The organism is Polynucleobacter sp. MWH-UH35A, assembly GCF_018687075.1.
Taxonomy (GTDB): domain Bacteria; phylum Pseudomonadota; class Gammaproteobacteria; order Burkholderiales; family Burkholderiaceae; genus Polynucleobacter.
On sequence record NZ_CP061285.1, the window covers coordinates 1,307,171 to 1,364,841 of the forward strand.

Consider the following 57,671-nt stretch of genomic DNA (forward strand, 5'->3'; position numbering starts at 1 on the left):
ACAATTTCTAAGTACTCCATATCTGGCGAGTAATCAAATAGGTAGTGAGTAATTCCTGGCATCTGATGTACGACATCACCCGCTTCGACCAAAGTTACTTTGTCTTCATACATGAACTTGGCCCACCCTTTATTCATAATGACAATTTGAAACTCAGCCACGTGATAGTGCCAACCAGTGCCATCGACAGGCGGCTTATTAGCTTTTACCAAATGAGCAATCACTTTCCCTTTAGTAGCTTTAGCCACTCCTAGATCGCGGTACAGAAAGAAGTCCCTCAAGCCGCCTGGCAAAAACTGGGTATCCGCTGGCTTTACATGGGAAAAATCAGTATCACTTTTAAATTTAACTGGTGCATTCATGATTAAAACTCCACTTCAAGTTCTTCAATATCATCGGGTTCTTCAAGGGCGCCCATCACCCATTCCTTCATCTCGGGCATCGCCATGATGTGCGCACAGTACTGCTCGCTCACCTTATCAAGCTCAACGTGATAAGTCAGGAATCTGGTTACAACCGGTGCAAACATTGCATCAGCTAAGGTAGGTTCTTTTCCAAATAGGAACGGGCCGCCATAAGTAGATAGACACTCTTGCCAAATCACCAAGATACGATTGATGTCGATTTGGGCTTTCGACCAAACTTTGAATGATGAGAATTTTGCTTTGATATTCATGGGCAATGACGCTCGGAGAGCAGAAAACCCGGAATGCATCTCACCGCATATTGAGCGGCAATATGCCCTAGCTATAGGATCCTTTGGCAAGAGATGAGCTTTAGGATTTAGCTCATTGAGGTACTCCCCAATGGCCATGGTGTCCCAAACTTTGCAGCCATCGTGATCCAAACGCGGCACCAAGATCGATGGCGAGAGCAACAATAGTTCAGCACGGTTATCCACATCATCTGGATGCACCGCAACCTCCTGAAATGGCAACCCAGAGAGCTTGAGCATGAGCCAGCCACGCAAGGACCAGGATGAATAGTTTTTACTGCTGATCGTCAAGGTAGTTTGCTGAGACATATCGACTTTCAAAAGGAGTGCAACTACAACTTATTCCTTCTGAAACCCCTTAATTACTCTTTTCGCCCTCTTTTTGACGCTTTTTAACCAATTTTGGGCATGTCTATATTTATCGCACTAATCTTGTGCGGCGCAATAATGCACTCTTGTGGTGAACTCATAGACTTTGAGGTATGTCGATCCATGCCGCCCTCCACCACGTTACCGAATATGACTATGACCGCTTAGTAGAGCTTGGTCCGCAAGTGGTCCGTCTTCGTCCAGCTCCCCATTGCCGGAGCCATATTCTTTCTTATTCACTCAAGGTTGAACCTGAAGGACACTTTGTTAACTGGCAACAGGATCCCTACGCGAACTATCAAGCCCGTTTAGTTTTTCCCGAGAAAGTTAAAAAATTTAAGGTAACCGTTGACCTGGTTACCGAGATGGCGGTGTACAACCCATTTGATTTCTTTCTTGAACCTGAGGCAGAAAATTATCCATTTAGCTATAACTCCGAGCTGAAAAAGGAATTGCGTCCTTATTTAGGAAGAATGCGAAATGCAACTTTAAATAAGTATTTCAAGAAAATTGATCGGAGCGAAATGCGTACGATTGATTTCTTAGTAAAGCTGAATCAACAAATTCAACAAGATATCAATTACCTCATTAGAATGGAGCCAGGTGTTCAGACTCCCGATGAAACCTTAGATTTACGCAGCGGCTCATGTCGTGATTCTGCCTGGTTAATGGTGAACTTATTACGCCTAAGTGGCTTAGCCGCACGCTTTGTATCAGGTTATCTTATTCAATTGAAACCTGATGTGAAGGCGCTTGATGGCCCTAGTGGTACAGAGGTAGATTTCACAGACTTACATGCATGGTGTGAAGTGTATCTGCCTGGTGCAGGCTGGATTGGTCTAGATCCTACTTCTGGTCTGTTTGCTGGTGAGGGCCACATTCCCGTAGCCTGCACCCCAGAACCTTCTGGCGCTGCTCCAATCGAAGGCGGTGTCGATAAGTGCGAAGTAGACTTTAAACACACGATGGAAGTGACTCGCATTTATGAATCTCCTCGTGTTACTAAGCCCTACACCGAGGAACAATGGAAAGCCATTGTTGAACTTGGTCACGAGGTTGATAACAAATTAGAGATCGGTGATGTGCGCCTAACAATGGGTGGCGAGCCAACCTTCGTTGCCATCGATGGTCGCGATGAACGTGAGTGGAATGTGGATGCACTCGGACCCACTAAACGGGGTTATGCAACTGATCTCGTTGAACGTCTGCGTAAGCAATATGGTGATGGCGGCTTCCTGCACTTTGGACAAGGCAAATGGTATCCAGGCGAGCAATTACCCAGATGGGCACTGTCAATATATTGGCGGGCTGACGGTCACCCTATTTGGAAAAACCCCAAACTCTTTGCTGATGAACGTGAACCCATCATGTACACGAGCAAGGATGCCGATAAATTTATCCGCACACTATCTAAAAATTTAGGACTAGATGATCAATTTATTGAGCCTGCCTATGAGGATGTTTTCTATTACCTATGGCGCGAATCCAAGCTCCCAGTCAATGTGGATCCATTCAAATCCAACTTAGACGATGAGATGGAGCGCACACGCTTAAAGCGCGTCTTTACGCAAAAACTGGACTCTGTCATCGGTTATGTGTTGCCGATAGAAGCAGGCCAAGCTCAGAACTATTTTGATACCAATTGGAAAACTGGTCCATGGTTCTATCGTGATGACCGCCTTTATCTACTGCCTGGTGATTCACCCATGGGATATCGCCTGCCATTAGATTCCCTGCCTTGGACAAGCAAGGCTGACTACCCCTACATGATTGAGCAAGATCCATTTGCTCCTAGACCCCCATTACCTTCTGCAGCACCAATTATTCGCCAACAGCAAAAATTAAATGAACGTACGGCTATAAAAGGCCAAACGATATGGAGCCAATCACAAGATACTCGATATCCACAGCGCCAAGAGTCTGCCGCATGGATCACTAGAACTGCATTGTGTGTCGAAACCCGTGATCCCATGCGCTCAAATGGCCCGGATGCAGAGAATAAGCATGGCGGCAAGAATGGTGCGCTTTATGTATTCATGCCACCACTAGCACGTTTAGAGGACTACCTCAATCTATTGCAAGCAGTAGAAAGCACAGCCGAAGAGTTACAGTTTCAAATTGTGATTGAGGGGTATCCGCCTCCACGTGATCCAAGACTCAAACTGTTACAGGTCACCCCTGATCCTGGCGTGATAGAAGTCAATATTCATCCGGCTCATAACTGGAATGAATTGGTGGAGCATACCGAATTTTTATATCAAGCTGCTTTTGAATCTCGCTTATCCGCTGAAAAATTCATGACCGATGGTCACCATACCGGCACAGGTGGTGGCAACCACTTTGTTATGGGTGGAGCAACACCAGTCGATAGCCCCTTTTTACGTAGGCCGGAATTATTAGCCAGCTTAATTTTGTATTGGCACAACCACCCTAGTCTGAGCTACCTTTTTAGCGGCATGTTTATTGGTCCAACCAGCCAAGCTCCACGAGTAGATGAAGCTCGCAACGACCAGCTTTACGAACTTGAAATTGCCCTCAAAGAAATACATGGGAACCGCAAAAAATATGGTTCTAGTATGTCTCCATGGCTAGTCGATAGGACCTTACGAAATATTTTGATTGATGTCACTGGCAACACTCATCGCAGTGAATTCTGTATTGATAAGATGTATTCCCCAGATAGTCAGACTGGTCGATTAGGCTTGCTTGAATTACGCGCCTTTGAGATGCCTCCTCATGCACACATGAGTGTTGTCCAACAACTACTTATTCGTGCGCTGATTGCTCGCTTTTGGGATGAACCTTATCTTGCACCTGCCACTCGCTGGGGCACCGAACTACATGATCGCTGTCTCTTGCCAACTTTTGTCAAGATGGACTTTGATGATGTCATCCAAGAGATGCAGCAATGTGGCTACAACTTCAAACCCGAATGGTTTGCGCCGCATCTTGAGTTCCGCTTCCCATTAATTGGGCAAGTGCAAACCATGGGCACCGAGATTACTTTACGCAATGGTCTTGAACCATGGCATGTCATGGGCGAAGAAAGTACTGGCGGTGGCACCGCACGCTACGTCGATTCCTCTATTGAACGCATTGAAGTACGCGTCACCGGGCTTAATCAAAGTCGTTACACCATCACCTGCAACGGAGAAGCATTACCGCTTCAGCCAACAGGTATTGCCGGAGAATATGTAGCAGGCGTACGCTACAAGGCTTGGAATCCTCCATCAAGTTTGCATCCAAGCATTGGGGTTCATGCTCCGCTGGTTTTTGATGTCATTGATACTTGGATGAAACGCTCGGTAGGCGGCTGTCAGTACCATGTAGCCCACCCAGGAGGACGTAATTACGACACCTTCCCGGTAAATGCCTATGAAGCCGAGAGTAGAAGACTTGCTCGCTTCTTCCGCATGGGTCATACACCAGGGTTAATAGAAGGAGTGCAAGCCAATATCAATCTGTCGGCCAGCAGAGAATTCCCATTTACGCTCGATATGCGTCGATGAGACAATAGGCTGTGGACTCTCCCCAAGCTAACCCCCTGAAATCCTCCGCCAATCTTCCGCTGGTAGATGAAATTGCTCGCTTAGCCCCCAAAGCGAAAGAGGGGCATTTTGATGAATTGCGAGCAGGCTCATCAAATCTGCTACCGCACTGGAAAACTTTTTTTGAACAGTTAGAGCAATTTGGTCTTTCTGATTTAGATCAACGCACCATTGAGCTTCATCGCCAAATTCAAGACAACGGCATTACTTACAACGTCTATGCCGATGAATTTGGTCCACAACGGCCCTGGTCCGTTGATTTGTTTCCCCTCATCATCAGCCCCGAATCTTGGCAGGAAATTGAATCAGGCGTTTTGCAACGCGCCAAGCTACTAGAAGGCATTGTGAAAGATGTTTATGGACCACAAACTTTGCTTAAAGAGGGATTCATTCCTCCTGCACTCATTTATGGTCATCCAGGCTACTTGCGAGCAATGTACGGTGCAAATTTTCATGAGCGCAAGCATTTACACATTATTGCCTTTGACTTAGCGAGAGCGCCCGATGGTAAATGGTCTGTACTGTCACAGCGCACTCAAGCGCCTTCTGGCTTGGGATACTTATTAGAGAACCGAAACTTAATTTCTAGACAGTTCCCAAAAGCGTATGAGCAAATGCATATCGCACATTTGGCGAATGCCTATCGAGATTTAATTGATACTCTGAAGCTCGAGAGTCCTGCAGGCGCAAATGCCCATATCGCCCTCCTAACCCCAGGACCCTATAACGAAACGTATTTTGAGCATGCTTATCTCGCCCGACACCTTGGATTAACTCTGGTAGAGGGTGGCGACCTTACCGTTCGAGATCAACGTGTGTATTTAAAAACAGTGCGCAGCTTAGAACCAGTTGATATTTTGCTCAAGCGTTTGGATGATGAATTTTTGGACCCACTGGAGCTGCGCTCAGATTCAACTTTAGGCGTCCCCGGATTATTACAAGCCATTCGAACCGGTAATGTTATTTTGGCGAATGCGCCTGGCTCTGCATTTTTAGAATCGCCAGCGCTCTTGGGTTTTTTACCAGCGATTAGTGAGCACCTATTAGGTGAACAAATTCAATTACCGGCAATGGATACCTGGTGGTGTGGTGAGCGTGCAGCATTAGAGGCCGCAATTCCAAATTTAAGTCGCAGCGCTATCAAGCCAACTTATCCAAATAGTATTGGCCGCCAGAGTTACGACTCAGTCCTAGGTGGCGAACTAGCGCAAGCACAACTTGACGAATGGGTTGGAAAGATTACGCGGCAGCCTGATGAGCATACAGTGCAAACCTATATTCCACTGGCGCAAATGCCTACATGGCTTAATGCCTTTAATGTGAATGATGCTTCTTTAATAGAGCCACGTTCTTATATGCTGAGAGTATTTGCTCTAAGCAATGGCAAGAATAGCTGGCAAGTTTTACCTGGAGGACTCGCCAGAATAGCGGGTAATAATTCAGGAATTGCCTCCATGCAAAGGGGTGGTAGTAGTGCGGACGTATGGGTGCAAAGCAATCAAATGCCACCTCAGGAAGAGTCACAACCTCAGCAAGCACTTCAACCCAAAGAATTCAGCATCCGAAAACGGATGGTGACCAGTCGCGCCGCAGAAAATCTCTATTGGTTCGGACGCTACACTGAGCGAAGTGAAAACATCCTACGCTTGGCTAAGCTCTACCTCGAGAGCATTAATAGTGAATACACCCCATCACGCTCTTTATGGACATGGCTAGAGCATCTTTGTCATCAGTATGGACTTGTACCTGATGGCGTACCCAGCAATTTTGATCAAAGCGATATTCGACATCGTATTTTTGAAAGAACACTGATCAATTCTTTAAATACAAGCAAGGATACTACTAGCGTAGGCTTTAATCTCAATGCCATGAAGCGCACCGCATCCAATATCCGCGAGCGTCTTTCTACTGAGCAATGGAGCACAATCAATCACTGCATTGATAGCTTCGAGAAAGATTGCCATAAAGCCTCCACTTTCCACGATTACTCCTCTTCCCTAGCACTTGACGCCCTTAAACAAGCCAGCAGCTCTTTAGCAGCCATTACAGGCGCTCAAACCGATCGCATGACACGTGATGATGGATGGCAACTGCTTTCAATAGGTCGGCATATTGAGCGTTTATCGTTCTTTACAACTGTCCTAGACTCTGCCATTAAGATGGGCTTGTTATTCAATCCAAATACCGATAGCTCTGGATATACGGCACTGCTCAATTTATTTGATAGCACGATTACCTTTCATGCGCAGCACCAACAAAGTCGTGAAATCGCCCCGCTTGTAAGCCTCTTGGTATTGGATGATGAAAATCCACGCTCTTTAGCATGGGTTAGCAAATCTTTGCGCGCCAGACTATCAAAATTAGCAGGCACAGAACGCAATCATCCAGATGAACTCACGCGTAGCGTTACCAATCTTCAGGATTTTGATTTATTCAAACTCTCCTCCGTGGATGAATTTGGTAATTTCTCTGAATTAAGGGGTTGCCTGCAAGCTGTTTCACAATCCGCCTGGAATGTTTCCGATGAAATTAGTGCTCGATACTTTAATTTAGTGCACAAGAACGAATACAGCGTTCAACTATAAATATTGACTATGCTGCTAGAAATTATTCACGATACGCACTATTCCTATGATCCAAATGTAGAAATAGCACAGCATTTTGCGCACCTCAAACCCACATCTCTTAATAGCCAGCAGGTTTTAGAATCTGAGGTAGCGATTAATCCAAAACCTGCATGGTCTGAAGAGAATTTAGACAACTACGGGAATATTTGCACCTTCTTTTCCCTGCAAAATCGCCATAGCGAACTTCTCATTTCTGCAAAATCCATCGTTCAGACAAGCAATATTGCCTTAGTTGGTTCAAAACCAGCAGAAACGCCCGCTTGGGAACTGGTACGAGAATACTTTCGTTATCACTCTAAAACTAAATGGGACCCCGCTTCAGAATTTTTATTTTCTTCACCATTCATTAATTTACGCCCAGAGTTTGCAGAGTTTGCTAGAGCAAATTTCACTACCGGCAGACCAATTCTTGAGGCCGCCATCGATCTCACTCAACGAATTTATGGTGAATTTCATTACGTCAGCAAGAGCACAGACATCGGCACACCAGCTATAGAAGCCTTAAATAAGCGCGAAGGTGTTTGCCAAGATTTTGCTCATATTCTCATTAGTGCCTTGAGAAGCTTAGGTCTGCCTGCAAAGTACATTAGCGGATATATTCTCACCAACCCACCGCCTGGACAAGCGCGCTTAATCGGTGGAGATGCTTCACACGCCTGGGTATCAATCTATATACCCAGCGTTGATGAAAACGGACTACTTCATGGTGGATTATGGTGCGACTTAGACCCCACAAATAATCGCTGGGGCTATGGATCACCGGGCGAAGACTATATTCATTTAGCGCAAGGGAGGGACTATGCAGATGTTTCCCCCATACGCGGTGTGATACATGGTGGATCAGATCACACGCTAGATGTAGCAGTGACAGTAAGGCCTATAGAGCGGTAGGACCAGACTCTCCAGTTCGCACACGAATCACATCATCAAGCGGACTCACAAAAATTTTCCCATCACCAATCTTGCCGGTATATGCCGCTTTAGAAATGATTCGCAAAGCATCATCTAATAACTCGTCACTAACGGCCACCTGAATTTTTAATTTCAATATGAAATCAATAACGTACTCAGCACCTCGATAAAGTTCGGTATGTCCATTCTGGCGACCAAATCCGCGTACATCATAAGATGTCATTCCATTAATGCCTATATGGGCAAGAGCCTCATGAACTTCATCCAATTTAAAAGGCTTAATGATTGCAGTAATTAATTTCATAGCTAACCATGAGATGTGATTAGTGCATTGCACAAAATTTTCTATAAAGTCATTAGACAATTATTTTTATAACAATAAACAAATATCTGCACTTTATTAGTGCGATAAGTGCTAAAGAATTAACCATAATGGCTCCACCCCAAAGCCATGTGGAATTAATTGAGTTGAATTCAATCGGACTCATTTTGGTGCAGCGTAAGTACAAAAGCGTGCAATTAATTCTTTTATGCCGAGAACTTCAACATATGCTTTGGCATGCGAATCGAAATTACCAAAGGGCTGATCCTTAGCGCCTATTCCACAAGCAAAGACAACATAGCAGAGATCCTATTTCCCGCTGGAGAGTATCTGGCAAACCTTACTCCTGAGGGGAAGATTGAAATCTTAAATTCTGGAGTGAGCAAAGCCCTCTTCTCATTTTCTCAGTTTAGGGAAAAAATCTCTCTAGGCGAGTTCGTTCTTATAGAGAAATAGTAATGAGGCATTGAACTTTGCACCCAGTAGCAATTGCACACTTAACTGCACAGTGGCTTTCGGTATTACAAATCATTGATTTATTTCGGATTTTGAAGACCCACGACTTCATTTAATTCGTTGATCGCGAGTTTGAATCTCACCTGATCCACCATGAAGAATTTAAGTTATAAGATGTCGTCAAATATTTTATTTAGAATAAATACTCCAGCCCCAGGGAGCCACCTTGAAATAGGATGCTTGAACTAGTATTAACGCCCCTAGCATTGACACTTGTAGGGTTGCTTCCTGAGTAGACATAAGGTATTTGGCCAGGCGCCAAAGCCACCTGATTTAACCAGAGCATTTGATAGCCCATTTTTATAGCTAGATCATCTGTAATCAAATATTTAAGCTGAATGACGCCTTCTCCAGCATATGCCATTCGATTCACTGTGGAACTTGTTGAATACATCACTTTAGTAATACTTACTGCATCATTTTGTGTGGCTTGGTTATTAAATGCTCCAACTTTTAGAGAGCCGCCAAATGATAGTCGGCCAATCTCAAATAACTTTCCCTGGGCCCCAAGCTGCAAGCCAAAAAGATTATTACTTGTATTTGTAGTCCAAAAAGGTGGGTAACCACTGATAGCATCACCTGAAGCGCATGCTTGGTTTGTTTGAGACAAGGTAGTTCTAGCAATAAATTCCTTGGTTTGATCTGGTGTCAATCCTGCTGGAGCACATCCCCCCGCTTTCCATGAGGGAACATTTTGATCGCCAGGGGTAACCGATCCTACAAGACTGTCTTTTAGTTGTAACCATCGAACGCCAGCCAGAAAACTTAAGCTATCAGATGCCTTAAATTTTCCATTAGCCTCGGCACTATGTAAGCTAGTTGATGAACTCCAAGTCATTCCTTGATAAGCAAAGTCTTGGGTTTGCCAAAAGGAGCCGGGCGCCTTCATGACATACCAATTACCAGGATTAGAGGGTCCAATAGTATTGCTTGCATTCAAATTTTGGACGCTGAAATAGGACAGCTCAAAACCATAGTCAGAATTACCGGAATATTCCAAAGTGAACTTTGGACCAATAGCACTACCCTGTTGAAATTGATTGCTATTAAAAACCTCGGTTGTAGGTTTATATGCTGTTTGACCAAAAGTATCCGTACCAGGAAGCGTACTTACTAATGGTTGATTTGCGCTACTGTTTGATCTCTTTAGTGCAATTGCTTCGACTGACAAAATCCAATGTGGTTTTGACCTTGTTGCATCGTCAGAGCCTATATTCAAAAAGGTGGGTGCTGAATTGTTAGCGTTTAAATTCGATGGCGAGGGTTCAGCAGCGGTTGCAGCTGAAAAGCAAGTCCAGCCTATAAACAGCAATACAAACTGCGGAAGCAATTTTTGCCGAATGAATTTGATCAACATTTCTTATTTTAAATAGTTACCAAATTAGCTCATCAAATTCAAGAAATCAAAAACTAGAAATCCGGTATACAGAAGCGAACTTTGCAGTCGCGTACTCCATCGCACACTCATATTTTGGTCCTATAAACTATTGATTTATATGAGATTATGAAGAGCAACGCCTTCTTTTAATCCGTTGGTCACGAGTTCGAATCTCGCCCGACCACCAGTTATACAAAAGCCCCTTGAGAAATCTAGAGGCCCTTCTTTTGCTCTAAAAAACAAAAAAAGTAACCCATATTTGCTTTGCATCAAATGAAGCAAAGCCATTCAGATAGATACTAAAGGAATCTACGATATTTTCAGGAAATAACTTGCCATCCGCCTTTATCTCGCATCCGGACTGCATTCGCCATGAAATGGGATCATGTCATCCCGAATGCCCTGAACGAATTAGCGCAATCAACGACCAGCTATTAATTACTGGTTATATTAATTTTATGAATGAGTACGATGCCCCTCTGGCATCAGTTGAACAACTCTCTAGAGCACATTCAGCGCTTTACGTAAATGAACTTATCGCTAAAGCCCCAAAAGAAGGGTATGAATTAGTTGATCCTGATACCAAGATGAACGCATTCACGATTAATGCCGCATTGCGAGCTGCAGGGGCTGCAGTTCAAGCAACCGATTTAGTGATTGATGGCGTGGCTTCTAATGCATTTTGCTGCGTACGACCCCCTGGCCATCACGCTGAACATGATGCGGCAATGGGATTTTGTTTTTTTAATAACGTAGCAGTCGGTATAAGGCATGCACTAGATGTACGCGGCCTGGAGAGAATCGCATTAATAGATTTTGATGTTCATCACGGCAACGGAAGTGAAGACATATTTCGAGGTGATGAAAGAGTCTTAATGTGCTCTATCTTCGAAAAAGATTTATACCCTTTTACTGGAGAATTTATTCCAGAAGAAAGAATGATCAATGTCGGCATTCCGACACGCTCTAAGAGCGATGTATTTAAAGAGGCAGTTGAAAAATACTGGATTCCTGCACTTGAGGAATTTCAACCACAAATGATTTACATCTCTGCTGGATTTGATGCCCACAGAGAAGATGACATGGGAAATCTAGGCTTAGTCGAATCTGATTATGAGTGGGTCACTAAAAAAATGATGGGGGTTGCTGAAAAATATTGCAATGGCCGCATTGTTTCCTGTCTAGAAGGCGGTTATGTTCTGAGCCCCCTTGCCCGCAGCGTTGCCGCTCATATTAAAGTACTAATTGGAGTTGATTAATTGGAAAAGCATTATTTAAATTCCCTATTTGACCCAAGGTCCATCTCAATATTTGTTAACGGGAAAACCCCGCAAGAATCAATCCCTTATTTAGAGATCCTTCTAAAACTATTTGAAGAAGCTTCTTATGCAGGGGAAGTTGAGCGGATTGACATCGCCGTACCCATTGACTTCAATAAAAATGATCTAAAGAAAAAGGGGCTGGCCATTATCGCCCTGCCCGCTACTGAACTTATTACCGCACTAGATTTAGCGGGTCGATTAAAGCATGAATCGGCCGTCATCATTTCAACTGGGATAGATATACCCACCAGCAATCAATTAAAAGAGCTGGCAAAGCACTACAGCATTAAGTTATTAGGTCCGAATACCATGGGTTTTCAGCGACCCCACCTCCATCTCAATGCCAGCGTATTGGGAGATCTTGCAAGCCCAGGGCCTCTTGCCTTAATAGCTCAGTCTGGAGCGCTGACTTCCGCCATGCTTGACTGGGCAAAAACGAATGGAGTGGGCTTTTCATTTGTAGCCTCCATTGGACAAAATGCTGCAGTAGACATTGCTGAGCTGCTTGATTTTTTAGGGAACGATGGTAAAACTCATAGCATCGTCCTTTATCTTGAGGGCATTACCAACTCAAGAAAATTCATGAGCGCACTGCGCGCGGCCGCCAACATCAAGCCCGTCATTGTTCTCAAGTCTGGACATAAGCCAGCAGGCAACGAAGCAGCAAAGACTCATTGCGGCAGCATCGTAGGATCTGATGCTGTCTTTGATGCAGCCATACGCCGTGCTGGCGCTGTACGAGTCAAATCGTTTGTTGATCTATTTTCTGCGGCAAAATGCCTAGCCTCTAGCTACCGGCCCGTTGGCAATAGGCTTGCAATCATCACAAATGGGGGTGGGCCTGGTGTTTTAGCAGCAGATCGGGTAAGTGAAAATAATTTGGAACTAGCAAAACTTTCCACGGAATCGAATGATAAGCTAAGGCCGCTACTCTCACCGCTAGCATCACTTGAAAACTTAATCGACCTATCAGAAGAGGCTACAGCGGAACAATATTGCAACGCTATTGAAATTGCCAATAGCGACAAATATGTTGATGGTATTTTAGTAATCTACTCCCCAAAACCATCGATTAACAGCCTGACTATAGCCAATGCTATTGCGGACATTAAGAAACAGGTTAATAAACCTTTGCTTAGTTGCTGGATCGGCGACTCTTCTGTAGTTGAGAGCAGGCTTAACTTATCCAATGCCAATATACCGACCTTTAGAACCCCAGAGGCAGCGGTTGGGGCCTTTGCAAATATCTCAAGCTTTTATACCAATCAAAAATTACTCCAACAAACTCCGCCACCACTCTCCAAATCTAATAGCCCCGACATTGAGGGTGCTAAATTAATCATTGAAAATGTATTAGCCTCCAGAAGAACTGTACTAACGGAGATGGAGTCGAAATCCCTTCTTTCCGCATTCCATATACCGATTACCCAGACTATTCTTGCCAAGAGTGCTAATGAAGCAATCATGATAGCCAATCAAATTGACTATCCTGTAGCGCTTAAAATTGATTCGCCTGATGTAAGCCATAAATCAGATGTTAATGGTGTAGCTCTAGATGTTATGAATGCCCTTGGGGTCAGGGATATATTCAGTCATATGACCCAGACCGTATCTCATCTCCTTCCAGATGCAAAAATAAATGGTATTACCGTTCAAAAAATGGTTCGCAATAAACGTGGGCGGGAAATTTATATAGGTCTCGTCAATGAAGAGCCATTTGGACCAGTCATTGCATTTGGTGCTGGCGGCACGATGATTGAACTTCTGAACGATCAATCAATGGAATTACCACCCTTAAATCAATATCTTGCTCAACAACTTATCAAACGCTCTCGAATTGCTCAGACCCTAGAAGAATGGCGAGGCACACCTCCAGCAAACATAGAGGCAATCGAGCATATTCTGATGCGGGTTTCTGAAATGGCTTGCGAACTACCTCAGATTATAGAAATGGACATTAACCCCATCATTGTCGATGAGTTTGGGGCAATTGCTGTGGACGCTAGGATCGTAGTAAGCAATTCATACCAACTAAACAATAGCCAGAGCGGTATCTATAACCATCTCGCAATTCTTCCTTACCCACACCAATATGAACAAATGTACCCCCTCAAGGATGGGGGCGAATACCAAATTAGACCCATACATCCAGATGATGCTCAGATGTTGAAGGCATTTTATAAAACACTTTCTGATGAGACACGCTATTTTAGATTCATCTCCAATGCGCCAGAGCTACCACCATCAATGGCGGCAAAATTTACACTGATAGACTACGATCGTGAAATGGCTTTGGTAGCCATAGTAAAAGAAGCAGAGATAGAAAAAAATGGTACCTGGGTAGAAACTGAAAAAATCATTGGGGTTTCGCGCTACAGCACCAACCCAGATAAGTCTAGTTGCGAATTTTCTCTTGTAGTAACGGATGATTTTGGAGGTCAAGGCATTGGATCGCGTCTCATGCTTAACATCATGGATGTTGCGCGTGATAAAGGCCTATCTGAAATTGATGGGCTTGTACTTTCAAAAAATCCCGGAATGCTAAAACTTATGAGATCCCTTGGATTTTCTGTTGAAAACATGATCGATGATCCAGACTTCAAAATTGTCAGAAAAAAACTGTAAATAAGCACCAAAACAATCAATACAACATTAATCATATCCCTCGCAAAAAGTCTTTTTAAATCCAATGATCGCGGGTTTGAAAGCGAAATCTCAACGAAGTCAATCTCGCCAGACCCACTAAATAAAATATTGCTTTTCGGGATATTCACTTTGGCTCAACAAAATTCCAAAATTTACGACCCTTACTACTTAGGGGTTTGCCGTTAGGAATTTAATCGCACCCCTTTTAAATTCTTAACTAAACGAAACCCCAACATTGCTGATGAGGCTTTACTTTTCTGGTGGACACACCAAGACTTGAACCTTCCTCCAGGGGCTCAAATTAATGAAAATATTGACCACACTCCTTACAACAAAACAATACAAAAACTGCTGTGTAGCTCCCTTAGTTGTTTTATGAAGCTCGATGGAGCTATAGATTAATTTGAATGATTTTCCAAATTGATCATGCAGATGCTTTGAGTCATAACGCGCAATATCTAAACCACTACACTTTTCAAGCCCCTCTGGATTAAAGGTAGTTATGACGACATAACCATCATGCCCAACCAAACGCCTGAGTTAACAGAAAATACCACAATAGCAACCGCAATGGCCAAATCAAAGCAATCACCTGAAACAGCGAAAGATTAAGAATTGGATGCAGTTAGAGAATGATAGTGACGAAGCCTTTGCTAAAGCAGCGAAGGGAGTAGCGATGAAACTTGCCGCTAAATATAGCCAGAAATCAATTTGATTTATATCAAGTTTGCCTAGCATTTTTATACATAGGAATAAATCATGATTTATGTCATTGTCAACATTAGGGAATCCCCCATACTGATAACACATTGTTCCTTAAAGCTTGGGTATTTCATGAATTTATTCTTAAAGGCTATCTGTTTCGTTAGCGTTTGTTTCGTTGGTGCGGCCTACAGCTTAAATGCAGGCGCCACACAAAATTCAAACGAACTAATAAAGCGCGGCGAATATCTTTCTCACCTAGGTGATTGTGTTGCTTGCCATACCAATAAAGGCGGAAAGCCGATGGCTGGCGGCTTAGAGTTAATGACACCTTTTGGCGCACTATATTCGACGAACATTACGCCCGATAAAAAGACAGGCATAGGCGAATATACTTTTGATCAATTTGACAGAGCAATGCGTAAAGGTGTGGCAGCAGATGGGCACAATCTTTATCCTGCAATGCCTTACCCATCCTACTCAAAAATGACTGATGATGATATGCATGCACTTTATCAGTATTTGATGTTCGGAGTGACTCCAGTCGAGCAGAAAAATATTCCAAATCAAATGAAATGGCCTTACAACATGCGTTGGGGCCTTAGCTTTTGGAATATTCTTTTTGGCGGCAGTAAGCCATATACATCGAATCCATCCCAATCAGTGCAATGGAATCGCGGTGCATATATTGTTCAGGGCATGGGGCATTGTGGATCCTGCCACACCCCACGCGGTCTTTTATTCCAAGAGAAGGCTATGAGTCAGGATGGATCAAGTGGAAAATTTTTCCTTTCAGGCTCAACGGTCGATAGCTGGCATGCCGTCAATTTACGAGATCTTTGGACGGCACCAGAAATTGTCACTTTCTTAAAAACAGGAAAGAATCAACATGCAACTGCCTACGGAACAATGACAGAGGTCATTGGCCTAAGCACTCAGCATTTTACGGATGATGATTTGATGGCAATAGCCATTTATTTAAAATCACTCAATAATGAAGCTGATATGCAGAGTCAGCCTATTGTTGCGATTGAAAAGTCGCAGTTATATAAAACTAAAAATGGGCTTTCTTACTACCAGTTTTGTTCTACATGCCACTTGAGCGATGGTAAGGGCATCCCAAAAGTATTCCCGCCATTGGCTGGAAATAAGTCCATTCTCTCAGACGATCCAACATCTGTAGTTCACGTGGTTTTAAGTGGCTGGCAGTCGGCCAGCACAAAAATAAATCATCGAATTGTTGGAATGCCAGCGTACGGCTCTTTAGATGATTCAGAGCTAGCGGGAATTATTACTTTCATAAGGTCTTCCTGGGGCAATAACGCGCCTGCGGTTACAGCAACTCAGGTGAAAGCAGTGCGCAACCAGCTTCAACTCGAGAGTGCCTCAAAATCAAAATTTGTTACACCACGTTTTTCAAGCATGCTAGATAAAACGAATTCAAGTCAATTGGTCTATGGCATGCGCCTTATGTCTGAGACGGGGACATTGCTGCCAGAGAATGCAGGCAATAGCTTGAATTGCAGCAGTTGCCATACCAATGCTGGCACGGTAGCTAATGCATCGCCATATATAGGTGTTGCTGCTCAATTTCCGGCTTATGCACCGCGCGCTGGAAAGGTAATAGATCTTGAGGATCGAATCAACGGTTGCTTTAAACGCTCCATGAATGGCAAGGCACTTGCAAAGGATTCGACTGAAATGAAGGCCATGATTGCTTATATGAACTGGATTAACGGCCCCTATAAAAAGGGGGATCAAATTCCTGGTCGCGGAATTGGAAAGATTGATAAAACTTTAGTACCCGATGTTGATAATGGAAAAGTAGTGTACCAAGCCCAATGTGCTGTGTGCCACGGAAATAATGGTGAAGGCGTGAAAAAGGCGGATGGGCGCTATGCTTTTCCTATGGTTTGGGGTGATGAATCCTTTAACTTAGGTGCCGGCATGGCTCGTACATATACTGCTGCAGCATTTATTAAGCAAAATATGCCTATGGGTCACAACACAAAATTTCCGCTTGGTCAGGGCAGTAGTTTGACAGACCAAGAGGCGGTTGATGTTGCCGAGTATTTTTCTCATATGAGTAGACCAGACTTCTCTGACAAAAATAAAGATTGGCCAAATGGAGAAAAGCCCAAAGACGCTAGGTATTAATTACCTACACTTATCTTTGAAAACTTCAATTAAGCAATCGCATACTCAATCGCACAGTGACTTTTTAACCCCACAACCAATTGATTTATATGGGGTTTTGAAGAGCCACGACTTCTTTTAATCCGTTGGTCGCGAGTTCGAATCTCGCCCGACCCACCATATAGAATAAGGCTTTGCGGGCAATTCGCTTCGACCTAAGAAATCCCAAAAATTACGGCCCTTACTGCACAAGGGTTTGCTGTTAGCAATTCAATCGCACACTTTTCAATACTTGACTAAACAAAACCCCACCATTACTAATGAGGAATTATTTTTTGCCTCTGAGCGGGATCGACCAGAGCTGAAGCTATTCAACTCCACTCCATCCTGCAAAAACAATAAAGAAATTGCTGGGTTGTACCCATAGGTGTTTTGTGAATTTCAGTTGTGCTATTCAGTAATTTGAATGTCTTACCAAATTGCCCGTGTAAGCGCTCGGCATCATAACGAACGACATCTAAGCCACTGCATTGTTCTGGACCCTCTGGACCGAAAGTGGAGATAATTACATGGCCTCCATGCTTTACCGAAAGCATTACCTGCTCAACATATATTTCCCGCTGAGCCGCATCGGTTAGAAAGTGAAAGACCGCCCTATCGTGCCAGACATCAAAATAATTTTGAGGCAAGGTGGCTTTAGTAATATCTGCACAATACCAATGAACATTATTAGCATTTTTACCAATCCGCCCCCTTGCAACATCTATCGCCCTTTGGGAGATATCCAGAACACTTAAGTCCGTAAAACCATCAAGCAATAAATCATCAACAAGAGTGGCTTCTCCACCGCCAACATCAATAATGGAAGCAGTCTTATTCTGCGTTGCTTCATAAATGAGGTTTAGCGAAGTTTCAAGATGCGGTGCAAACCAGCTTACAGCATCTGGTGATTTAGTTCCGTAGACTTTTTCCCAATGGTCCTTCTCGTCCATATAATTTTAATACCCCAAAAAAAGCTGCAATAAATCATGGCGTAAATTCTTTACGCCATTCTGGCGGCCTAGATAAAGCCTAAGACACCCCTCTTGGTCAAAGACTAGCCCCGATCTTATTGGTTCTGCACAGTAGGCAACTGAATTTTCCAGCTGTACCTTGTTTAGGTAGATTAAAAAGTCTTTAGCAAATTTTTTAGCATCCGATATATTTCTTGGCCTTAAACCAATGCAACCTGAGTCAATCTCTGATAAATAATTCTCCATATCCTCAGGGGAATCATTTTCTGGATCAATCGTTATAAACACCAAATCCACTGGTAAAGGTTGTTGTCCTGTGACGCTCAACTCGTGTACTATATTTTTCAATATCATGCGTGAGGGATCATCAGCCAAGGCTCGCCCAACAACAAGAACTACAATCCTTCCCTTGAAACTTGCTAAAGATCTTGCATTGCCCTTAATATCGATTAATGAAAATTCCGAACCAAATGACTTTAAGTCAGTAATGTCGTCGTTTTGAAAGCGCTGATTAGGGACATATAAGTTATTGTTAAATATCAAGCAATCAATTAACGCGCGGTAAAGCCATCTCTTCACCCCTGCAATAAAGCACTCATATATTTCAGAGGTTTGGCTCAAATTCATTTTCATTGAGTCTGACATGGCGCATCCGCTTGCTTTAGAGGATGCGCACTTGAAAAAGCGGGATTTAAAAAGCATCGATCAGTGATTTTTTTTAAAGTTGGAGCGATACTTATATTGGCGCCAAAAAGCTCTACACCTACAACATGTGAAGCCAATGCAATATCTGCAATAGTTATTGCATTGCCACAGGCATAATAATCAGCAGACGAGTCAACGCCGGTCAAATAAGCTTCTATTGCCTCACTGCCCAAATCCAACCAATGTCTTGCCCAACTCAGCTGAGAACTCTCTTCCTGCTCGTGATTTTCGCTAATATATTTTCTTGTTCTGGGAACGATTAATGGATGTGTGTCAGCTATGGTAATTAGAGATAACGCCCGAACTGCTGCACGCTCAGCTGCGTGAACCGGCATCAATGAAGGATTGGGCCAGACATCATCTATGTATTCAAGTATTGCCAATGATTGTGTAATCGTCTTTCCATCATGAATTAACGCAGGAAGAACATGCTGGGGGTTTATTTGTGAGAACGTTTCGTCAAATTGCTGACCCCTGACAATATCAATGGATCTTTCTTCGTAGGAGATCTTTTTGAGGTTAAGAGCCACCCTGACTCTATAAGTTGCCAATGACCTCCAATATCCATATAGCACCACATCCATAAGCACTCCCAAAGATGACAAACATATTGATGCATCCATCTTATTTGAGCTTGAATATAGACACCTCTTTAAATGCACCTTGTTGGTGATGACCTTACTTAAAATTGAATAAGAGAATTTAACAACGACTAACAATTTGTTATCAATTTAGAAATAAATTGATAATTCACACCACAATCATCTCACTCCCCTGGTTGCAAATAGGGTTTTTTAGACTGGCATAAATATTGCTTCTAAAAAAGTTAGGCATTTGCCATAAACACTTACGAAGGATTCCAGCATGAATTTAGACTCAACAACCACTCTTATTGGACCTGATGAACTTTTGAAACTTCAAAATTCCGAGCCAATGGTGATCATTGATACTAGAGATCCTGAAGCTTACGCTTCGGGACACATCCCAGGAGCCGTGAATATCAGAGAAATCTTCACATTTTTGGCAACATCAACACCCCAGGGTTTAAAAGACTTAAAGGGTAGCTTTGAAAAGCAGCTTGGCGATGCTGGCATCTCCGGCAAAGAGACGGTTATCTTTTATGAAGACAGCATGAATGGTGGGTATGGCCAATCATGCCGTGGCTACTATCTTCTTACCTGGCTTGGATACCCAAAAATTAAAGTTTTAAATGGCGGCTACTCTGCTTGGGTTTCAAAGAGTCTACCCACCAGCACAGATCCCACAGTACCAACACCGGCAACCTTCCCTACCAACCTCAACACTCCAGATGTAATGGTTACCCTAGATGACGTAAAGGCAGCCTTGGGAAGCAAAACAGTTCTCATGGATGTTAGGGATGTGGATGAATGGATCGGGGATAGCTCATCACCTTATGGAAAAGATTTTGCCCCTAGAAAAGGCCGTCTTCCCGGAGCTAAGTGGCTTGAATGGTACAGATTTATGAAGCCATCTGCGCTGGGTCCAATCTTCAAAACACCAGATGAAGTACGCGCCGAGTGCGCAACGGCAAACATTGGACTAAATGATGAAATCATCCTTTATTGCTTCAAAGGAGCTAGGGCGTCAAACACTTTTTTAGCTCTAACTCAAGCGGGCTTTAGAAATGTGCGGATGTATTTTGGCTCATGGAATGAATGGTCACGCGACCCATCTCTTCCAATCGAATCTGGGATGCCTGTAGCAAATTAAACTGTAATTCGAGAATAGCCCCCGCTAACTAGTGGGGGCTATTGCAAGAGATCTTTATCCAAGCTGAATACTTGCTTGCACTTGATTGTTATGCCATTGATTAAAAATAATTTTTCCGGTTTTCGGATCTTTGGCACCTTTTTCGTTATCCCAATTCCCGGCGTCATGTATCCTACCTTCGATACGAATTGGCAGAGAACTTGTTTTTACTCTAATGGGTAAAGCGCGGTTCTCATAATGAAAGCCTTTCTGACCGCAAATTTGCTTAGCAATAACATCAGCCTGTCGAAGAATGGGTTCAATATAACGACTTGCTTCTCCATCGATGCTAATGCAATCTCCAAGCCCATATATATTTGGGGCGCTAGATTGCAAAGTTTTAGGGTTTACTGCCAACCCGTTATTCCAATCTAACTTAGCATTTTTAACCAAGTCTGGCTCTGTTTTCAAACCAATTGCCATCACAATATGATCAACTTCGAGAGCCTCACCCGAAGATAGGTTAATTTTTTTCTTTGTACTTTCACTAGCAATGCTATCAACCTTCACGCCACCGTGAAATTGAATGGGTAAACCGCCCCATGCTTGCAGTAATTTCTTCGATGCCAAATCAGGAAGGAGTCGACCCAAGGGCAAAGAAGATAGATCAATTAATTCAATATCGTGTCCTGCCATAGCTAGATCATTAGCAAGTTCACAGCCAATAAGCCCGGCACCAATAATGGCGATCTTAGAATTTGTATCCTGTATGGCTGCACGAAGTTTGGTATATGACTCCACATGATTCACATGCCAGCAATCCTTCAAACCTAAATTTGGCATGCAAATTGGTTTTGATCCCTGAGCAATTATCAAATGGCCAAACTTGAAGGTCCCACGCGTAGTTCTCAGTTGATTTGTTTGTGGCGATAAACCAATAGCATGCGTGTTTGCGTAGAGATTCACGTCAAGTCTAGCAGCAGCCTGAGCGCCGGTTTCTTTGATTAGCAATTTCGCATCAATATTTTTCACTACTGCAACTGAAAGCATTGGCTTTTCATAAAGATCTCCAGCACAAGCCGTAACAATCGAAATAGATATGTCCTTATTCATCCCCCTTAGTGCTTGAGCTGCTTGCCAGCCTGCCTTTCCTGCACCTATGATGACTACATCAGAATTTTTTAATGCAGTCCAGCCCTTTGTCTTATTACTCGCTGAAGTGGATTTGATGCATGCGCCCCCAGAAATCTTTACAGCATTACTTGCATCGTATAGTTCAAAATCTTCTTTAGAAACTCCACACAATGGACATGACCAATCATCGGGTATATCTTCAAATCGCGTACCTGGCGCAATCCCACTATCGGGATCGCCCTCCTCCTCTTTGTAAAGAAGTCCACAGGCTTTACATATATAAGTGAGCCAATCCTGTTGTGACTGGCCGTTAGAGATAACTTCCATTTTTGCTACTCCTTTATTTGTTGCTATGCAGGGCTTAATTCAGCTTTTTGCGATGCCAATTCCCACCTTAGATGCTTAATTGCTGGGGTTACGATCGCAACAAAATGTGATTCTCTAATGCGTCTTTGCACTTCCGAGCACATTAAATATCCTCTAGCCCCTTGATGCATCAAAGCAGATTGAGCTGAGCGCAATGCTAGTTCGGAGGCATGTAAGCGAGCATCCAGGACCCGGATAAAGTACTCTTTACTATCGTCATAAGGTGTTTTAGACAACTCCATAATATCGTCAGTTAAGTCATCCAATTCCCGCTGGAGTTCATCTGGTCGATCTTCTAAATACTGATTGACATGCCCGAGTTGCTTTTCAACCTTCCACATCGAGTCAATGGCACCCTGAGTTACACCCAAACCCATTCCAGTTTGAAGCAGAATAAATGCTGATTTAATTTTCTTAAGCAGACCACCTACGGATTTCGCAATAATCTTTTCTTCGGTAATGAATAGGTTCTTGACTGAAATGGCATAAGTGCCCGTTCCCTCCATACCTGAGAATGATGGGCACTCCTTTAGCTCAACACCCGGAGCATCACAATGCAACATGAACATTAATTCATGGCCTAGCATCGACTCCTTTGTGGTGGCATCAACAACATTACAAATTGTTCCAAAGTAATGCTTTTGACCTAAGTTACTTACCCATGGCAAGGTGCCATTAACAAGGTAGCCCCCGTCCACTTTTTCAGCCTTTAAGTACATTGTTTCAATGCCAGTCAAAGCTTTCATTGGGTTTGATAGCCCAGTACCACCCAAAGTCTGTCCTGCCGCATGACTAGCAAGTAAATCTTTCATAAGCAATTGGTTGCCGGAAGATTCAATGTAAAGACCACATGCATCTTGGCACCACACCATGAAGCCAGTAGAGCCGCAAACTCTGGACACCTCAGTCATACATTGAATGGCAAGGCCGTAATCAACCTCTCCATCAATATCCAAGTGGGCACTGAATGCGCCCGCCTGACCTAGCTTTTTCAAAACTGCCTCTGGATAAAAGCCCTCCTGATCGCATGCCTCAACGATAGCTGCTAATTCAGTTTGGGATATCGCTTTTACCCTATTCAATACACCGGCCCCGTCATTCAGAGATATAGAAACAGTGCCTTCTTTGGGAGGGTCAATTACCAGATTCATTTTTTTCTCCAGTGATTACATTAGTTCAATGTGAAATGGAATTGGGTTGCGCATTGTGTTTGCAACTGGTGAGTGGAAATTGGCATGCTTGACAATTTCATCCAATACCTCACGACTAGCATCGCCTTCGATGTCAACTTTCACGCGGATATCCTGGAAACCCATTTGTAATGGCTCACGTTTTGCACCATCAGCGCCCCATGCAGCTGAATTCCCAATATCAGCCTCTAAGTGAATTTCTAACTTACTCAATTTCACTTCGCGCAATGTAGCTACAGCCGTGATTCCAACACACAAGCAACCGCCCAATGCTGAGAGAACAATTTCTCCGGGGGCGGGGGCGGTGTTTTCCCCCATAAGGTGTGGAGGTTCATCAACTACTACTGGGTTATGAAGCCCCACAAAACTCCAAGAGCGAAACACGCCCTGCAGTACTGTTTTAACTTTATTTGTTCCGCGACGCTCTGGATTTGCTCTGCCACTTTCGGCGAACTTAAGTAACTCATCGCGGTTAATTGGGCGTAGGTAATTTACTTCTTTAACTGTTGTCAACATGACTTGCTCCATTAAGGTGATTAATCGTTTGCGATTGATTTTTTAAATCAAACCGCCCACACCTTAACTAAAGCAATTACCGTGCCAACTTCAAATTTAATTTATTTCGATGAATATGACTGGATCAAATTATCCCGCGCCAACATTCCGTAGCACTTCCAATAATCGATATTTTTAACCGAAATACAAGTGCATCACAAATTGTTTCTAATTTGTTAACAAATTGTCAAATCAGAGTTATTTTTTAGTCGGTATCTCTATACCAAGCTTCTTAAGCCTGTATGAGAGCTGCCTGGTCGTCATGCCTAGAGCTTGAGAGGCGCGGGATTGATTCCAGTGATGATTTTTCAACGCTTCCAATAATTCAGCGGGATTAGATTCATATGTATGTGAATATTCGCGAATTCCAAATCCATCAAAATGCTTAGCAACAGGTCGCTCAACATCTTTTTTGGGTTCTGATAAAAACTTTTTAACTTCTAGTTCATCTATAAGATCATCGCCCACCAAGAGAACCAGACGCTCAATCAAATTAGATAGCTCCCGAATGTTGCCCGGCCAATCATAATCTTGAAGGCACTTAATTGCCGCAGGACTTAATCTGCAGTTCTTTTGATGAGCTTGATTTGCCCTATTTAAGAAGTAGATCACCAATGGCTCAATATCATCCCGGCGCTGAGATAGACTAGGGAGAGGTATAGATACCGTATTAATTCGATAGAATAAATCTTCGCGGAATTTGCCCAAGCGAATTGCCTCTTGGAGATCTTGGTTGGTTGCTGATACCAACCTAAAGTCCACCTTGATCTCCGACTTTCCCCCAAGCCTGACTACCGTTTGCTCCTGCAAGGTTCTTAATAGCTTTGCTTGCATTTGAATAGGGAGTTCGCCAATTTCATCCAGAAATATAGTCCCCTTATCAGCCTTTTCAAACCAACCTGGCGAACTACTTGATGCACCAGTAAAGGCGCCCTTTTCATAACCAAATAGTTCTGCCTCAAATAGAGTATCTGGAATTGCGGAGCAGTTAATCTTAATGAAGGGCTGAGACTTTCTTGAGCTCGATAAGTGGATTGCTCTAGCAAATAGCTCTTTTCCTGTGCCTGATTCACCCAACAACAGGACTTTAGCCGATGAACTGGCTACCTTCTCTAGATCTGAAAGGGCTCTCAATAATTTATCCGAATTTCCAACAATTCCATACTTTGCAGTAGATTGCTCAAGAGCATGCTGAAGTAATTGGTTTTTAGCCTCTAGCTTTTCAGTCTTTTCGCGAATAAAGTTTTCTAATTTTAATATTTGACCTATAAGGGTTGAGATGCTTTTAAGAATCCGAATGTCGTCACTTAAAGAGCGATTTCTAGTACGAATTCTGTGGGCGGCAATTACACCAACCACCCTTTCATCGACCTTAATTGGAAAAGCAAGAAAGGCTACAGTCTCCTGGGGCAAGTCCTCTCTATTGACAGATCTAGCCAGAAAAACTGGCTCTGAATCGATATCTTGAACCACCATAACTTGGCCCGACTTAAGTACCGAGCCAGTCACACCCTCTCCCTCTTTATAAGAGCCCCTCTTAATCTCCTCCGCGGTCATTCCATATGCAAAGACAATTTTGGACGTGTTTTTATCAGTAGGCCCAACACCTCTTAGGACAATCCTTCCTCGGTTCAAGCCGAGTAATTCACTCAATAAATGGAGAATTTCATTGAAAACCTCATCTGATGAGAGGCTTTTTCCAATTAGCCGGAATATTTCTGTAAGTAAAAAATTTTCCTGCGCATGCCAATCGGCACCCTTAACTCTCTCAGAGCTATTCGTAGAGTTAGGGCTGGATCTGGATTTAATGCTCTCCATATCTCAGCCCCGATCTAAACACTTCTTAATAAGTTTTGTATGACAAATATTTGCCAGACAGAACAACCTGAACGCGATCACCCTTAGGGTCTGGCTCTCGCTGAATGTCCATTGAAAAATCAATTGCACTCATAATTCCATCGCCAAATTCCTCATGAATCAACTCTTTGATTGTTGTTCCGTACACGCTAACAATTTCATACCAGCGATAAATCAATGGATCAGTAGGAACGGCTGTTGGCAATGAACCTTTATAAGGCACAATCTGCAACCAGGCCATTTCCTCATCCGTCAGATCAAACAACTTACCAGCCGCCTCTGCTTGCACCTTTGTAAACGTCATCTGCCCTAGACAGCCAGCCGTAACCCATTCCTTGGACTCACCGATTGCCTTGGCAATATCACTCCATTTCATACCATTACGGACTTTTGACTCAATAATTTTTTGAGTAACTAATGCGCGATCCATCTTCATATCTCCTTTAATGTGTGGATGTAATTAATTTATGATTTGCTGATTGCAAAGGATTTCAAATAAGCTGCTGGCTGACTAGGATCAAACTCTTTACCCATGATCTTATCTTTTTTGTAGCCCGCTTTCGCCAGTGGAGGCACTGCAATTCCAGTCTCACCCATATATTTCTTGGCATCAGTAAGCAAAAAGACTTTCTCGGAAATATCCTTGTAATTCACGTCACCCTTTACATAGCCCCAGCGCTGCATTTGGGTAAGCATCCATGTGGCCATTGAGTACCAAGGGATTGGATTGAAGTCAATTCGATCAGGAACGTTTTGAATATTTCCCAAGCCATCGGCAAATTTTCCAGTCAACACTTGCATTACAACCGTCTCAGGCTGATTGAGATAATTTGGTGTTGAGATTACCTTTGCAATTAAAGGTCGATTCGCAGGATCTCGCGCCATAGTAGATGCATTCAATACGGCACGGTACAGAGCTGCAAATGTATTTGGGTTTTGCTTAATAAACTCTTCAGAGGTTCCAAATGCGCAACATGGGTGACCATCCCAAATATCTTTAGTTAGGATGTGGATGAACCCAATCTCATCATAGACGGCGCGTTGATTGAAAGGATCAGGCCCCAAGAATCCATCAATATTCCCAGCGCGCAAGTTTGCAACCATTTCGGGAGGCGGGGTAACGCGCAACTGAATATCTTTATCCGGATCCAAGCCTGCCTGGGCCACATAGTAACGCAGTAAGAAGTTATGCATCGAATACTCAAACGGGATTGCAAATTTCATGCCTTTCCACATTTTTGGATCACGCTTATCTTTGTGCTTATTTGCTAAGACAATAGCCTGCCCGTTTACATTTTGAATTGTTGCTACACGCATTTGCGCAGGGTCAGAACCGAGGCCCATTGACATAGCAATTGGCATAGGCGATAGGAAATGAGAGGCATCATGCTCCTTGCTAAGCATCTTGTCCCTAATAAGCGCCCAGCCAGCCGTCTTATTAAGCGTTACATTTAAGCCTTGCTTTTTATAGAACCCGAGCGGGTCGGACATAATTAATGGTGTCGCACAAGTAATGGGAATAAAACCAATTTTGAGATCTTTTTTCTCAATTGTTCCCTTGTCTTGTGCCATCGCCTGTAACGCACCAATTGGCAAGAAACCTGACAAAACCGACAAGGCTCCGCCAGCGCCAACCGACTTCAAAAATGCACGGCGTCGATTTTCCTCGGGGAAAAGTGCCTTTACCAAGGAAGCTTCAATAAAGTTTGCACTAGCCTGCTCAGCATCAATTTTTGCCTGAGCCTCTTGAGCATGCTCAAGATCGGATGCATGACGGCCACAGCTACATCCAGAAAAGAATAAGGGGCGATCAGGGTTGAATGGGTCATATGTACTCATAATTACTCCTCTTGGTTGATGATTTAATTCTTGCAGTGGATCTCACTTCTGAGAACTTTGTCTTCCTTGATTTAGTGCATGATTTTTCATTCGCACCAATTTGGAGACAGAATGAAGACTCAATTGCACTAAACATGGGAATCTTGATTTCCAGATGAAAAATAATTTCTTTAATCCATAAAATAATAAGCAGGAAGCGTGCCATAACTAATCAAATGGATATTTTTCTTTGAGATTTCAGATTTTTATTTCTCAAATCCTGACTGATTAGTCAAAATCTAGCGCAATCCATCCCTTTCTCTAAATTTCTGCACCAACTTAAAGATTTGCGCTTGGTCATACACCCCAACCCCTTCTTAGAATGGGTTTCATGGGAATCCTTCTAAATACACAAGTTAGCCAGAGCCTTAGCTTGACGCCACAGCTGCAGCAAGCCATTCACCTGCTTCAGCTTTCTTCAAGTGCACTTGAAGATGAATTGGCAACTATCGCTGAAGAGAACCCATTGCTGGAGTTTGAGAAGACAGCTGAAAGATTTTCGGCGCCAACTAGCCAAAAAATATCGAGCTCGTATGAATCGACGCGAGGCTTTACCAGAAATGGGAGTGATGATGGATCGGACCAAGAGTTTGAGAAGGCCCTTGGGCCAGTTACCCTATTAACTCATCTTGAAGAGCAAATTCGACATCTACCCCATTCTGACTTTCAAAAAAATCTAACCTTTTATTTGGCTGGCCATTTAGATGAACGTGGATATCTTAGGGAATCACTCGAAGATATAGCGACAGATCTAGCTGATAGGTTTACTGGCGCCAATATATCTCTTGATCAAGAAGTCACAAGATCACTCGGCGCGCTTCAGTCATTAGACCCCCCGGGCATTGGCGCTAGAGACCTATCCGATTGTCTAATCCTGCAAATTAAACGAAAGTTAACTGAAAACACAAAAAATAAAAATACATGGGAATTAGCTATAGAAATTGCCGAATGCCACCTCGAAAATGTTGCCAAAAGAAACTTACAGCCAATAAAGAAAGCATGTCGCAAATCAGAGCAAGAAATTTTGCATGCCATCAAATTAATACAAAGTTTGGACCATAATCCTGCGCATCCATTCGAAGAAATTGATATTCAAGGAATAATTCCTGACGTTCTGGTGAAAAATGTAAGAGGCAAATGGTTGGCAGAAATTAATCCATATTCCAAGCCAAAGCTTTCATTAAATAATGAGTTAGCCAGGGTGTTTCGAGATCATTGCAATGCAAAGTCAAACGCAGCCCTAAATCAAAAGCTATTAGAAGCTAGATGGCTACTAAAAAATATAGCTCAGAGAGAGGTCACCATACTCAGAGTTGCGAATGAAATTGTGGCCAAGCAGAAAAATTTCTTCTCAAAGGGTGCCGTTGAAATGCGACCCTTGATTCTTAAAGAAATTGCAGAATCTCTAAATTTGCATGAATCGACTGTTTCTAGAGTTACAACTCAAAAGTATTTAAGTTGCTCGAGCGGCATTTTTGAATTAAAACACTTTTTTAGCAGTCAATTGTTACGTGTTGATGGAAGCTCTATTTCATCAACCGCAGTGCAAGCCTTAATTCAAGATATTGTCTCTAATGAGCAGCCCGATAAGCCGGTATCAGATAGTGCTATTGCCGATATTCTAGAGTCTCGAGGCCACTTAATAGCAAGACGCACCGTTACTAAATATCGAGAGCTGCTTCATATTCCATCAACAAGTATGCGTCGTCATGGAATTGCCTCATATAAGTAAAAAGTCACCAGTACGGTGACTCGCTACCACCTCCACAACTTAATTTTTAAATCGCGTCAACTCCAGGTCTGACTATTTTTGGTACATGCATATGCCCGACATCTTTAGCAACGTTGGCCTGAAGATGCTTCGACCTGTTAACTAAAAAATCAACCAAATGATTTCGCATTGGGTAATACATGGGATCATGATGGAGGTTGGCCCTCATTCTTCCTTTTGGGAGGGTATTAACCACAATCTCAGCAATTTTTGCATTTGGCCCATTACTCATGAGCATAATCTTGTCAGACAATAGGATTGCCTCATCAACATCATGAGTAATCATAAATACTGTTTGCTGAGTATCATTGCAAATCTTTAAAAGCTCATCCTGAATAACGCCTCGCGTCAATGCATCCAATGCTCCAAATGGCTCATCCAGAAGAAGCATCTTAGGTTCAATTGCAAATGCACGCGCAATGCCCACACGCTGCTTCATTCCCCCGGATAGCTCGGAGGGTTTTTTATGCTCAGCGTTCACTAATCCAACCATATCTAGGTATCTTTTTGAATGGAGCTCGATTTTTGCCTTCGGCCAATCAGGATATTTTGATTTGACAGCAAAACTAACATTTTGAAGAACCGTCATCCAAGGCATAAGCGCATGTCCCTGAAAGACAACCCCTCTTTCGAGGCTTGGTCCTTTAATTTCACGACCCGACATAATCGCGTAGCCTGAAGTAGCCTCCTCAAGACCAGCAAGCACATTTAAGATGGTTGTCTTACCGCAGCCAGAGTGACCAATGATGCACACAAACTCACCACGATCAATTTCAAAATTAATCCCATCAAATACCGGTGGTGCATCAGCCTTATATGACTTAGTTAAATTTTCAACTTTTAAAAATGCATTTTCAATCTGCATAAGAAACCGCCTTCTGTAGTCTTCCAAATACCAAATCAAGCAACATACCTACTATTCCAATCAATAAAATCGCAAAAATAACACTTGATAAGGCCAAGTTATTCCATTCATTCCAAAGGAAGTACCCAATTCCCGTTCCTCCAACAAGCATTTCAGCAGCAACAATGACCAGCCAAGCAATGCCCATAGATATGCGCATACCAGTCAAAATAGTCGGAGCTGCCGCAGGCAAAATGACTAAAAAAGCCTTTCGCAATGGGTTGACCTCTAAGGTCTTAGCTACATTCAAGAGCTCCTTGCGTACATTCGCAACGCCAAAAGCCGTATTAATTAGCATCGGCCAAACAGAGCAGATGAAAATTACGAAAATTCCCGAAATCGAAGAGTCTTTAATTGTGTACAAAGCTATAGGCATCCAAGCCAAAGGAGAAATTGGCTTAAGAATTTGAATAAATGGATTGAAGGCCTCGTAAGCAAGAGGGGACATACCTATCCAGAACCCGAAAGGCAATGCTACGACCAGAGCAAGCAAAAAACCAAGCCCCACTCGTGCCAAGGAGTATCCAAGCTGAATCCCAATTCCCTTGTCATTTGGGCCATTATCATAAAAAGGGTGAGATAGCTGCTTGTATATCGTTTCACCCATCTGGGTGAGTGTGGGAAGCCCAGATTTTTGAGTTCCAGCCCCCGAACTGCCACTCATCAATGCACTGTATTCGGATGATTCAGCGGTGCTAGCGGGCATCGGAGTATTCCCCTGGCCTGTTGCTACATGCCACATGAGTAGGATAAGAAATAAAATAAATACGGAGAGCAATGCCCCCTTAGCTTTAATTGATAGCGTTTTCATATTTTTACTTTCAACCTTTAATGTTTTCGAACATCAGGTCACAAGTAGCACCAAGCCAGACAATTGACTGTAAGAAAACCGCCTCACTGAAAAGGGGCGTAGCTTTTGCATAAATGATGTTCATGCACCATTTTTAACATTCACTAGCGATAGATTTATTTGTTAGTGCACCAATAAAACACACCAAACAGATTAATATGCACCAAAATGGGAATACTAAATTTTCAGCCGAGCGGGCTGCAATCAAGTTATTTAAAGCTCAAGTTTGAGTGAAATATTTTTTATTGAGAAAGCTTGCAATAGCTAAGATTATCGAGTCAACCAATATCGGGTAAAGGGCAAAGCTATATCCAGTAACCCCCGCCATTACGATAAAAATTGATAAGAATATTGCCGGTGGATGCATACATCGGAGAAAATGTAACCCCAAAATGGTGCCAAGGACAGTTACAAAAATTCCAACCGCTAAATTAGTGAATACATAAACGCATACGAAAGCAACGCAGGCAGCGAGAAGATTTGCTTCAAGCAACACTAGAGGGGAGAAAAGCTTACTATTTGGCAATAAAAAAATTAGAAATGCGCTAACACCAAATACTGCCATGATCATTGACTCCTCATTGCTTAAATTTCCAAACCACTGATTCAGGAGCAAGATTGCAAACAAGGTTAAACCGGTGCCAAAAGTAATGCGTGCAACATCCTTGATTGGATATTTTGGCTGACCCAGAGTAAGCCGATGAAAAATTTCTGCAATTTTCTTAATAAGAAGATGGGCCATATAAAAAGGTGATAAGTATTATTTGAAGAGAGAATGCATATTTAATCTATATTTAACACATCATCATATAGCCGACACCCCGAAAATTACATCGCAAGGATACAAAACATGGAAAATAAGCCGCCATTGCCACCATTTACCAAAGAAACCGCCATTCAAAAAATTAGGGTGGCTGAGGATGCCTGGAACACTCGTGATCCAGATAAGGTATCACTTGTATATACAGAAGATACTGTGTGGCGTAACAGAGCTGAGTTTCCCATAGGACGAGAGCAGGTTAAAGAGTTTCTACGGCGCAAATGGTCTAAGGAGCTAGACTATAGACTCATTAAAGAGCTTTGGGCTTTTACTAATAATAGAATTGCTGTTCGATTTGCGTATGAGTGTCGTGATGACTCTGGAAATTGGATACGAAGTTATGGCAATGAAAATTGGGAATTTAATGAACGTGGTTTTATGATGCGTCGCTTTGCAAGCATCAATGATTTGCCAATTAAAGAATCAGATAGAAAGTTTTTCTGGCCCCTAGGTCGCAGGCCAGATGATCATCCCACCCTAAGTGATTTGGGTTTATAAAACCTTTAACAGGCTTTCTTTACAGCACTAAATTAATCGGCCCAAACACCCCAATTGAGAGACGGAGGTGAGGGCTGAGTCCAAGATACCGGATATTTCTTTCCTCCTGTGCCTAGCCGACTCCACACTACAGCGACAATAAAGAGAATGGTGACACCTATTAAAACCGTTAAACCCAAATGAACAAATGTTGCGTGCGCCTGAATCATTATTAGGGGATTGGCGCCAGCGGGAGGATGGACACATCTAGTAAGCAATAACACTCCAATCGTAACCACCACAGCCAGCACATTCACCCAATATGCATCCCCAAAGATTTGAAATGCAATTACTCCAATCAAACTACTAATCAAGTGGGCGCCAAATACGGCCCTGGGCTGCGCTGCTGGCGCGGTCGATAGAGCAAATAGAAATAGAGTTGTACCGCCCAATGAGGCAAGTAGCAAAGGAGATGCCGCCTTTGTGATCCATAGGGCAACGCTAATTGCTACTAGAGAGCCAGATAAAGCCCATATCAATCGTAAAAACTGTATTTTCATGGCTTCATATTAAGCATTTTTTAAGGAAATTTGCTTGATAAGAGTCATATTTTTCAAATTGGGAACCCTTCTCGAGCATATGGAAAAATTCAGGCATCGCTAAATAGAATTTAATTCCCCGAAAAAAAGCGCTGATTTACTGGCGCCTACTCCAAGAGCAAAAGCAATCGCACAGTCATTTTTTGACTCTACAAACTATTGATTTATATGAGATTTTAAGAGCAACGACTTCTTTTAATCCGTTGGTCGCGAGTTCGAATCTCGCCCGACCACCAGTTATACAAAAGCCCCTTGAGTAATCTTGGGGCATTTTTCTTTTGGCTGAGGCAAATGTAGTGACTGCTAGGGACAATAGATGATCTATTGAGCCGTTGTTGGTCGGGATGGAAGACGCTAGTTTGAGACTGAGCAACTAACAGCAACTCAAGATACCGAAAGTATTGGGCTTCTATACACTTGCAACCCTTTAAAACTTAAGAGTAGCTGACCGCAGAATCGACTCGACCCACCAGTTTTGATCTATTTTCAAAGGTTTTAAAGTGGAAATCTTACCATCGCAGCAATAATCATCGCAAAAGTTGCTATTGAAAAAATTTTTGCGGGTATAGATGCGAACAATTGATCGCAATTGTTAGAACAGCGCCAAATGGATACCATCAACCAGAATTGATAAGGCAAAATAAAGAAGAGCCATAGCCAAGACCAACGGGCCGCACTGAAGCCATCTATGGCGTCTCCGATTATAGAAACTATATATATAAGTATTCCATAGCCAATAACACCCAATAGAAATGTTTTTCCCAACTTTTCTTTGCCGCGATAAGCACTTTTGTAAAAAGCAGTCACCATATTTATTTAACCCTTTCCATATGCTGGGAATGCCGTAGATTGCTCATACACAAGCATTCCAACATAAATCAAGCGCTCAAAGGAATAGCCGAATTTACTTACTTAAGGACCAGTACATGATGATAATAAATAGAGAAAAAACAAAAGGAAACCCCGCTAAACGTTGCAAACTTTTGTAAAAATGCTGTTTTCTTCTAAAACTTTTTGCCCCTTCATAAGTATCAAATGTTGTGGCGCCAGATTCACTCTGGTTATGAAACTCATAGCGCTCGAATTGATCAAGTTTACGATGGAGCAAATAAATCACAATTGCACTGGCAATAAATGTTAAATAAACCAAACCCATTGCTGTTTGAACTGAATCCATATACCACCCTTTCAATTATTAGAAACAACTACTCTTCCTAGAAGGCTAAATAAAGAACTAAGATTGGACTTAAATGGTCAAATACTTATTTCATAAATGTCATATTAAGCAAATTTTTGACTAAAAATTGCCCTAAAAGATTCGGTAATTTATTGCCATGCAGGCCTTATGGAATCAACAACTACAGGGTTAAAATCTATATGTTTCGGTTTTTTGCCTGAAAATTAAATTTTTATAGCCACCCGTACTAAGCACGACCATACATCCTAAATAAGCATGCAGAATAATTACTTTGCCCATGAAGCTAAACAAGAGCGTAGTTATGCTCGGGTTGAAAAAATTCTTGATGCTGTGGAGGCTCTGTCAACAGAATCACCAAATAAGAAGATCGATATCAAATCAATTTCCAAGAAGGCATTTATTTCTGTAGGGGCTATTTACCACCACTTTCCTTCAGTAAACAGTATCTATGCCAGCCTACTGCTTCGCAAGGTTAGGCTCAGAATTCAGGGATTAGCGGCATTGATTGACTCTCTTGGGCCGGACGTAACTTTAGACCAGTTTTCAGACCAGCTAATTAACCAAGCATTTCATGAATGGGGAGAAAAACCCATTGCCGCTAAGCATGAGGCATTAGAGTTTTATTACCAAAATGCTCATAAGCCCGAATTTTTCTACTCTTACGCACAAAGCATCTACCCCCATGTGCTTGCCTTTATTCAAAGAAATAAAACCAATAGCTTTAGAGACATAGCAGAGGATGAATGGCCGTTCCTTAATAGAATTTCTCAAACAGCCATTCTGAGCCCATTCCTTGAGCAATCGCCCATTGCGGGAACCGATAGACATAGAGCCATCGTGAAGGATATCGCGCTAAGAATTTATTCCAAGTAGAGCGCTCGGCATACGTAGTGTTAAATAACAAAAAACCACCCGAGGGTGGTTTTTTGTAACTTATCTTGCGGCTATTTTAAAAACTTCGTAAATACATCTCCGACAGCATTATCAACCTCATAGGTATTAATAGACTTTGTTTGCTTAACATCCTTAAGCTTATTTAAGTCGACTACGGCAAAGTTCATGCCATTAATGCTGCGAACATAGTATTGATTGCGATTAAGATCGCTCATAGTTGTCCAAATGGTTACTTCGCTCGAGGTACTCCTGCTACGAACGCCATCACCTGAACCCCCTCCTGCATCAATAGTCAAATCATATGGGCGATCAAAATTATTCAAAATGTGTGCGAGGTTTATCACTGCCTCATCTGGAGTTTTCCCTTTACGCACATAGTTTGCATAGAATGCTGCCTTCACAAAACGTCCTTGTGACGTTTCTGCAGAGGGTAACGCTGTAAGAGCAATACCCGCATCTTGGGTGGCTAACTTTAACTTTCCAAGCTGACCAGTATTTTTATTCACATTTGTAAATGTGTAGTTATTTAAGCTTTCCAGATGCCAAGGAAAATCAGGGCCATTTGTCATAACAGCAACTGGATTGTCATACACATTCATTTTGCCGTTAGTAAATTCAATAACCATGTTATCGCCAGTTTTATCAACAACATGGTAATGCTGAGGAAACGGATTAGGACTTATTGCCGCAACAACTGGCAGCCAAATATCCACTTCTTTATTCGCAAGGGATGCTTTAACCTCAGCAACGCTTTTGAAGTTGCCAAGAATCCAGGGGTATAAATCTGTCACCGCTAAGGTTTTAGCATCATCATTACCAACAGGAACATCTGTAGTGGAATTGAGCCAATTGGTCTTCATGCTCAATCCATGATCATTCATGCCATCAGCAAATGTAGGTTGCTTAGCATTTGGCAATAATTGGGCAGACATTCCAATTAAGGCGTATTTAGTGTTAAAAGTTTTCCCCTGCTTTCCGGCGGACGTAAATGATTCAATTCTGGTCCCTACTGGCATATAAGTCATGTTAGTAGGAAGAATATTGCTAAATTCTAGTGTTCTTCCATGGTAGGCGAGACCCGCTGTATCTGTGACCATAATAGAGGTACAGGCAATCGCGTTACCAATCGAAGTCACCACTATTGACCCAGCGATAAACGCACTAAGAATTTTTTTAGGGCTCATGGGAATTTCCTTTATCAATAAAAATTCATATTATTTAGCTGCAAAAAGCTGCAAAAACGAGTAAGCTCTTTGATTGATTTTGTAATTATTAAATTTAACAGAAGAAATAGCTGCAACCTTAAATCGCACTACTTTTTGATTTTAGGCGCTCATCAAACTTTTGCCGATTAATAACGAATCGCTCGTGCTGTCCTTTTGATATCAAATCCTTGCCATCGTGAGCTTCCACATTAAAAATTAACCTCTTTCCTTCTACGGCAATTAATTCAACAGTGGCCGTCACTTCTAAGCCAACTGGTGTAGCCGCCTCATGACTAACATTTATATGCGTCCCAAGAGTTTGCTCTTGCGGCCAATCTAAATGAGGATTGATAGCTTTAATACAGGCCCATTCTAAAAACCCAACTAAAAAACCAGTAGCAAATACCTCTGGCATTACTACGAATTCTTCAGACTCAGGGTATAAGAATGGAACTGTTTTGGATTTAGGAATCTTAAATTGATGCTTGTATCGAATTCCGGGCTTTAGAGATTCTTTCATGATGCGCCTTTGTAATTAACTAATAATTAATGTAACACCAGTCACACTCCCAAATACCCCCGTACGGAGATATTCTGATAGATTTAGCCCACTTTGGTATATGATTTTGTGAACACAACTAAATAATTGCGCCATGCTAGACGACCAAAAGAAAAAATTGATTGAGGCGGAAGAAAAATATCGGCATCAGATCGCACAAAAGTTGAAATCTGAGGCCGCTTCAGTCGAGCAAAATGTAGCCAATTTAGAAAAAACTGTTTGGGACAAAACGTTTGAAATTCTGAACAGCAGTTTTGGCCTTTGGCTTTTATCTTCAGTCTTCTTAAGCGGCGGAGCTGCGCTTTATCAAATAACAAGCCACCATTACGCCCAAAAGCTAAGCACCCAAAAAGACTTTCTCACTTGTGAGTTTGAAATAGAGAATCGCTTAAATGCGATGAGCTATTTAGTGAAAAAGGCAAAAACGATCGGGGATGCTCAATATGCCTTAACACCAATGGGCAAAAGTTTTGGTGCTGTAAGCCCCGAATACGAGCACGTCAACATTACCGGTCTTTATTTCAGAACGTATCAATTGACTGGGGTTAATAATAAGAAATCTGAAGAGTACATCAAACAATTAGAAGAATTGAACTTAGATATACAAAAAGCAAACCCCAAAGCCCCATTGGATGATGCGACTCGAGCCCAATTACTTAAAGTCATTGACATCCTGAAGCAACACTCCATAAATCTCATTGAAACTGGAAAACCAACTCTAAACTTCTAGGTATGGTTTTTCAATCTCCTTAATGGGGAAATAAAATACCACCCGAAGGTGGTATGTTCACGACTTATTTTAATAACACTGAAGTCATATCAGATTGGGGATATGGAAGTAAATCAACCGCCCAGGTCTTCGTTTTTCCTGATTTGAAAATTTCATTTAAGTTGATCTCAATGAAACTTGTGCGATTTGCATAATTCGCAATTCTCATACGATTATTTTTCAGATCCTTGAGGTTTACCCACTGTGTGTAATCAGAAAAAACTTGCTTGCCGTCGCTTGATCGAGCAACACCTTGTGGAATATCTACGTTATTTAATAGGTGCCCAGCCAATTGAATCGCATCATTACTACTTTCTGGTTGATATGCAAACTGCTTGAGGTAGGTTTGTCTTACAAAGCGAGCCGGGGGAGTGTAGTCTGCAGGCAGACCCACTAAGCCGCCACCCTGACCTAACTCGGTCACGTTAGTCTTGCCAACCATTACAGAGGATGTTGCTGTAGAAGTCAGCGATAAGTAATTACGGACATTATTAAGATGCCAGTCATAAGTCGGTGCATTTGTCAGTACGCCGGCAATATTGTCATGAATCACCATCTGCCCTTTAACAAACTCAACAATGATGCTATCTCCGCTGCGATCAGTTAAAACCAGGTGTAACCAAGGTGGGGTTGGTAAGCCCTTGACTTCGTTGGAGTCGTACCAAACTTTGTACTTAGGGATCTCAGAGCGCAATTCTTTGACTGAGCCAAACATACCCAAAATGAAGCTACCAAAGTCAACCACAGATACATAGTTTTTATCTTGTGGGGTTACAGTTTGATACTCGGTAAATCCGGGTAAAAAGTTTCCACTAAGAGCGACGCCGGCTTCATTCTGCCCCTCTAAATAGGCAGTCGCCCCCTCCAAGATTCCAGGGGAAACACCAACAAATGCGTACTTACTATTTAAAGTAGTTGTTGGAAGATTCATTGATTTTGGAGCTCTGAGCTGAATTACAGTTCCTTTGGGGTTAGCGATCAACTCCCACTTCATATCAAACGCCCACTCCATTGTCCTACCTGCAACGACAGAGCCATCCTTTGCCACGACATTAACTGCAGTACACGCATAAGTGACTAACGGTGTATAAGCTAAAGCGGCAGAAACGGTAGCAGCCACCATTTTTCTAATCAATGCTTGTTTCATAAGAATCCTTTTGGTGAAAAATCCGATTTTATAAATAAAAAACCACCCGAAGGTGGTTTCTATCTTAGGGAACATTACTTCATTAGGTCCAAGAACTGCACATTGTTGTTGATGTTAGCAAACGAGGAAGGATCGTATGTGAAGTTTCCATCCGTAGTGAACAAGAACATATATGTTTTCATGGTGGTATCACCACTAGTGCGATCCTTCGCCTTAACATCACACACCACCATCCAACCAAACTTTGGCTTCTCAAAAGCAATCGCTCTAGCCCATGCTTTACGAGGAGGAGAGCACTCTTTTGTTGCCATTTCCGGATTATTAACAGCAGATTTGATATAGGTATTCACTTCCTTATCCACCGCAGCCTGATTTGGTTGAGGGGTGAACTTTGCTTGTGCAATTTCTTGCTGAGTTACTGGGGCAGCGCAAGCAGCAAGCGTAAGAGCTGCGAAGATACTGATTAATTTAATATTCATTTATTGGCCTCTTTTAACAATGTAATTTTTAGAACTTCAAGTATAAATTACCTACTATACATACTCCATTCCGTTCGTTCTCTTTGGCTTAATTTGGAATATTAGTTTTATAAATTTGATTTTGCACATTTAACGGTAATGGCTGGCTTTCTGATGCAGGAATCATGACTTCAATATAGGAGGCGCCATCGAATGAATTAGCCTTCTCAATCGCAGCATCTAATTCGGCGACAGTAGTTACCTTTGCACTGAACCAAGTAGTACAGCCCATAGCGCCTGGTATTTGTGCATATTCCCACTTTGCCAAATCATCATACGAGGGTCCAATTTCACTAAGAACATTCTCAACGCCGTAAATAGCGTTATTCAGGACAAAAATAATCGGCTTAAGCCCATAGCGGCCCATCACTCCAATTTCATTAGCGGTTAATTGGTGCGAACCATCTCCAGTAACCAATATCGTTCTACCCTTTTTATTTGCCATGCAAATACCTTCTGCGGCAGGCGTAGCCCAACCAATCGACCCCCACAGCGTTTGGGTCTGGAAACCAACACCATCAGGCAAACACATAGGTGTTGTGTGCAGCACGCAGGTGCCAGTCTCGACAACCAATATATCGCCAGACTTCAGCATTCTTTGCAGTCGCGGATAAAGACTGGCTGATGATGTTGGATCCGCAGGGGCGCCAACCAAGGGCATCGCGGAGTGAAGCTCTTGAGTATTTGATTTGGGTGCGGGTGTTATGCGCTCCGTCAAACCAATCAGCACATCACCCAGAGTGACGCCAGTGAAAATGGCGTTGCCCATTCTGACAAATTGATCACCCAGGGTAAGCAACTTGGAACTTGAAAGATTATCAGTCCAAAAGGTGGTATTAAAGTCTTCAAATACTACACCCCCAATATCCAAAACTAAATCAGCACCTTCTACAAGACTCTTAACGCCAGATGGAGAAGAGCTCATACCATTGTAGATGCCCAGAAAGTTTGGGTGTGCCTCCGTGATCACCCCTTTATCCATCGGCGTAGTAGCAAATGGGAGATTCGATTTATTCAGGAAATTAAGCAGTGCGTCAGCTAACCCGTAATTAAGAGCAAACTGGGTTGGTAGTGCTACTGTATTTCTACTAGCTTGAACTTTTCCAAGAATAAACTCGATCGCAGCATTTAAAGCAGCGGGGTCACTCTGGGCCCTCTGAACTTGAGCTAATGGCACCCCATTGACTGGAGTACCAATGATGGGCATTTTGGCCAAATCCATGGGAACGCAGATATATGCCGGGGCACACAAACGCAAAGCCTCCCGAATCACCCGCTCCATTTCTTGAACAACATTATCGGGCGTTAAGTGAGCAGAGACACAGCATGCCGCCTCAGATAAACCACGAAAATTGTTGTACACGCCATCACCTAAAGTATGGTGGGTTATCAGACCCTGTCTTTGTATTTGTGTGCTCGGTGCACCAACGAGATGAAACACCGGAAGTCGCTGTGATTTAGCACCCATAACACCATTGATGGCGCTTAACTCACCTACACCATAGGTTGTAGTCAGCATAGAAACACCATTGACTCGAGCATAACCATCGGCAGCATAGGCTGCGTTAAGCTCATTTGCACAGACAACCCATTTCACACGTTTTGATGCTTCAATTGCATCATCAAATGGGAACGTATAGTCGCCAGGCACGCCAAAGACTTGATCAATTCCCAAGTCTGCTAGGCGCTCAACAACATACTCCGCAACTGTTAATGTATTTGATGGCATGCTTTACCTTAAATGATTTAATCCTTGTGGGAGTCATTCCCAAATACAAACCCCCATCATTTCTGATGAGGGTTTAAGCAATTAACTATTTCGTAACATCGGTTCAAAATGGTCTTGGTTGCTTGGTTTCAGAAACAGGAATGTATCTTCCTCCCAAAACGGTACCAATTACTGGAACATCCTTGATTTTCTCTTTTGGCACTGTCACAGGGTCTGCTGCCAGCACAGTAAAGTCAGCAAATTTCCCTGGCTCAATAGATCCAACCTTACTCTCAAGACCGAGAGCGTATGCTGCATCGATTGTTACCATTTTCATCGCCTGCTCGGGAGTAATTGCTTCAGCTGGAGCCCATTTTTTATTCCCGGTATATAAACCCTGTCGAGTAACTACAGACCATGCCTGAGTGAGCGGCGAAGGAGGTGTCACTGGTGTATCAGAGTGCAAGGTTACAGGAACACCTTCTCTTAACAACTGTCCAACCCTGGTTGGATATGATGCACGATCAGATCCAACCGTTTCAACTTGAAGACCAGCTCGATCATAAAAGTAGGAAGGATTAACACTTGCTATTGCGCCCAATACTTTCATTTTCCGAACTACCGATGTAGAAGGCATGCCAAGATGCTCAAAAGTGAAACGATGGTCAAAACGAGGTTTCTGATCTTGCAATACTTGAAGCGCATTGGCCACCTCAACATTACCTTCATTACCGTTCGAGTGCACATGGATCTGGAATCCAGCATCCCACCAAGGTTTTAATGTCTTCGCAAAGTCTTGGTAAGTTGGATAAAACATGATTCCCTGATGACCATCGATGTAACCAGGGTTGTTCACTTTCATAGTGTTAGCCAAAAAAGCGTCATCATTAATAAATTTAATACCCTTATAAAAAAGGCGATCAGTACTTAATTTTTGCAATTCTTGCACCTGCGCTACAGCCTGGTCTCCGTATTTATCCACAAAAGGAACTGAATACGGAATTGCCTCAATTCGTAGAGAGGTCAAGTCAGAGCTTGTAAATTTTTGCATTAACTTTTTTTCGGCTTCGATATCAAACATGCCAAAAGTTAACTCACTAGTAGTAGTAATGCCCGCTTGCTGAGCAATATCGTTGGAATACATTAATGCTTTAGCAACTTTTTCGAGACTGAATAAATCTTTACCAGCATACTTAATAATCAGAGGGCTGGCAGATGCACCTAAAAATTGACCATTTAAACTGCCATCAGGATCAACACCGACACCAATCACCTTTTTTACTTCATCTGGATTAGGGAAATATTTTTTAAGTGCAGCGGAATTCAGAAAAATGTTGTGCTCAGAAGAGTCCCAAACAAATACCGGCCTTGTCGTAGAAACCTCATCCAAAAGCTGCCTATTGGGGATTTTCTTCATCGCAACAATGTCATAACCCCAGGCCAATAGCGGCTCATTCGGATTAGAAATTCCTGCAGAGTACTCCCTAAGCTTAGCAATAGCAGCTGACAAATCTTTAACACCCGGAAATGGCTTACCCCAAGGACTTGGAAGCGGAAAATAGGTGATCGGATAGCTGGTGGATGTTAAACCACCCAATAATGGATGTTCATGTGGATCCACAAATCCTGGGTAGATAACCTTGTCTGCAAATTGACGATTAATTTGGGTTGGGTATTTATCTGTCCAAGGTTTTAGATCATCCAAAGACCCAACTGAAAGTATCTTACCATCCGATACAGCAACTGCAGTAGCGACAGGATTAGAGGGATCCATGGTCACAACCTTCTTTGCTACGTAAACAGTAATATTTTTTGGGGTAGCCACTGCTGGCGGATCCAAAAACTCAGTTGCATTTGCACTTCCAAGTAAAGCCGCAGCAAGGCTTGCAAACAGAATGCGCTTACTCAAAATATTTAACGTCTTAGCTTTCATACACACCTCCATTGATAATCACTAAATCATAATTGATCACAAAACGAAGGTTTGAGTGTTTAGATTTTTGGCAAATCAGCACTAAGGGTTATCCCGAACTATCGGTTATGCAAAAGCCACCCTCGGGTGGCTTTTCTTTTATTGCTACTAATCAATCAGACTAGCTACTGGAGAACGAATATATCTTTACCATTCTTAATAGTCTTCACAACTTGAATATCCTTAATTTCCATTGGATCGACCTTCAAAGGATTGCGATCGAGCTGCACCATATCAGCTAACTTGCCAGCAGTAATGCTGCCCTTTAAAGCTTCCTCTTTGTACTGATATGCAGTTACTGAGGTAAATCCGCGCAGAGCGGTATAGGGATCAATACGCTGATCAGAACCTAATGTGCTGCCCCCGTAAGTTTTGCGATTCACGGCAGTCCAAATCGTAAACAAAGCACTTGGACCAGATGATGGCGTGTCATTATGCAGACCAAATTGCATGCCCTTTGCCTTAGTCAAGTTGAGCGGAACCATATTGCTAGCCCTCTCGTCGCCCAGAATCTGTTTGTAAACATCGCCATACATCCAAATGTGGTTAGGCATGAACTGGGGAAGAATTTTATTGGCCTTATATTGGTCTAGTTGATCATCGCGAACAAAGAATGAGTGTGAAATCACCGTTCTACGATCTTCAGTAACGCCTGTTGCCTGAACTGCCTTGGCAATTCCAGAAAGCGTCATATCAATACCAGCATCGCCATTGGAATAGCCGAAGTACTGAATATTTTTTTCGTAGGCTAACTTAGCGTATTTATCCACCAATCCCTGAGTGGCAACAGCCATGCCGCGCCAATCTTTTGGGAACCCTGTAGTAACGGCATAAGGTTTTGTGAAATAAGCCAAACGCAATTGTGGCGCACCATCTGTAGAAACCAATATTCCAGCAACCTTAAAGCCCCCGTCCCCCTTGGTATAGATTCCAAATGGGTAATCTTTATTTGTTACAAGCAATTGATCAACCACATCATTGGTAGGCAATGCAATCAGATCCAAACTAATCACATTGCGATCAACTGCCTGACGCATATTAGCGATATCCTGAATCGTAGTTTCATAACTTTGCGCTGTAGTGTATCCATTAGAAGCGTAAATTTTTTCAGCCTTGCGATAGGTTTCCATCGTCAAATCATGCGAATACTTGCCGAATACCTTCGCTGTTGCCTCCAAATTGGGATCACCAATTAACTCACCAGTCAGTTTTCCAGTTTTTGGATCAACTGGAAGCATGCCCTGAGTTACCTTAGTGGCTTTGGAAAAACCCAACTTCTTCAAACCTGCGGTATTCACAATCCCAGTCAAAGTAGAAATATTGTTTACATATACCGGCTGATCTGGAAAAGCCGCATCCAACTGTGCAATGGTTAAAGGGCCATCTGATAGAAAGGCATCTGCATACTCAGATCCGATGATCCAGCCATTAAATGGTCGAGCCTCATTCTTGAGGCGGCTAATCAGCTCTTTAGTGGTATGTGGAGGCTTAGAAGAAAAATAACCTAGGTTAACGCTTAGGGTGTTTTGCGCAATCAAAGTAAAGTGTCCCCAAGCATCAATAAAACCAGGCAATAAGGTTTGACCTTTTAGATCATTCATCACCGCATTTGCCCCAGCCCCACTTAAAGCATCTTTCATATTGCCTGCGTAGGCAATCTTTTTACCCTTCACAACAACAGCTTCAACATACTGTGGCTTATCACCTTCCATCGTCAGAATATCGCCGTTGAAATAAACGCTTGTCGTATCCGCAAATACTTGAGTAGCAATCAAGAAAAAAGATGCGGTAAAGATATTTTTTAAGGTTTTCATAGGCGAATTGATCTTATTGGATAGAGAGGACACCAGATTGGGTGATAGAACGATCATAACAAACAGTAAAGGCTTGCCCCTTAGGACAAAATCCGACAATTAATCATCCCAAGGAAATCGAGCACGAGATAGCTCTTCCATGATCTCTCGCTTACTGCGTCCAGATTTCCTAGGGTGGCCAGAATCCTGCCTATCTGCAGTCTCACGATCCAAAGAGCCCTCCGTTTGCTCACGCTTGAGCTCTGCTTTGTTATCGGATTCTGGATTGGAATGATTAGTCATAAAGAAGCTTGAACCAATAGATGATCGGTCAAATTAATTCAGAGATTTCAATCAGGTTCTGATCTGGATCACGGATGTATACAGAGTTAATCTTCTGTGTAGCACCAGTACGAATGACCGGCCCTTCAATAATTGGCCATCCTTCGGCCCTGAGTTTTTCAATAACTTGCTCAAGGGGGCGATCAGCAATAAAGCAAAGATCAAGCGCTCCAGGAGTTGGGATGTCTGCCTTGGGCTCAAACTCTTTACCCTTGATATGCAGGTTAATCTTTTGATTGCCAAACTTAAAAGCTTTGCGCTCGACTGGTGGAGTGCCACCGATAAAGGATTCCAGTTTCATTCCCATCACGCGGGTATAAAAATCGACACATTCAACTTCCTTAGCTGTAGTCAAAACCAAATGATCTAAATGATCAATCATGATGAGCCTTCTTCTTATTGGGCACGACGTAGTTCGTCTACGTAACTTGGCTCTGGATGCAAAGTAAAGGTGCTACCTGCCTTAGCGACTTGGCCGGGGACTTCATGCCCCACAATCTTTGGCAACTCTCTGGCCAGCTCTAATAATTTAGGAATATTCATACCAGTGTCGTAGCCCATGGCATCGAGCATGTGAATAGCATCTTCACTGGAAATATTGCCACTTGCTCCAGGGGCATATGGACAGCCGCCCAATCCGCCTAATGAGCCATCAAAGCGAACAATACCTGATTGCACGGCAGCCAATAGATTAGCTAAGCCCATACCCCTGGTGTTATGAAAATGCAGGGTCAGCTGCATATTAGGAAAATGCTTTTGCAATGACTCACTCATTTTTTTAACTTGGTCTGGATTGGCCATACCTGTTGTATCGCAAATGGTAAGACCTCGCACACCCAAATCAGCAAAGCGTTGTGCAAAGCTTTCTACAACGGATTGCGGAACTTCGCCCTCCATAGGGCAACCGAAGCATGTGGAGAGAGAAACATTAATTGGCGTTCTGCCATCAACGTACTTGATCACTTCAGCCAAGCCTGTAAAACTCTTTTCTCGACCCATTCGTAAATTGGCTAGGTTATGTGTCTCAGAGGTAGACATCACTAGGTTGAATTCATCGGCCTTAGATTCAAAGGCGCGCTCTGCACCTCTTAAATTAGGCACTAGTACGGTGTACTCCACACCTGGAACTCGCTGAATACGGCCCATCACTTCTTCTGCATCACGTAGCATTGGAATTGCTTTAGGAGAAGTAAATGAAGTCACTTCAATCTTGGCAAAGCCACATTCACTCAGTGCATCAATCAACCTAACTTTGTCATCTGTCGGAATAAAGTTGGGCTCAATCTGAAAGCCATCCCTAGTGACAACGTCGTTGAAATAAATTCTGGTCATATTATTTTCTTCTTAGTCTCTTTACTTATTTATCTTTTTTTATTTTTGTATCTGCTTTTATTTTCACTTAGTAAATGCAATACCGCGCGCTTTTAATGAGGCTACTTGGTCATCACTTAAACCGATGCTCTTGAGGATCTCCTCGGTATTTTGACCAATATCAGGAGCAAGCGTCTTAATTGAACCTGGTGTGCGAGATAACTTTGGAATGACCCCAGGCACATCGACCTTGCTGCCATCCTTCATTTGAATGGTCTGAATATTTTCTCTCGCCTTGTAATGTGGATCGCTGGCGATATCAGCCACGGTATAAATACGTCCCGCTGGTACGGCAGCAGAATCTAATGCCTCCAAAGCCTTGCTTGTACTAACTGTTTTAGTCCATTCGCCAATGGCCTGATCAAGTTCAGTTACCCGCTTCACGCGACCCTCATTATTTTCCAGCTGGGGATCGCTGCCTAAATCATCTCGCCCAATAACAGTCATCAGACGCTTAAAGATGCTATCGCCATTGCCAGCTACTAATACATAGCCTCCATCGGCACACTGGTAAGCATTGGTTGGTGCAATACCGGGCAAGGCGCTACCAGCAGCTTGTCGCACTTCACCAAATGCGCTGTATTCAGGTAACAAACTTTCCATGCAATTGAAGACTGCTTCATACAGAGCAATATCAATAATTTGACCTTTGCCACTGTTATGCCGCTCTTGCAGTGCTAATAAAATACCAATCACGCCATGCAAAGATGCCAAGGTATCCCCAATACTGATGCCTACGCGGACCGGCACCCTACCAGGCTCTGCAGTGAGATGGCGCAAACCACCCATCGCTTCAGCAACAACACCAAACCCAGGCTTATCTCTGTATGGCCCAGTCTGACCGTAGCCACTAATACGCAGAACAATTAACTTGGGATTGAGTTCGAGCAGCTTTACTGGATTAAGACCCCAGCTCTCTAAAGTGCCTGGACGAAAGTTTTCAATTAATACATCCGCCTCTTTAATTAGAGTTCTAACAATATCCTGAGCTTCCGCCTCTTTTAAGTCTAAAGAGAGTGAGCGTTTATTGCGTGACTGTACTTGCCACCAAATAGAAGTGCCATCTTTTAACAGTCGCCACTTACGCAAAGCATCGCCAACTTTAGGCGGCTCGATCTTGACGACATCAGCCCCAAAGTCTGCCAATGTTTTAGCGGCGAATGGTCCAGCAATGAGCTGCCCCATTTCTACGACTTTTAACTTAGATAACGGCTCCATGACATCCCCTGAAATATGCTTTTTGCAAATTCACCCTTCTTAGTGAGGGCTATTTATTGCTATTGATTGCTATTTTATGGTCTATCTCTGTCTTTTGCGTAGTGATGGTGGAATACGTTAATTGATTGCACTAGCCAGATGATTTAGCGATGAAAAAAGCCCTGGGCACCGGTGTGCACCATACTACGCCATCACCCATATGCCCTGTCTGGCATACAGCGACAATTTTATCCATCAAGGCTTCAGCGATCTCTGCATTGCAAACGATTTCAATTCTTACCTTTGCTGAGTAGTCAGTAAGCTCATCTTTAATATTTGCTTTGTTGGTCTTAGAAGGCGCACTACAGCCCTCCACTTTAGCAACAGTCATTCCTGGGAATCCTGGGGTTTCCATCAAAGCTGCTCGAAGAGCGGCCAATTTATTGGGGCGTATCACTGCCTTTACTTCCATCATGGTTCCACCTCTTTATCCTCAAACCATCTATATAGAACAGGTAACACTAATAAAGTTAATGCTGTGGAGGTAATCAACCCAGCAATCACTACAGCAGCTAAAGGACGGGTTACCTCAGAACCAGGGCCGCCCGAGAACAGCATCGGTACAAGTGCCAACATCGCTACAGATGCTGTCATCATGACCGGCCTAAAACGATGATGACAACCATTTAGCAATGCTTCCTCCATGCTATAGCCATCCTCACGTAATTGCTTAATGAAAGATATCAGCACCACCCCATTAAGGACCGCAATACCCCATAAGTTAATAAATCCTACCGCCGCCGGTACCGATAAGTACTCACCAGTAATAAATAAGCCAAACACGCCGCCAATCGACGCAAATGGTAGAACCAAAATAATGAGGCCTGCCAAGCGGATTGACTTAAACAACATAAACAACAAGAAGAATATCGCTAGCACAGTCAATGGAATGATGATCATCAAGCGTGCCATTGCTCTTTGCATGTTTTCAAACTGACCGCCCCACTGCAGGGTATAACCTTGGGGCAACTCCACATTCTTAGCAATTAACTCTTGGGCCTCTTTAACAAAACCACCTAGGTCACGCCCATCCACATTAACACCCACCACTAAACGACGTTTACCCGACTCTCTTGAGATTTGTGCAGGGCCTTCTACTAAAGAAATTTCTGCCAAATCCCTCATGAGTACCTGAGCCCCATCTGGCGAGTGCAGAATAATATTTTCAATAGCATCAATATTGTTTCTATAAGGACTTGGGTAGCGCAATACCAATGGGAAGCGGCGCTCTCCCTCGTAGATCGTGCTGGCTTGCTTACCGCCAATAGCAGTTTCAATTACCTCATTCACATCAGAGACATTAATGCCATAACGCGCGATGGCATCACGATCGATTTTGATATTAAGATAGTTCTGACCAGATGCCTGTTCAATGCGTAGGTCATTACTACCCTTCATCTTGGTTAAGATTTGACCAATCTGAGAGCCTAATTTTTGCAACACCGCAAGATCATCACCAAAGATTTTGACTGCTACTTGTGAGCGCACCCCAGAAACCATCTCATCCACCCTAGCAGCAATCGGTTGAGAAATAGCCAATTCAATGCCGGGTAAGGTTTTAAGCTTTTCACGAATTTGCTGCGCAATCTCTTCCTGACTCAGACTTCTATCGCCTAAAGGCTTGAGCGTCACAATCGGATCAGACTCATTTGGCTGCCCAGGATCTGCTGGTGATTCACCTTTACCTAAACGGGAAACTGCCATCTCCACCCCTGGAATAGTCATGATGCGTTTAATTGCCTCAAACTCCAGCTTGATAGATTCATCCAAGGAAATATTAGGAGCACGCACAATCACTGGGGTAATTGATCCTTCTTGCATCACCGGAATAAATGCTTTTCCCAGGAATACAAAACCAATCAGACTAATGCCTAGGGCATTAATGGCACGCTTTACAACCAATTTAGGATTAGCCAAACACCAATGCAACCAGCGCTCATAGGGAGCGCGCATTTTTTTGACAATCTTGGTATCGTCTTCGCCGCCACCCTTGAGGATGTAGGAGCACAAAACTGGTGACAAAGTAAACGACAGAATCAATGAGATAGTTAAGGCGATGGCAATCGTAATCGCCATCGGAGCAAACATCTTGCCCTCCATACCCTCCAATGAGAGTAGCGGCATAAAGACCAAAATGATGATGCCCACACCAAATAGCACTGGCTTACCAACTTCAGATGCCGCCTCTAAGATGATCCTGTTTTTAGACTCACCAGATTTGAGTCGCTCACCCAATTTAGCGAAGGTGTTCTCCACCACCACGACGGAACCGTCCACCATGATGCCAATCGCAATTGCAAGACCACCCAGTGACATCAGGTTTGCCGATATACCGTAACGGTTCATCACCAAGAATGTGAGCAATGGCGTCAATAACAAGGTAGCCACTACGATCAAGGATGAGCGCACGTCACCCAAGAAAAGAAATAGCAAAATAATGACAAGAATGACGCCTTCAATCAGCACTTTTGCTACGTTAAACATGGCTGCATTCACTAAATCAGTACGGTCATAGAAAGGCACAATCTGTAACCCATCAGGCAAGAGCTTGCCTTCATTGATTTCTGCAACCTTGAGCTTGATACGGTTGACCACTTCACGTGCATTACCACCGCGGATCATCTGTATGATGCCGGCAACACTCTCGGTATAGCCATTCTTAATAGCGGCACCCTGGCGAATCTCACTGCCCATGGCGACCTCAGCTACGTTCTTCACATATACCGGAATACCTTTTACTTCTTTTAAGATAATCTTGCCAATATCTTCTGGCTTAGTAATTAAACCCAGACCACGAATCAGATAGCGTTCTGCATAGGTTGGGAGTTGTCCACCACCAGAGTTAGCATTGTTTCTGGCAAGGGCTTGATAAACCTCATGCAAGCTAATCTGATAATGCCGTAAACGTTCAGGATTGACCAATACTTGATACTCTCTTGCATAACCCCCTTGCGTATTGATCTCGGCTACACCCGGAATAGAACGCAACATCGGGCGCACAATCCAATCCTGCACAGCGCGTCGATCAGAAAGCTCATCAACAGAAAGTTCACGATGGCGATCTGAGGGATGATCCAGCGTGTATTGATAAACCTCACCTAAACCAGTAGAAGGAGGAGCCAACACTGGAGTGATACCCACTGGCATCTTAGAGGCTACTTCAATCAATCGCTCGGTAACTAATTGACGAGCAAAGTAAATATCGGTTTTTTCAGTAAACACCAGAGTGATTACGGAGATGCCATTCCGATTCAAAGATCGCATCTCTGTCAAACCAGGCAAACCTGTCATTCCCAATTCAATTGGGATGGTGACAAAACGCTCGACCTCTTCTGGAGATTTACCAGGAGCTTCCGCGGCAACTTGCACTTGGACGTTGGTGACATCCGGAAACGCATCTACAGACAATCGTTTCGTAGCCATTAGCCCAGCAATAAGCAATACGATGGCAATAATCGCCACCAACAAGCGTTGCTGTAAGGAAAGACGAACGATTCTTTCAACCATTTAGCTTGTCCACTGCTTATCCACCACTTAACTGACGCTTGCGTTCAGTATTTAAATGATATGCACCTTCGGTTGCAATCTCTTGCCCCTCTTTTAAACCTGAGATTACGGGACGGAATCCTTTGCCTTCTGGGCCTAATTTCACTGGCACCATACGATACGTATCATCATCCAACCGGATGAATACATGGTCATGATTATCCTCGCGCACTACAGCGCCCAGTGGCACTACCAATTTATCCACCGGCTGACTTTCAATGAGCATTGTTGCCAACATACCAGGCTTGATTTCACCATCTTTATTGGGAAGCTCCATACGCACCACCACAGTACGAGTTTGTGGATTCACGATCGAATCGACATGCGCAACTACACCTTCGATTTCTTGATTGCGTAGCGCAGGAATGATGAGCGATGCTTTTTGACCCTTATGCATCAGATAGGAATTACTTTCCGGAACCTCTGAGATTGCCCAAAGCGTACTGAGGTCAGCAACTGTAAACAAGGCATCGGCAGGCTGAACCACCTGACCTTTATTGATCTTGCGCTCTACGATTTCACCAGGAATAGTGGCAATCACATTATTAATAGACTCTATGACGCCAGACTTCGCAAGTCGATCAATGCTGGCCTGATCCATACCCTGAACTCTGAGTTGATCATTTGCAGCACGGAACTCAGCTTTTGCACTACTAGCCTCTGCCTCACGTCTTTGTAACTCCGCTAGAGCAATTACATCCTCTTTGTATAAAATTTTTGCGCGGTTAGCGGCTTGATCTGCTAACTGACTTGCACTCTTCGCTTTTAAATAGGCTAGCTGCGACTGAGTTAATTCTGTAGAGGTAATTTTTGCCAATACATCACCCTGCTTCACCATCTGACCAGGTACAGCCAAAATATCAGATACACGACCAGTCACATTGGCGCCAATGCGAGACAGAAAGAGTTCATTGAAATCAATTCGCCCTGAAGCACGAAGCTCCTCTACAAATGGAGATACCTGTGCTTTACCGTCAGCAATCATCTTATGCAAATCCGCATTCACCACAACAACGTTTGGATCTTGCACGGATTTGATGGTGGGACTTCTATCAAACACATTGAAATAATTCAGAATAATGACGAATGCACAGAACCAAGGTAAATAAAATATGCCCGTCTTAAACCAGGGTGGTGTTTTATCGTAGCTGCTAGTTACCACAGGAGCATGTCCTGCGATCCATTGATGCACCTGCCCATACAGATGTGTTTGAGTTTTTAAAACTTGGTCAACCAATTCTTTCTTATGGAATTTGATCTTTCTAACCAAGAAAGTCTTCCAGACTTTTACCTTTCTGAGAAATTTTGAGAACTCTGGATTCATTGCATTCCACTTTCTATCTTGGCTAGCCATTCAGGACTCGCTCTTAACCTTTGAATTTCAGTCACCACATAAGCTAAATCAAATCGCGCTCTAATCAAGTCATTACGGGCGGCACGAAAAGTTCTTTGCGCATCCAAGTACTCCAGCATGCCGCGCTCACCGTAGCGATAAGACACTTCAGCAATCCGCTGAGCACTGGCCGCTAACTGGACCACTTCCTGACTTAATACCTTTACTTGATAGCTAGTCATTTGATAAAGCTTATAGGCTGTTTCGATCTGCTGATCGAGAGTTTGACTTTGCGCATTGAGTTGATTCTTGGCTTTGGATGCATTTGCCTCGGCCTCCGCTACTTGGCCACCCCTAAAGTCCCAAATCGGAATGCTCACCTGTAGGCCATAAAGACGATCAGTAAAGTTCGGGTCGTTGTATTGAGATGCTTTAAATGCCAGACGAGGTAAACGTAAGTTCTTCTCAAAACTGAGCTTGGATTCAGTAGCCTCCACCTCAGCTTTTGCCTTTTGTAGCTCTGGGCTTTGGGCTTGAACCTCATTAAGCAGCACTTGCAATGAAGGCAAGTCTTCAACTTTGGGTTGCTCAGCCACCACCGTGAAGTCAGCCGGTAGTTGATGACCCACGACTTGACGTAATTGACTGCGCGCTTGCTCAACGCGTAACTTACTTGACTCTGCAGCAATCTGCGCATTGAGGAATTCGGTTTGCACACGAATGAGCTCGAAGCGTGCAGTTTCGCCAACGTCATAACGTATTTGCATACGGTCACGAATCTGCTTTGTCAGACTCATATCTTCTTCTGCCGCTTTTTGCTCAGCCTCCCGGCGCATTAATTCATAAAAGCGCTGCTGCACTTTAGAAATCGTTTCAACCTCGAAAGCAATTCGCGTCGCCTCAGCCGCACGCAGATTGGCTTCGGCAGCATTGACTCTCGGAAAGCGAGTGTAAGGCATATCTAATGGCTGCGTAACCGACCAAGACGACACGTTACCGACTGTTAAAGGTCCAGTGACGGATCGCTGCTGACCGGTGCTAATTTCAAACTCAGGGTTTGGAATTGCTCTTGCTGTCGATAGTTGACCCTTAATAGCCTTTGACTGATCTCGTGCAGCAAGTACTTGAGGACTAGACTCCAAAGAGATAGCGATCAAGTCATTGATAGTGAATGATGTTTTAGGTTGTGCGCTGGCATCTACCACCATGAAGGTGCTAATAAAAACAATAAGCCATAAGCGGTACAGCAACATACACCCAACTCGAGAAGTATCTAAAAGTAAATTATCTAACCACCTCATTGAATGAGCAAGAATTCGTCCCCGATTTAGGGCATGAGGGCCTAAATCGGGGTGGGATGGTAAATATTTAAAGATAGGAGTCAATTTTCAGCCATTTAGTAAATAGTAAATGGTCTTGCCTTAGAAACTACCCACATACCGGACTTGATGGCCGTAATGACGATATGTGAGACCCATTTCTGGGCAGGCTACTCCCCGTTTATTTACCTTATTAGATCACAGTTAAATGACAACCTTGCACACGATCTCAAACATAGACCTGTCTAGATAAACGCCCGTATTTCTGGGCTTTATGAAGCGCTTTTTGCATATGTTTGTAGACTTTTTTCAAACCCATATCTAAGGCCGTTCTTCGATCCCTTGCTGTAATGCTGACCTCAATCTGGCGATTATCAAAAGTTTGCAACTCAATAATGCAATTTTGATTACAGCTTGTCTTCACCTGGTCTACAGAGGAATATTTCACCTTAATTTTTCGCACCAACCAAAATAAGCGCTTAAGAGAAAACTTCACGCGATTCTCTGTGAATGTTTTAAATTCTAGTTCAATTTGTTCTTTTGTTTCTAATATGACATCCATGATTTATCTCCTTTGTAGAACATCATGAGTTCAATATAGAGAAAACTTTATTCTTAATAAAGCAGAAAATAAAAGAAATTAATTCAGTTATTTGCTGATAATTGGGCTGAAAAAATGCCCTCAAGTAGAGGGCAAAATACTGCCGCAGGATGCAAACAAAAGAAAGTTAATCGATTACTGCCGCCATCAAAGCGGTGGCTGCTCCAGCGCCTATTGCTGGGATACCCCAACGCTCGAGTGTAGAGAGCGATTTACCTGTCACCACCTCAACTGGAATGTCACTTATTTCCAGCAATTTTGCAGTTGTAGAGTTTTCAAATAAGCGGCTCAAGGTATTTTTCTTGGCAGTGCCAATCACAATACGCTGGCATCCTAAGCGCTGAGCCTCATCACGCAATGCCTCACCTTTATCACCAGTAACGTAGGTAAAAGAAAAGCTAACGCCCGACCTCTCTAAAAACTCAGACGCTGACTGCGCTGCTAGTTTGGCACGCTCTGCTTGCCACTCATTAATAGTCTGCTTATTAAGAAACTTTCTAATATGACGATATAGAGTTGGCTGCACATTACATAGATGAAAGTGTGCTTTACGATCTTTGCCATAAACACTCACCGCATGTTTCAGGGCCATTAAAGAATTAACGGAATTATCTACAGGAATCAGAATTTTGCTCATTACCTCACCTCCTACGTTATAAGACTGCTTATCGGATACTTCTGAATCAACTACTGATGGCGCAATGGTCTCCTCCAAGGCCAACCTACTCTTCATAAAGCCGCCAAACAACACACCAAAAATCACGAGTGCTTGAACGGCATATTCAAATACGGGATTGCTAAATAACTGCAATTCCTGAACTACGGGCTCACCAATCATCATCTTGGCTGCAGTCCATGCCAGCACGCCAGCACCCAAGTAAGTAATAGAAGGGTAGCGCTCAACGAGTTTCAGTATTTGCGTGGAACCCCAAATCACCACTGGGATACTAATCAGCAAACCTAAGACCACTAAAACATAACTGCCATGAGAGGCACCGGCTACCGCTAAGACATTGTCTAGGCCCATGACGGCATCGGCAATCACAATCGTCTTCATCGCACCCCAGAAACTCGTGGAAGCATTGTCATGAGCGCCGCCCTCCTCTTTAGCAGGAGTTAGAAGTTTGTAAGCAATCCAGACTAGGAGCAAACCGCCAATCAACATCAAGCCGGGTATCTTTAAAAGATAGACAACTGCAAGGGTCATCGCACTTCGTACTGCAATTGCGCCCACAGCACCCCATACAATCGCTTTCTTTTGCAAATGCGCCGGCAAGTTTCGAGCAGCCATTGCAATCACAATGGCGTTATCACCAGCCAAAACTAAATCAATCACCACAATCGCTAGTAGCGCTGAAAAAAACTCTGGGCTAAATAGTTCCAATTGAATAACCTCTATCTACATTAGTTGAACAAATGCGTATAAATGACATGACTTTCCATGGGGTTAATGTAGGTGGATTTGTATTTAGCTAAAAGCAGATATATATTGAGAATAATTTCGGAAAAAGCAGAATATGACCAATAGCTATAACTACCGTCACCTCTATTACTTCTGGGTTGTTGCCAAGGAGGGCAGCATGTCCAAAGCGGCAGATCGCCTAGATATGGCCATCCAGACGATTAGCGCCCAAGTACATGAGCTTGAGAAGTCGCTTGGCTATCTACTATTTAAGCCCGCAGGAAGAGGTATTGCACTGACTGAATCTGGTTTTGCTGCCCTAGAAATTGCCGATCAGATTTTCTCCATCGGCGAGAAATTGCCAGAGGCTGTGCGAGATGCTGCGAAATCCCCTAAAACCAAAATTACCGTAGGCGTCTCTGATGGACTGCCAAAATTAGTCACTAGACAGCTACTGGAACCCATCCTAAAACACAAGGATGTGCAATTGATTGCACACGAAGGTGAGTTTGATGATTTGCTGGCAGATCTTGCCTTGCATCGCCTAGATATTGTTTTGGCTGATCGCCCCGCTCCTGGCAATAAAAATCTGAATGTCTACAGTGAAGAGTTAACTAAATCAGTAATCGCCTGGTATGCCCCCAAGCAATTCATTAAAAAGATTAAGGGGAAGTTTCCACAGTGCCTAGTGGATCTGCCCGTTCTATTACCAACCTCTCACTCCACTGTGCGTTCTTTGATTGATCAATGGTTGAGTAAAGAGGGCATTACCCCAAATATTGTGGGAGAGTTTGAAGACAGCGCATTACTAAAGACCTTTGCTGCTAGTGGGCTGGGTGTATTTCCTGCTGGTAAGCTCATCGAGAGGGATCTCAAGGATACCTATGGCATTGAGTTTCTGGGCTGCTGTGAAGACATCTATGAATACTTCTATGCCATTCGTTCAGAAAAGAAAATTCAGCACCCACTTGTACAAGCCATTATTAAGCAATAAATGTCTATATACCCATTAACAGTGGGGCTAAGAATTAATTGTCAGTACAACTTAGAATGACTATATGACGAATTTTCTGGACCCCGCCATTCTGTTTTTTATCTTTGGGGTATTTGCGGGATCCGTAAAATCGAACCTAGAAATTCCTCCGCAAATTTCTCGGTTCCTATCACTCTATTTGCTGATGGCCCTGGGACTAAAGGGAGGCTTTGCTCTTCATAAGTCTGGGTTTACTAGCGAGATCGCTTTATCTCTAGGGCTAGCAGTATTACTTGCCATCATCATTCCTGTTATTGGCTACTGCATCTTAAGAAGAAAATTAAACGCCTTTGATGCTGCTGCAATTGCAGCGACTTATGGTTCAGTTAGTGCGGTAACTTTTATTACTGCCACACAATACTTAGACCAGTTCAATATTGCGTATGGTGGCCATATGGCGGCAGCAATGGCGCTAATGGAATCACCTGCCATTATTCTGGCGATTGTCTTAGCCAATAAGGCCCGTGTCTCAATATCGTCAGATTCAACCGTCAAGCACGAACCAACTGGCATTACCAAGATACTGCACGAGTCTTTTACCGATGGTGCGCAACTACTTTTACTGGGATCGATGGCTGTAGCGCTATTGAGTGGAGATGCCGGACAAAAGTTAATGGCACCCTTCTCTATTGACCTTTTTAAAGGCATGCTGTCCTTCTTTTTGCTGGATATGGGGCTCATG

General features: G+C 43.1%; 49 protein-coding genes and 1 pseudogene (2 of these 50 running past the window's edge). 13 read left to right on the forward strand and 37 right to left on the reverse strand.

Annotated elements, in window-relative coordinates:
• Together ICV36_RS06815 and ICV36_RS06820 are read right to left on the reverse strand one after the other, a co-directional pair.
• Nucleotides 1–362, reverse strand: partial view of a cupin domain-containing protein gene (locus ICV36_RS06815; RefSeq protein WP_215399959.1) — the 5' portion only. It extends 76 nt beyond the left edge of the window; only the first 362 of its 438 coding nucleotides appear in the window; it begins with the start codon at nt 360–362; its stop codon lies off the left edge, out of view.
• A gap of 2 nt (nt 363–364) precedes the next feature.
• On the reverse strand, nt 365–1,024 hold the full coding sequence (locus ICV36_RS06820) for a glutathione S-transferase family protein (RefSeq protein WP_215399960.1): 660 nt from the start codon (nt 1,022–1,024) through the stop codon (nt 365–367).
• A gap of 173 nt (nt 1,025–1,197) precedes the next feature.
• On the opposite strand from ICV36_RS06820, the gene ICV36_RS06825 reads away from it, so the two are divergent.
• Genes ICV36_RS06825 through ICV36_RS06835 form a run of 3 tightly spaced genes read left to right on the forward strand, consistent with a single transcriptional unit; the run spans nt 1,198 to nt 8,150 of the window.
• The gene (locus ICV36_RS06825; RefSeq protein ID WP_215399961.1) at nt 1,198–4,593 is read left to right on the forward strand and encodes a DUF2126 domain-containing protein; all 3,396 of its coding nucleotides are present in this window, start codon (nt 1,198–1,200) and stop codon (nt 4,591–4,593) included.
• Nucleotides 4,594–4,604: 11 nt separating this feature from the next.
• The gene (locus ICV36_RS06830; protein WP_215399962.1) at nt 4,605–7,217 is read left to right on the forward strand and encodes a circularly permuted type 2 ATP-grasp protein; all 2,613 of its coding nucleotides are present in this window, start codon (nt 4,605–4,607) and stop codon (nt 7,215–7,217) included.
• Nucleotides 7,218–7,226: 9 nt separating this feature from the next.
• Nucleotides 7,227–8,150 carry a transglutaminase family protein gene (locus tag ICV36_RS06835; protein WP_215399963.1) on the forward strand — a complete coding sequence of 308 codons (924 nt, stop codon included), beginning with the start codon at nt 7,227–7,229 and terminating at the stop codon, nt 8,148–8,150.
• Here ICV36_RS06835 and ICV36_RS06840 read toward each other — a convergent pair.
• Nucleotides 8,137–8,475 carry a P-II family nitrogen regulator gene (locus ICV36_RS06840; RefSeq protein ID WP_215399964.1) on the reverse strand — a complete coding sequence of 113 codons (339 nt, stop codon included), beginning with the start codon at nt 8,473–8,475 and terminating at the stop codon, nt 8,137–8,139. The two genes, ICV36_RS06835 and ICV36_RS06840, sit on opposite strands and share 14 nt — an antisense overlap.
• Before the next feature lie 667 nt (nt 8,476–9,142).
• Nucleotides 9,143–10,366: a hypothetical protein gene (locus tag ICV36_RS06845; RefSeq protein ID WP_215399965.1), complete on the reverse strand. Its 1,224-nt coding sequence runs from the start codon at nt 10,364–10,366 to the stop codon at nt 9,143–9,145.
• A 353-nt stretch (nt 10,367–10,719) separates the two neighbouring features.
• Between ICV36_RS06845 and ICV36_RS06850 the strand changes: the two genes are divergently transcribed.
• The 3 genes from ICV36_RS06850 (at nt 10,720) to ICV36_RS06860 (ending at nt 17,214) form a co-directional block, all read left to right on the forward strand.
• On the forward strand, nt 10,720–11,646 hold the full coding sequence (locus ICV36_RS06850; protein ID WP_215399966.1) for a histone deacetylase family protein: 927 nt from the start codon (nt 10,720–10,722) through the stop codon (nt 11,644–11,646).
• A complete protein-coding gene (locus tag ICV36_RS06855) occupies nt 11,647–14,334 on the forward strand; it encodes a bifunctional acetate--CoA ligase family protein/GNAT family N-acetyltransferase (protein WP_215399967.1) in 2,688 nt (895 codons plus the stop codon).
• Between the two features lie 855 nt (nt 14,335–15,189).
• Entirely contained in the window at nt 15,190–17,214 is a 2,025-nt protein-coding gene (locus ICV36_RS06860; protein WP_215399968.1) for a c-type cytochrome, read from the forward strand.
• A gap of 350 nt (nt 17,215–17,564) precedes the next feature.
• Here the strand turns inward: ICV36_RS06860 and ICV36_RS06865 are convergent, their stop codons facing one another.
• Genes ICV36_RS06865 through maiA form a run of 3 tightly spaced genes read right to left on the reverse strand, consistent with a single transcriptional unit; the run spans nt 17,565 to nt 19,495 of the window.
• Nucleotides 17,565–18,185 carry a class I SAM-dependent methyltransferase gene (locus tag ICV36_RS06865; RefSeq protein WP_215399969.1) on the reverse strand — a complete coding sequence of 207 codons (621 nt, stop codon included), beginning with the start codon at nt 18,183–18,185 and terminating at the stop codon, nt 17,565–17,567.
• Nucleotides 18,186–18,191: 6 nt separating this feature from the next.
• On the reverse strand, nt 18,192–18,851 hold the full coding sequence (locus tag ICV36_RS06870; RefSeq protein ID WP_215399970.1) for an SCO family protein: 660 nt from the start codon (nt 18,849–18,851) through the stop codon (nt 18,192–18,194).
• On the reverse strand, nt 18,836–19,495 hold the full coding sequence (gene maiA, locus ICV36_RS06875) for a maleylacetoacetate isomerase (RefSeq protein ID WP_215399971.1): 660 nt from the start codon (nt 19,493–19,495) through the stop codon (nt 18,836–18,838). Before maiA ends, ICV36_RS06870 begins: the two co-directional genes overlap by 16 nt.
• 280 nt (nt 19,496–19,775) lie before the next feature.
• On the opposite strand from maiA, the gene ICV36_RS06880 reads away from it, so the two are divergent.
• Nucleotides 19,776–20,642, forward strand: coding sequence for a sulfurtransferase (locus ICV36_RS06880; protein ID WP_215399973.1), 867 nt, complete (start codon nt 19,776–19,778; stop codon nt 20,640–20,642).
• 54 nt (nt 20,643–20,696) lie between these two features.
• Here the strand turns inward: ICV36_RS06880 and ICV36_RS06885 are convergent, their stop codons facing one another.
• From ICV36_RS06885 to ICV36_RS06910, 6 genes are all read right to left on the reverse strand, one after another.
• Entirely contained in the window at nt 20,697–22,082 is a 1,386-nt protein-coding gene (locus ICV36_RS06885; protein ID WP_215399975.1) for an FAD-dependent oxidoreductase, read from the reverse strand.
• A 23-nt stretch (nt 22,083–22,105) separates the two neighbouring features.
• Nucleotides 22,106–23,272, reverse strand: coding sequence for an acyl-CoA dehydrogenase family protein (locus ICV36_RS06890; protein ID WP_215399977.1), 1,167 nt, complete (start codon nt 23,270–23,272; stop codon nt 22,106–22,108).
• Between the two features lie 15 nt (nt 23,273–23,287).
• A complete protein-coding gene (locus ICV36_RS06895; protein WP_215399979.1) occupies nt 23,288–23,827 on the reverse strand; it encodes an OsmC family protein in 540 nt (179 codons plus the stop codon).
• Nucleotides 23,828–24,064: 237 nt separating this feature from the next.
• Nucleotides 24,065–25,684 carry a sigma-54-dependent Fis family transcriptional regulator gene (locus tag ICV36_RS06900; RefSeq protein WP_215399981.1) on the reverse strand — a complete coding sequence of 540 codons (1,620 nt, stop codon included), beginning with the start codon at nt 25,682–25,684 and terminating at the stop codon, nt 24,065–24,067.
• 25 nt (nt 25,685–25,709) lie between these two features.
• Nucleotides 25,710–26,153, reverse strand: a complete 444-nt coding sequence (gene cynS / locus ICV36_RS06905) for a cyanase (RefSeq protein ID WP_215399983.1) — start codon at nt 26,151–26,153, stop codon at nt 25,710–25,712.
• 35 nt (nt 26,154–26,188) lie between these two features.
• Nucleotides 26,189–27,562 carry a CmpA/NrtA family ABC transporter substrate-binding protein gene (locus ICV36_RS06910; protein ID WP_215399985.1) on the reverse strand — a complete coding sequence of 458 codons (1,374 nt, stop codon included), beginning with the start codon at nt 27,560–27,562 and terminating at the stop codon, nt 26,189–26,191.
• Nucleotides 27,563–27,932: 370 nt separating this feature from the next.
• Between ICV36_RS06910 and rpoN the strand changes: the two genes are divergently transcribed.
• Entirely contained in the window at nt 27,933–29,333 is a 1,401-nt protein-coding gene (rpoN, locus tag ICV36_RS06915; RefSeq protein ID WP_215399986.1) for an RNA polymerase factor sigma-54, read from the forward strand.
• 46 nt (nt 29,334–29,379) lie between these two features.
• Here rpoN and ICV36_RS06920 read toward each other — a convergent pair whose 3' ends face one another.
• From ICV36_RS06920 to ICV36_RS06930, 3 genes are all read right to left on the reverse strand, one after another.
• Nucleotides 29,380–30,237 (reverse strand): ABC transporter ATP-binding protein, encoded by an 858-nt coding sequence (locus tag ICV36_RS06920; protein ID WP_215399987.1) that lies wholly within the window; start codon nt 30,235–30,237, stop codon nt 29,380–29,382.
• Nucleotides 30,227–31,087, reverse strand: coding sequence for a nitrate ABC transporter permease (ntrB, locus tag ICV36_RS06925; protein WP_215399988.1), 861 nt, complete (start codon nt 31,085–31,087; stop codon nt 30,227–30,229). Before ntrB ends, ICV36_RS06920 begins: the two co-directional genes overlap by 11 nt.
• Before the next feature lie 259 nt (nt 31,088–31,346).
• On the reverse strand, nt 31,347–31,868 hold the full coding sequence (locus ICV36_RS06930; RefSeq protein ID WP_215399989.1) for an HPP family protein: 522 nt from the start codon (nt 31,866–31,868) through the stop codon (nt 31,347–31,349).
• A 108-nt stretch (nt 31,869–31,976) separates the two neighbouring features.
• On the opposite strand from ICV36_RS06930, the gene ICV36_RS06935 reads away from it, so the two are divergent.
• Nucleotides 31,977–32,444, forward strand: coding sequence for a nuclear transport factor 2 family protein (locus ICV36_RS06935; RefSeq protein ID WP_215399990.1), 468 nt, complete (start codon nt 31,977–31,979; stop codon nt 32,442–32,444).
• 32 nt (nt 32,445–32,476) lie between these two features.
• On the opposite strand, the gene ICV36_RS06940 is transcribed toward ICV36_RS06935, so the two are convergent.
• The 3 genes from ICV36_RS06940 to ICV36_RS06950 form a co-directional block, all read right to left on the reverse strand.
• Nucleotides 32,477–32,983, reverse strand: coding sequence for an HPP family protein (locus ICV36_RS06940; RefSeq protein WP_215399991.1), 507 nt, complete (start codon nt 32,981–32,983; stop codon nt 32,477–32,479).
• Nucleotides 32,984–33,517: 534 nt separating this feature from the next.
• Entirely contained in the window at nt 33,518–33,832 is a 315-nt protein-coding gene (locus ICV36_RS06945) for a hypothetical protein (protein ID WP_215399992.1), read from the reverse strand.
• Between the two features lie 94 nt (nt 33,833–33,926).
• Nucleotides 33,927–34,199, reverse strand: a complete 273-nt coding sequence (locus tag ICV36_RS06950) for a hypothetical protein (RefSeq protein ID WP_215399993.1) — start codon at nt 34,197–34,199, stop codon at nt 33,927–33,929.
• Between the two features lie 276 nt (nt 34,200–34,475).
• On the opposite strand from ICV36_RS06950, the gene ICV36_RS06955 reads away from it, so the two are divergent.
• A complete protein-coding gene (locus tag ICV36_RS06955; RefSeq protein ID WP_215399994.1) occupies nt 34,476–35,093 on the forward strand; it encodes a TetR/AcrR family transcriptional regulator in 618 nt (205 codons plus the stop codon).
• Nucleotides 35,094–35,164: 71 nt separating this feature from the next.
• On the opposite strand, the gene ICV36_RS06960 is transcribed toward ICV36_RS06955, so the two are convergent.
• Nucleotides 35,165–36,298, reverse strand: a complete 1,134-nt coding sequence (locus ICV36_RS06960; protein WP_215399995.1) for a linear amide C-N hydrolase — start codon at nt 36,296–36,298, stop codon at nt 35,165–35,167.
• A 118-nt stretch (nt 36,299–36,416) separates the two neighbouring features.
• A complete protein-coding gene (locus ICV36_RS06965) occupies nt 36,417–36,839 on the reverse strand; it encodes a thioesterase family protein (RefSeq protein ID WP_215399996.1) in 423 nt (140 codons plus the stop codon).
• Between the two features lie 133 nt (nt 36,840–36,972).
• Here ICV36_RS06965 and ICV36_RS06970 point away from each other — a divergent pair, with 133 nt between their 5' ends.
• Nucleotides 36,973–37,608 (forward strand): hypothetical protein, encoded by a 636-nt coding sequence (locus ICV36_RS06970; RefSeq protein ID WP_215399997.1) that lies wholly within the window; start codon nt 36,973–36,975, stop codon nt 37,606–37,608.
• A 64-nt stretch (nt 37,609–37,672) separates the two neighbouring features.
• Here ICV36_RS06970 and ICV36_RS06975 read toward each other — a convergent pair whose 3' ends face one another.
• The 16 genes and pseudogenes from ICV36_RS06975 to ICV36_RS07045 all read right to left on the reverse strand — a co-directional run.
• Nucleotides 37,673–38,794, reverse strand: coding sequence for a choloylglycine hydrolase family protein (locus ICV36_RS06975; protein WP_215399998.1), 1,122 nt, complete (start codon nt 38,792–38,794; stop codon nt 37,673–37,675).
• Nucleotides 38,795–38,868: 74 nt separating this feature from the next.
• The gene (locus tag ICV36_RS06980) at nt 38,869–39,273 is read right to left on the reverse strand and encodes a hypothetical protein (RefSeq protein WP_215399999.1); all 405 of its coding nucleotides are present in this window, start codon (nt 39,271–39,273) and stop codon (nt 38,869–38,871) included.
• Nucleotides 39,274–39,361: 88 nt separating this feature from the next.
• On the reverse strand, nt 39,362–41,041 hold the full coding sequence (locus tag ICV36_RS06985) for an alpha-keto acid decarboxylase family protein (protein ID WP_215400000.1): 1,680 nt from the start codon (nt 41,039–41,041) through the stop codon (nt 39,362–39,364).
• 103 nt (nt 41,042–41,144) lie between these two features.
• A complete protein-coding gene (locus ICV36_RS06990) occupies nt 41,145–42,953 on the reverse strand; it encodes an amidohydrolase (protein ID WP_215400001.1) in 1,809 nt (602 codons plus the stop codon).
• Between the two features lie 164 nt (nt 42,954–43,117).
• Nucleotides 43,118–44,806, reverse strand: a complete 1,689-nt coding sequence (locus ICV36_RS06995; protein ID WP_215400002.1) for an amidohydrolase — start codon at nt 44,804–44,806, stop codon at nt 43,118–43,120.
• A gap of 99 nt (nt 44,807–44,905) precedes the next feature.
• On the reverse strand, nt 44,906–45,088 hold the full coding sequence (locus tag ICV36_RS07000) for a hypothetical protein (protein ID WP_215400003.1): 183 nt from the start codon (nt 45,086–45,088) through the stop codon (nt 44,906–44,908).
• A gap of 28 nt (nt 45,089–45,116) precedes the next feature.
• Nucleotides 45,117–45,509, reverse strand: a complete 393-nt coding sequence (locus ICV36_RS07005; RefSeq protein ID WP_215400004.1) for a VOC family protein — start codon at nt 45,507–45,509, stop codon at nt 45,117–45,119.
• A 14-nt stretch (nt 45,510–45,523) separates the two neighbouring features.
• On the reverse strand, nt 45,524–46,459 hold the full coding sequence (locus ICV36_RS07010) for a hydroxymethylglutaryl-CoA lyase (protein WP_215400005.1): 936 nt from the start codon (nt 46,457–46,459) through the stop codon (nt 45,524–45,526).
• A 63-nt stretch (nt 46,460–46,522) separates the two neighbouring features.
• Nucleotides 46,523–47,716, reverse strand: coding sequence for a CaiB/BaiF CoA-transferase family protein (locus tag ICV36_RS07015; RefSeq protein ID WP_215400006.1), 1,194 nt, complete (start codon nt 47,714–47,716; stop codon nt 46,523–46,525).
• Nucleotides 47,717–47,846: 130 nt separating this feature from the next.
• Complete coding sequence (locus ICV36_RS07020) at nt 47,847–48,170, reverse strand: P-II family nitrogen regulator (protein ID WP_215400007.1); 324 nt, start codon at nt 48,168–48,170, stop codon at nt 47,847–47,849.
• Nucleotides 48,167–51,262 carry an efflux RND transporter permease subunit gene (locus ICV36_RS07025; RefSeq protein ID WP_215400008.1) on the reverse strand — a complete coding sequence of 1,032 codons (3,096 nt, stop codon included), beginning with the start codon at nt 51,260–51,262 and terminating at the stop codon, nt 48,167–48,169. The genes ICV36_RS07020 and ICV36_RS07025 overlap by 4 nt, the downstream gene beginning before the upstream one ends.
• Nucleotides 51,263–51,278: 16 nt before the next feature.
• Complete coding sequence (locus tag ICV36_RS07030; RefSeq protein ID WP_215400009.1) at nt 51,279–52,655, reverse strand: efflux RND transporter periplasmic adaptor subunit; 1,377 nt, start codon at nt 52,653–52,655, stop codon at nt 51,279–51,281.
• The gene (locus ICV36_RS07035) at nt 52,622–53,887 is read right to left on the reverse strand and encodes a TolC family protein (RefSeq protein ID WP_215400010.1); all 1,266 of its coding nucleotides are present in this window, start codon (nt 53,885–53,887) and stop codon (nt 52,622–52,624) included. The genes ICV36_RS07030 and ICV36_RS07035 overlap by 34 nt, the downstream gene beginning before the upstream one ends.
• A 295-nt stretch (nt 53,888–54,182) precedes the next feature.
• Nucleotides 54,183–54,515 carry a hypothetical protein gene (locus tag ICV36_RS07040; protein WP_215400011.1) on the reverse strand — a complete coding sequence of 111 codons (333 nt, stop codon included), beginning with the start codon at nt 54,513–54,515 and terminating at the stop codon, nt 54,183–54,185.
• Nucleotides 54,516–54,681: 166 nt separating this feature from the next.
• Entirely contained in the window at nt 54,682–55,287 is a 606-nt protein-coding gene (locus ICV36_RS10250; RefSeq protein WP_371743219.1) for a universal stress protein, read from the reverse strand.
• A pseudogene (locus tag ICV36_RS07045) lies at nt 55,276–55,938 on the reverse strand (TerC family protein); the annotation flags it as partial. The gene ICV36_RS10250 and the pseudogene ICV36_RS07045, both read right to left, overlap by 12 nt.
• 133 nt (nt 55,939–56,071) lie before the next feature.
• Here ICV36_RS07045 and ICV36_RS07050 point away from each other — a divergent pair.
• Both ICV36_RS07050 and ICV36_RS07055 read left to right on the forward strand, forming a co-directional pair.
• Nucleotides 56,072–56,950, forward strand: a complete 879-nt coding sequence (locus ICV36_RS07050; protein WP_215400012.1) for a LysR family transcriptional regulator — start codon at nt 56,072–56,074, stop codon at nt 56,948–56,950.
• Between the two features lie 64 nt (nt 56,951–57,014).
• Nucleotides 57,015–57,671, forward strand: partial view of a sodium-dependent bicarbonate transport family permease gene (locus tag ICV36_RS07055; RefSeq protein ID WP_215400013.1) — the 5' portion only. Its footprint extends 312 nt past the window's final position; only the first 657 of its 969 coding nucleotides appear in the window; its start codon is at nt 57,015–57,017; its stop codon lies beyond the right edge, outside the window.

Coding starts and splice junctions, on each gene's coding strand:
- ICV36_RS07025 (WP_215400008.1), bottom strand. CDS start 51,262: ATGGTTGAAAGAATCGTTCGTCTTTCCTTACAGCAACGCTTGTTGGTG.
- ICV36_RS06985 (WP_215400000.1), bottom strand. CDS start 41,041: ATGCCATCAAATACATTAACAGTTGCGGAGTATGTTGTTGAGCGCCTA.
- ICV36_RS06965 (WP_215399996.1), bottom strand. CDS start 36,839: ATGAAAGAATCTCTAAAGCCCGGAATTCGATACAAGCATCAATTTAAG.
- rpoN (WP_215399986.1), top strand. CDS start 27,933: ATGGGAATCCTTCTAAATACACAAGTTAGCCAGAGCCTTAGCTTGACG.
- ICV36_RS06840 (WP_215399964.1), bottom strand. CDS start 8,475: ATGAAATTAATTACTGCAATCATTAAGCCTTTTAAATTGGATGAAGTT.
- ICV36_RS06825 (WP_215399961.1), top strand. CDS start 1,198: ATGTCGATCCATGCCGCCCTCCACCACGTTACCGAATATGACTATGAC.
- ICV36_RS07050 (WP_215400012.1), top strand. CDS start 56,072: ATGACCAATAGCTATAACTACCGTCACCTCTATTACTTCTGGGTTGTT.
- ntrB (WP_215399988.1), bottom strand. CDS start 31,087: ATGAAAACGCTATCAATTAAAGCTAAGGGGGCATTGCTCTCCGTATTT.
- maiA (WP_215399971.1), bottom strand. CDS start 19,495: ATGGATGTGGTGCTATATGGATATTGGAGGTCATTGGCAACTTATAGA.
- ICV36_RS07020 (WP_215400007.1), bottom strand. CDS start 48,170: ATGATGGAAGTAAAGGCAGTGATACGCCCCAATAAATTGGCCGCTCTT.
- ICV36_RS10250 (WP_371743219.1), bottom strand. CDS start 55,287: ATGAAGAGTAGGTTGGCCTTGGAGGAGACCATTGCGCCATCAGTAGTT.
- ICV36_RS07015 (WP_215400006.1), bottom strand. CDS start 47,716: ATGGAGCCGTTATCTAAGTTAAAAGTCGTAGAAATGGGGCAGCTCATT.
- ICV36_RS06980 (WP_215399999.1), bottom strand. CDS start 39,273: ATGAATATTAAATTAATCAGTATCTTCGCAGCTCTTACGCTTGCTGCT.
- ICV36_RS07035 (WP_215400010.1), bottom strand. CDS start 53,887: ATGTTGCTGTACCGCTTATGGCTTATTGTTTTTATTAGCACCTTCATG.
- ICV36_RS06945 (WP_215399992.1), bottom strand. CDS start 33,832: ATGGTGACTGCTTTTTACAAAAGTGCTTATCGCGGCAAAGAAAAGTTG.
- ICV36_RS06835 (WP_215399963.1), top strand. CDS start 7,227: ATGCTGCTAGAAATTATTCACGATACGCACTATTCCTATGATCCAAAT.
- ICV36_RS06865 (WP_215399969.1), bottom strand. CDS start 18,185: ATGGACGAGAAGGACCATTGGGAAAAAGTCTACGGAACTAAATCACCA.
- ICV36_RS06900 (WP_215399981.1), bottom strand. CDS start 25,684: ATGGAGAGCATTAAATCCAGATCCAGCCCTAACTCTACGAATAGCTCT.
- ICV36_RS07005 (WP_215400004.1), bottom strand. CDS start 45,509: ATGATTGATCATTTAGATCATTTGGTTTTGACTACAGCTAAGGAAGTT.
- ICV36_RS06870 (WP_215399970.1), bottom strand. CDS start 18,851: ATGTCAGACTCAATGAAAATGAATTTGAGCCAAACCTCTGAAATATAT.
- ICV36_RS06860 (WP_215399968.1), top strand. CDS start 15,190: ATGAATTTATTCTTAAAGGCTATCTGTTTCGTTAGCGTTTGTTTCGTT.
- ICV36_RS06950 (WP_215399993.1), bottom strand. CDS start 34,199: ATGGATTCAGTTCAAACAGCAATGGGTTTGGTTTATTTAACATTTATT.
- ICV36_RS06885 (WP_215399975.1), bottom strand. CDS start 22,082: ATGGAAGTTATCTCTAACGGCCAGTCACAACAGGATTGGCTCACTTAT.
- ICV36_RS06970 (WP_215399997.1), top strand. CDS start 36,973: ATGCTAGACGACCAAAAGAAAAAATTGATTGAGGCGGAAGAAAAATAT.
- ICV36_RS07010 (WP_215400005.1), bottom strand. CDS start 46,459: ATGACCAGAATTTATTTCAACGACGTTGTCACTAGGGATGGCTTTCAG.
- ICV36_RS06910 (WP_215399985.1), bottom strand. CDS start 27,562: ATGAGTACATATGACCCATTCAACCCTGATCGCCCCTTATTCTTTTCT.
- ICV36_RS07030 (WP_215400009.1), bottom strand. CDS start 52,655: ATGGCTAGCCAAGATAGAAAGTGGAATGCAATGAATCCAGAGTTCTCA.
- ICV36_RS06880 (WP_215399973.1), top strand. CDS start 19,776: ATGAATTTAGACTCAACAACCACTCTTATTGGACCTGATGAACTTTTG.
- ICV36_RS06955 (WP_215399994.1), top strand. CDS start 34,476: ATGCAGAATAATTACTTTGCCCATGAAGCTAAACAAGAGCGTAGTTAT.
- ICV36_RS06930 (WP_215399989.1), bottom strand. CDS start 31,868: ATGGCCCATCTTCTTATTAAGAAAATTGCAGAAATTTTTCATCGGCTT.
- ICV36_RS06935 (WP_215399990.1), top strand. CDS start 31,977: ATGGAAAATAAGCCGCCATTGCCACCATTTACCAAAGAAACCGCCATT.
- ICV36_RS06890 (WP_215399977.1), bottom strand. CDS start 23,272: ATGAATCTGGTAATTGACCCTCCCAAAGAAGGCACTGTTTCTATATCT.
- ICV36_RS07000 (WP_215400003.1), bottom strand. CDS start 45,088: ATGACTAATCATTCCAATCCAGAATCCGATAACAAAGCAGAGCTCAAG.
- ICV36_RS07040 (WP_215400011.1), bottom strand. CDS start 54,515: ATGGATGTCATATTAGAAACAAAAGAACAAATTGAACTAGAATTTAAA.
- ICV36_RS06895 (WP_215399979.1), bottom strand. CDS start 23,827: ATGTTGACAACAGTTAAAGAAGTAAATTACCTACGCCCAATTAACCGC.
- cynS (WP_215399983.1), bottom strand. CDS start 26,153: ATGGATCGCGCATTAGTTACTCAAAAAATTATTGAGTCAAAAGTCCGT.
- ICV36_RS06990 (WP_215400001.1), bottom strand. CDS start 42,953: ATGAAAGCTAAGACGTTAAATATTTTGAGTAAGCGCATTCTGTTTGCA.
- ICV36_RS06940 (WP_215399991.1), bottom strand. CDS start 32,983: ATGAAAATACAGTTTTTACGATTGATATGGGCTTTATCTGGCTCTCTA.
- ICV36_RS06920 (WP_215399987.1), bottom strand. CDS start 30,237: ATGCAGATTGAAAATGCATTTTTAAAAGTTGAAAATTTAACTAAGTCA.
- ICV36_RS06960 (WP_215399995.1), bottom strand. CDS start 36,298: ATGAGCCCTAAAAAAATTCTTAGTGCGTTTATCGCTGGGTCAATAGTG.
- ICV36_RS06820 (WP_215399960.1), bottom strand. CDS start 1,024: ATGTCTCAGCAAACTACCTTGACGATCAGCAGTAAAAACTATTCATCC.
- ICV36_RS06845 (WP_215399965.1), bottom strand. CDS start 10,366: ATGTTGATCAAATTCATTCGGCAAAAATTGCTTCCGCAGTTTGTATTG.
- ICV36_RS06995 (WP_215400002.1), bottom strand. CDS start 44,806: ATGAAAACCTTAAAAAATATCTTTACCGCATCTTTTTTCTTGATTGCT.
- ICV36_RS06975 (WP_215399998.1), bottom strand. CDS start 38,794: ATGAAACAAGCATTGATTAGAAAAATGGTGGCTGCTACCGTTTCTGCC.